Below are 43,252 nucleotides of genomic sequence, written 5' to 3'. Positions count from 1 at the left end.
TTGGCGTGTAAGTGAAGCTGCTGTCGGATGAATTGTAAACCACCGTACCGTTGGTCGGATTAGTGATTCTGGTCACCGAAGCAAACTTGTCGCCTTGAGGGTCAAAGTCATTTCCCAACACCCGTATTTTCACTGGTACGCCTACTTGCGTTTGCGTTGCATCGTCATTGGCTACTACACTATTCTTGGTTACCAAAGGTATGATGTCTATCCTAACTGTGGCCGTATCGCACAAGCCTATGCTGCTGCACACTATGTAGCAGAATGTGTCCGTTCCTACGAAGTTGGTCGTTGGGGTGTAGACATAGTTACCGTTGGTCTGCATCACCACTGTGCCATGTTGCGGCGGACAGATTATCGGAATAACAGGGTTGACCGTCAGCGGTAATCCTTGCGGGTCGTCGTCATTGGTCAACACGTTGCCCGATACTGGGGTGTTGATTGGCGTATTGTTGAAATCATCAGTAGCTACCGGTGGACGAGCGGCAACATTGATAAATAAAAATGCATCATCACACAAACCCGTAGGATCACAAACTCTGTAAGGAATAGTAACAACCCCTACAAAATTTAAAGCCGGGGTAAAAGTAAATGAACCATTGCCTGTCGTGTCCCACACGATAACCCCTTGAGTGACCAAAGGTGCCGCCAACGGATCGAACGACAACTCGGCCAACGTATTGTCAGGGTCAGAATCATTGGGGGCGACCGTACCGCTGACGGGCGTATTGAACGGGGTCGTATAGTTATCGTCAACGGCTACCGGCGGCTGACAATTCGGTATAATCAAAGTACCAGAGGCGGTGGCTGTACAATTATTGGCATCGGTTACGGTTACTGTATAAGTGCCCGATGACAAACCACTTAAATCTTTGGTTGTAATACCTCCAGGAGACCACGAGTAGGTATATGGTCCCACCCCGCCTGTCACTACTGAAAATACTTTACCATCAATTGCCTGGCAACTCCGATTTTCAACTAATACACTAACGGTGAGCGCAGGAGCACTGCTAACGGTAGCAGATATGCTACTGCTGCAACCCTGCGCATCAGTCACGATAACAGTATATGCACCTGATAATAAGTTTGATGGATCTTGGACGTTTCCGATGGCGGTTGGGCCAGTCCATACGTAAGAGAATGGAGCAACTCCATTTTGTATAATTAAATCTATTGAACCCTTATTGACACTGCACGAAGAGTTATTCGAGACGTTGGCAAACAGCTCAATTTCATTTGCAGGTTCAGTAATAACGACAGACGCGGTAACCGTACATCCATTGGCGTCTGTCACGAATACATTGTATGTGCCTGCCTGTAATCCCGTTGCGGTCGCTGTCATCGCTCCATTGGACCAATTATACGTGTAAGGGGCCGTTCCACCACTAGCCGTAACGGTTGCTTCACCGTTGCTCCCTCCTTTACAGCTTACGCTTTTTGTTTGGGCAGCCGAGGCAGTTAAAAGAGCAGGTTGAGTAACGGGGCTTGCCGTTAATGTTTTTACACAACCAATAGCATCCGAAACAGTAACTGAATAAGTACCTGCTGACAAACCAGAAATATCTTCTGTAGTAGCACCATTTGACCAGCTAAACGTAACGGGTGCAACGCCACCAGTAACGATGAGGTTTACCCTACCGTTGTTATTACCAAAACAACTGATAGAAGTAGTTATCGACGAAAGCGAAAGATTAGAGGTATTGTTGACGGTAAAGGTTTTAGAAACTTTACATCCGGTATTATCTGTGACTTCTAAGGTATAATTACCCGCTATTAAATTGGTACGATCTTTTGAAGTCGGCCCATCTATCCATTTATAAGTGTAAGGAGCGGAGCCGCCCGTTACTGATACTGTGATAGCTCCCGTTGCACTTCCAGAACAAAGGGCGTTGGTAATGGCCCCCGTTATGATGATTTGGATGGGTTGTCCAACCGAGGTTTGGAATACTGCCTTACATGCGTTTGCGTCGGTCACTGTCACCGAATAATCTCCTGCTGGCAAATTAAACAGGTTTTGGCTTGTCGAACCAGTACTCCACAGATAGGTGTAAGTAGGTGTGCCACCACCGTTTGTAATAGAAATCTCGCCAGTGGATGCACCAAAACAATCCGCATCAGTAGGCGTTATGGTCGCAGATATTGGAGCAGTGGGTCCAGAAATAGTAAATATGTTTGAGGTAACCGAACAGCCATTGGCATCGGTTACCACTACATTATAGTTTCCAGGATTCAGCCCACTGATATCTTGGGTACTTGCACCAGTATTCCATCCATATGTATAAGGTGGCGTACCGCCAGTAGCCGTGATATCTATACTTCCATTTGCATCCCCAAAACACAACACATTGGTTATGGAAACAGGAACTACCGCAATCAAAGAAGAAGGCTGGGTAATCACCATGTTCACCAGTGGGAAGGTACAGCCCTTGGCATCAGTAATGGTAACATTATACGTACCCGCCGGGCGATTAATAATATCTTTTGTAGTTGCGGTGAAGCTATTTGGACCGGTCCAAGCGTATGTATAGGGAGCTGTACCGCCGATTACGGTCAATATAATTTGGCCATTTGTGCCATTTCGACAACTTACATTGGAAATAACCGGAGAGGCACTTAAAGCGGCACTTGGCTGCGTGATGACGATGGTTTGCGTGGCAGTACAGCCGTTGTTATCGGTAACTGTTACTTGGTAAGTACCTGCTCCTATCGAGGATTGGTCTTGGATATTGCCCGAAAAGGGAATTGAGTTACGAGTCCATACGTAATTGTAAGGTGCAGTACCACCCGATACGCTCAAGTTTATACTTCCTGTTAAACCTCCGAAGCAAGCAACATCCGTTTTAACATTATCAAGCACAATCCCCGCAGGCTGCGTTATGGTAGCTGTTGTAGCACTTACACATCCCGTAGCATCCGTCACGGTTACACTGTACGTTCCAGCAGCTAATCCCGTTCTATCTTTGGTAGTAGCTCCATCGGCCCACAAGTAGGTATAAGGAGCCGTTCCGCCTGTTACAGTCAGGGTTATAGTTCCCGTGCTTGTACCGTTACATGTTACATCTGTCTTGGTGTTTGTCACAGCCGGTCCGTTTGTACTTATGACAGCAACGGTTGAAGTCTGAAAGCAACCTTTTGAATCCGTGACAATTAGGGTATAGCTACCGCTGCTCAAATTGGTCAAGTCTTCGGTTGTGGCTCCATTATTCCAATCGAAATCATAAGCGGGCGTTCCGCCAGTCACTGTAATGTTAATTGCTCCGTTTGATTGGTTACAGGTAGCATTCGTAACCGACGCAGTGGTCAGGACGGGGTTATCTTCTACCGTAACGTTGACGGTAGCCGTAGCCTGACAGCCCGAAGCATCCGTAACGACAACCGTATAAGTACCATTGTGTATTGCGGCATTGGCATTTAGTATGGTGGGGTTGGGGCTGGATGACGTAAAACCGCTTGGCCCCGTCCAAGAATATGAAACCCCACCAGTAGCCTGCAAACTGATTGTTCTGTCTTTACAAACGGGCAGTACAACAAAAGCCTGCGCGGTTGGCTGAATTACATCAACATCGATGCAGGTCTGGGCACTTTCGTTACAATCATTCACCGCCACAACACACACTTGGTAAGTTCCAGGCGTAACTCCCGTCCAATTAACCGTGATTTCCGGCGTACCTTGTCCTGATGTTATGACTGCCCCAGGAGGAACCGTCCAGGTGTAGGATATATTGGCGGGGTTAGGAGCAACTGAGAAAACCTCAGCGACACTACTGCGGCAAATATCAATCGGGTCACAATTGCTGGGAGTATTCAAAACAATATTTCCACTCGAAACCGTACAGCCCTTTGAGTCGATAACGGTCAGATTATACGTACCGGCAGTTAAACCTGTTCGGCTACTGGTATTATTGGTTCCAGCTAAGTCCGCCCAGTCATAGATATAAGGGGCTGTTCCTCCGGTTACCGTAGGTGTTATGCTTCCTGCGGCAAAACATTGTGGTTGAACGGTCGATTGGCTAACTACTAAAGCTGCGGAAGGCTGCGTAATTGTAAAATTAACGGTCTCCTCACAACCGCCATTATCACGAACAGTTATGATATAAGTGCCAGCAGTTAAGTTAGAAAACGTACCAGAACCACCAAAAGCCCCACTTCCTAATTTGTAAGTATATGGCGCAAGACCATTTGAGCCTACTACAGTTACTGAACCGGTAGATGCACCAAAGCAATTTATATTAGTTTGTGATACCACAGAGGCAGTGATACTGCCACAAAACAACGTAAGCGCCGCTGAGCGTTTGAATCGAGCGCAATCATTAGAACTATGCGTGACTACCACGTAATAAGTACTTCCGTATAGCCCCGTACTGTTTGTTATATTGAGCGTAGCCGTTGTTACTCCGCTATACACTCCCGTGTTTGTCAGCGCCGTTCCTCCGGCATCAGGGTCACCCAAATACCATTGGTAAAGTAAGCCAGCGTTGGAGTTGCCTGCTGTACCGTAGCTGGGCGTACCGCTACTGTAGGAGGTGGCGTTGTCACCGCGAGCAGAAATACTGAAGGTGGCCGGTGCAGCCGCAGCCACCGATTGATTGCTCGGGTTGGTCAAAATAACAACCCTCGTAGCCACCTGACTGCCTCCAACGGTTTGACCACCACCCGCAATTGTTGGAACACCATTTGAACCAACTCCTCCCGTTAGCCGGCCATTGGCATCTACACTTGTAAAAGCTCCTCCGCCTTCAATGGCATCGAAGCATCCATCTCCGTCAGAATCGTTATCCAATGAATTATTTAAGCCATCTCCGTCTATGTTGCCAGTGCCCTCCACGGTATCCAATATGCCGTCGTTATCATCGTCTAAATCGCACGCGTCCGAAATATTATCCCCGTCGGAGTCGGGTAAACTACCGACCACAAGGGGGTTGGGGGTGAGCGTCGTTTGGTTCGTGATATTATTTGCGTCTCGTATCTGCACCGTATAGTTTCCGGCAGTAAGGCTGTTAAATACATTACTGCTCTGCCAAGCACCAGTGTTGACTCGGTACTGGTACGTACCGCTTCCGCCAGTTGGGTTAGATACAGTTATTGAACCATTGGCCACACCGATACAGGCATCTGTTTTACTGGCTGTTCCACCCACTGGTGGAAGCGAGTAGTTTACAATAAGTTGAGGACGGTTATTCGCATCAGCTGCATCGTCGCTGTACATGTAGTACCATGATTCTTCTTTGTCACCTACAAGAGTAGCAGGTACTATACCCAAACCATGATTGGGCGATGTACCATTGTACCACTCCTGAACTAACGTTGTAATGGTGATATTATAAACCGTACCCGCAGCATCAGGCGCACCAGCCGTTAGTGTGCCATAGTTGGTAGCGGCGTAACTCCCTCCAGTCCAGCTGCCAGTTCCGGGACTATTCCAAGTAGATGACCCTGACTGAGCTGCATTACAGACCGTACCTTCTACCCAATCAGTGGTAACCCTTCTGATGATTGACGTGAACGCTGAACCTGCCTCGTTATCCCATCCTGTACCATTTGGTGCGTGTACCATTCTGAGGGTTGCCGAGGTGATGGTTGCCCCCGCAGGAATAGTCGACAAATCAAATTGAATGAGGGCGTTTTGCTGGTAATTGGTAGCATTATCTGGACCAATACCCTGGCATGAGCCGTAGTTGCGGGTATTGGCTGCTTTATAAAGCAGCGTTGATTTGGTTGAAGGAATGGTCGCAGTCTGGGCATGGACAACCGCTACACCGCCCCAAAACAGGCATAAAACAACTGTGATACGCGACAAATAACAATAAATCCTCGAAGACTTATCTTTTATTTGTTTAGTTACGTAGGTACATATCGCTTCCATATTATTTTTTTTAATTCGATTAAAACATAAACTGCTTTATTGTTGATCAGTAAATGGGCACCCCTTTTTTGATGAGTCCATTTACTGTGTATTCAATCTTATTTTTTCTCCAATTCAGAACAGTGGGAGTATTCAGTAGTTCTAAGTTGGGCTTGTCATCAGTCATCACATCAACATCTCCTAACTCATACCCTGTTATTGGGGCATAATCAGCCGCTGAAAAGTGATCGTTCAACAAAAGCTCATTGTATCTTAAGTTTTGGCTGAGAGCCTCTTTAATATTTAGTGAGCCTGGAGTTCCGTAGATCAACAAATCCGCAGAGATGGACTTACTTTCATTCTTAACAGCAAACATTTTGTAACCAATGGATTCAAATGTTTTGATAACCGAACGAGGAGCACGTGAAAGTGTGGGGTCATCTGTATCTAGTTGACCCTGAAAATTCACAATAACCAAAGCATCGTCATTTAATGCAGTCTTTAACTCCCTTAACCCTTCTTGGGTAAACATGTGGGAGGGCTGTACCTCCCCATTTACAATATCTAAAATGACTACATCGTATTTTTTAGCAGTATTTCGAATGTAATGACGTGCATCATCAATGATTAGATTAGAAGAGGTTGGGTCGTATCCAAACCATTGCTCAGCGATAAACGGAATCCGTTCGTCCAATTCCACAATATCAAGCTCAAAACCCAGTTTAATCAAGTTATAAGCAATACTTCCACCACCCATTCCCAATAGCAAAGCCTTACTTTTTGCCGGTTTTATCCCCGCCAAAGCCGTCACTTTATGGGGGTATCTCCATACTGAAAATGGCTGGATGCCCACATTAGTAAAAGTTTGGTCTACTCCATTGAGCAGCAACTGCCGTGTGTTAACTTGTCGGCCGTCTCGTGCAAAACCTTTATGATCTACAACTGTCCATTCTCCCAATATACCACTTGACTGATACTGTATTGTGATAGCGGGGTCACCGGTAGGTTTGCTATAGACAAACGGAACGAAAAGAACAAAAAGGCCAAAGGTGAGAGCGGCCTGTGTTTTTTGTTTTCGACTTAGCATACCGATTGCCGAAATGATTATCAGCACGAGTCCTGTAAAAGTTGCAGTGGTTTGGATGCCTAGTTCGGGGATTAACACAAACCCCGCAAGAAACGTAGCAAGTATGCCCCCGACTGTTGAAATGGCGTAGATTGTACCAGCCGTTTGCCCTGCATTTTCCTGAGATTGATTAATGAGCTGTATAATGATGGGAGAAACCATCCCCATGCAAAAAATGGGAGGCAATAGGTAGATTGAAACCGAAATTAGTGAGCCGATACGCACCCCAAAGTCAGTTGTAGCCATCATGATAGTTGGCGCAATTCTGGGGGCAATTATTGTTAATATTGCCCCAACAGCAAGTACAACAAAGAGTGGGCTTTTATCTTTATATTTATTAGAAACACTACCTCCAATAAAATATCCGCTGGAAAGCGCAATGAGCGTAACACCCAATACAGACGCCCAAACATACATCGAGGTTCCGTAAAATGGGGCTACAATCTTTGCACCCAGTAACTCTATAACCATAACAGCTGCCCCCTCCACAAAAGATACTATCAAGAATAGATTCCTTTGGCCAGGGGGTAGCACATTATCTTTACGTGCAGTACTGGATTTAATATTCAGTTTGTCTTTCATTAGAAATATTTTTTATTTTTTTCCTTTCTACCTAGTTAAACCCAGTGGCAGACAATCCGTCGGTGTCCTTGTAGGCACCTCTTTTTGGAATGCCTTTGCCTTATTCGAGCCGTTCAAAATGTTAGTTATTATTTATTGTTACTGGCTTGACCGGTGAAGGATTTATGGCAGTAAGTGTCACTGAAGTACTTGCCGTGCAGCCAACGGCATCCGTCACGGTTACGTTATAAGTTCCAGCAGAAAGGCCTGATTGGTCCTGAGCTGTTGGTATAAGACCTGTCCCATTTGAGGTTGTCCAATTGTAGGTAAATGGTGCGGTGCCACCGTTTACTACCAAATCAATTACTCCATTTTCGCCCAAAGGTGCATTAGAGCCAGGCGGGCAAGTCGGGTTTGTCACATTGGTAGTCAATACCATTGTGGCGACGTTTGTTAAAGTGATGGTAGCAATAAAAGTACAGTTTCTGGCATCGGTGATAGTGACCTGATAATTTCCCGAGGCCAAGCCAGTGATGGTAGCGGTTCCGTCGCCGGTTGGCGTACCGTTCCAGTCGTAGGTATAAGGAGCCGTACCACCCGATACCGTCGCCGTCACGCTTCCGTTGGTGGCTCCGCAGGTTGGCTCAGTTTTTGACAAAGAAGCCGTAAGGGCGGCAGAAGGCTGCGTAACGAAAATGTTGGTTACTGTTCCCGTACAGCTTCTTGAGTCAGTGATGATTACGCTATATGTGCCTGCGGGGATATTGGTACGGTCTTTGGTAGAGGCGCCGTCGTTCCATTGATAGGTATAGGGGGCGGTTCCGCCAGTGACTGCCAGTGTGATACCACCCGTAGATTGACCAAAACAAGGCACATTTGTTACGGTTGGTGTTGCACTGATTGCTGCGGGTTGGGTTACGCTGATGCTGTTTGCGTTAGCGGTACATCCTTGGGCATCGGTGACAGTCACGCTATAGTTACCAGCCGTTAGACCACTGCGGTTTTGGGTGGTTATGCCTCCGCCCCAATTGTAGGTATAGCCTGGCGTACCACCCGATACCGCCAAACTGATAGAACCCGTAGCACCGCCATTACAAGCCACTGGAGTGACTGTTGGGGTAATGACAATGGCAGGATACGTACCCACGATAGCCGTAAAAGTATTGGCACAGCCAGTAGAAGAGGTAATCGTAACGGTGTAGGTGCCAGTCGCAAGACCAGATATAGTGGTGCCTGAGCCTGAGCCCGAACCGCCACCAGAGCGAGTCCATGTATAAGTATAGGGGGCAGTGCCGCCCGTAACAGTCATATCAATAACCCCAGTATTGGTAGCACCAGGACACAACGGTGTTACCGACGAAGTAACCGATTGAGTACAGGGCTGAATAGTGATAGGCGTGGCAGTGGAAGTTTGCCTACCGCAGGCGTCAGACACTGTGACGGTAATCATACAGGAAGTAACACTACCCACATTGGGAGGGGTAAATGTTGTACTGGCCGCCGAGGCATTGGCAAAAGTACCTCCGCAGCTACTCGTCCATTGATAAGTAAGCGGAGATGATACAGGAGAGGTAGCCGTAACGCTGACGGCATAGCCAACCCCTATTGACATGGTTGTAGGAACATTTGCCACACTGATAAAAGGCACTTTATCGACAGAAGACAAAAGGCTAAAATTAAAAAAGGCACGAATAGCAGCTACGCTGGCCGTACCACCTGCTTTTTTGATGTCATGACCCGCTTCGTACATCACGTAGCCAGAAGTATTCAGGCCAAAACCACGGCCGAAAACAATCACAGCTGCTGGCCCAGGCGACAACCCTGGTACATTGGATTGGCTAGGGTCGAAAGCAATGACCTGGGTCGAAGGCCGCCAGCCTCCCCCTGCTTTGGGCAGATAGATTTGTTCGGCACCTCCGGGATGGGCTGCATCTGTCGAACCCATGTATTGCGAAGCAGGACTACTTGGGTTAAGACGAGTATAAGGAGGGCTTCCATCACTGTGTGAACCAGAAAACACCAAGGCATTGCCAATAGGGCCTACGTTCGTGGCCAAAAAGTTAGTTTGCAAACTTCCATTGTTCATGTTTTCTAATTCCGAAACGGCTTTGCAACCCGCCCAAATCGCCCCAAACTGCGTACGGTTCCAGTTGTAGAGGTTGCTATGGGTACTCCATGTGGGGTCGGCGTGGGGCATCACAAAAATATCATCGCAAACTCCCAATGCTTGGGGATTTTTATAGTTGTAAGCTGAGGCTGGAATTCCCGCCTGACTGAAGAAGCCTGTGGCAATTGCTCCATTCTGGTCGTCCAACGTCCAGCGGGGCGCGGAATTGAGCGTATAAGTTACGTTCACCGTCAACGGGCTCGTCGTGGTTATCCCCGAAACGCCATAGCTGCTAATTTTGCCATTCACCGATGCGTTTCGGAAAGGGGCTGGAATGATGAACGTCCCGCCTCTAAAATCTACACCTTGGTGGCTAAAGTCTATGCCATCAATGCCTTTGGTTTGGCTGATGACCCATTTGACAGGAATTTTGTTGTTTTTCAACAAATCGTATATCAACCCGTAAGGCCTCAAAGCGTTAGTTTGAGTTTGCGGGGTAATCCCCATGTTGATGATGTACGAGCCCGCAGGAAAGGTTTCGGTCTGTGCATAAGACCTCAATATTCCCGTCAGCATACACAACAAAGAAAGGATTGTTGTCAATAAATATTTAGAGAGACGGAAGCGGTAAAAAACAACCATACAATTTGAGAATAAATTTGTTCGGATAAACTAAGAACTACTTAGTCATTTTGTAACAAGAACTAATCCGACGATTTAGCCAAATCGTTATACTGTTTACCGGTTTTGTTTTTTTGTAATACACGGAGAAGCTTATTCCGACGAGGGGAAAAAAGGCAAAGGTAAAAGTGGCTAATTTGCGGCCTTGGAACAGGTCATCAAAAGACAAAACAGCGCCAAAAGAAAGGATGCTCTCCCTTCTTGAAGGCAAAAATGGGGGAATGGCGACAGAAAAAAGCCGCGTTTCCTTGCACAATTTTCATGCCATATTGAAAAAAATAGGCATCTAAAACCTGATGGCGATAGCAAATTTTCAAAATAGCAGGAAGAAAACCATTAAGTGAAGTAAGCCACGAAAACATCAATGAGAAACATTGCCCCAGGTTTCGGAAACCGATAGCTGCTTGATGAGTGGTTGGTTGGAATGGGGATTGTCGGTTACTATTTTACCAATGTGTAGGTACATCATGTTGGGTATTATTTCTTGGGTCCCCGGGTTTTTACTCGGCAGGTGTATTGTATCAAAATACGTTTCTAAAGCATATTCTTTTGGTTTTGGGATTCGGTTCATACCGTACCATCGAACGACCCTGACGGTGGCGTTGGGGGTAAAATACGCAGCAAGCTGTTGCTTAATTTGGTGGCGTTGAAGCGTATCTTTGTTTTGAGCCAACGAGTTGAGTAGTCCTCCCACTATTTTTATAGGAGCTGCCACAGAATCAGGCTGCGATTCTATTATAATGCTGGAAGTACTGTCTTTGCAAGATCTAATTTCCAAAACCGGCGTTTGGCTAATCGGTATGTTGTTGAAGTACCTTTTTAAATAGGAAGACGAGTAAGCATGAAACTGCTGAAAAGAAACATGCTTCAAAGCACTCGAATCCAGCGGCATAAGCATCCGCTCAAAAGCACGCACAAGCGACTCCGTAAACAAAGACGCACTGTGGTTTTTATTGACCCAAGAAGGCTCATAAGGCAGCGAACTTCCCATTTTAACGATGCCACATTGTCCTAAAAACAGTTTTTGAACTACCTGCTGACGATACGCTATCGAAGTCCCCAGCGTGTCGGGTACTCGTTGTGACGAATGAATGCTTTGCGCACTATATTCCGATAAAATCAAACCCAAATGCAGTTTTTGGGCTTTTTGTTTAGTTTCCAACCACCCCGCCACTTCATCTACCAAAAGCCCTTTGGCAGGGTTGTCTCGTAGTTTCCAGTTGGCAAAAAAGCCCTTATTATGGGAGGGGGGGAGTCCATAGCCAGCATAATACACCACTACGATGTCTTTTGCGCCAGTCGGAAGCGAATCAATCGCCTGTTGAAGGTCAATGGCGGTAAATTTTTGCTTTGATAGGTGCATTACCTCCATTTTATAGTCCAACCCCCACTTTACGATGTCTAAAATTTGAAGCATATCTGCTTCGTTACGCAGTTGTGGTAAGCCAAATTTACTATCTTCGTTTTCGATCACAAACAATACGTGCAGTTTTTGGGCATGGAGGGATAGGGCCATAAACAAAGCCCCCAAAAGCGTCAATACGTATTTCATGCGTTTACCGTTAGTATTCTCGTTTCGATGCAATTGGTTGGGATAAACAGAAACTGATTAGCCGTTCTCTTACAAGAATTACTCCGACGATTTAGCCAAATTGTCATACTATTTATCATTTTGGGTTTTCTGCTTCAGAAGTGAGCGTTTAGCAAGTTGAAAACGAGATAGACTGAAACGCCGACTTAAGCCTCCAAAATCAATTTAAAACAAGTGCCTTTGCCGACTTCGCTCTCGATGGTCAAAAGGGTCTTTTGTTTCTGCACAAAATCATGAATCAATATCATGCCCAACCCCAGGCCGTGTATTCCTACTTCGGGTTTGATTTTCCCCGCAAACACTTGTTGCAGATAGCGCAGCTGGTCGGGGGCAATGCCATTGCCAGTATCAGCGACGATGAGTGTAGACTTATAAGATGATTCATTATTGGCTACTGACGGGGGGCTGATACGTAATGTAATCTTACCATCGGCAGGCGTGTTTTTAAGGGCGTTGTCGAGTAGATTACGCACCACCATCATCAAACCACCAGGCGCCGTCGTGAGCCATAGATGGGCAGGCAGTTCTGTTGTCAATGTGATTTTTTTTGCTTCCGCAAAAGGGAAGTAATTTTGGTACAACTCTTGGAAAAGGGGGACTACATCCATTTTTTGTTGGGGTTCGTCCACACCCTGCGTAAAATACTGACTCTTCCCCCATTCAAACAGGTTGTTAAGGAGCAGTTGGTTTTTTTGTCTCATGCGCTCTATTTGCTGGATGACTTTATCCAATTCCTGTTTTTTCCCTTCGCGGATGAGATGATGCAACAATACCCCCATGTCATTGAGGTTGTTCATAGGCGAGCGCAAATCGTGGGCAATGATGGTGTAGAATTTATCACGACCCTGTTGCAGCTCCAACAGTTTGGTATTTGTTTTCCGAAGTTTCATGGAAATAAAGAGAATGGTTCCAATCAGTCCTAAAGCGACCAGCAAACCGCCAAACAAAAGTTGTTTTTGAGATTCGGCCATTTGGAGGATACGTTCTTTTTTTTGAACTTCTATCTGACTTTGGAGCAGTTTGGTTTTGCTTTCATTCGCTTGGTTTTCTAAGGCAAGGTTTCTTAAAGTGGCCTCGCGTTTTTCGGCATCGTATTGCGCTTTAAGCAGTTTATTTCGGCTTTCGGCTACCTGCTTTTCTAAGGAAATCCGTTTAAGTTCGGCTTCTTTTTCGGTAAAAGAATATTTCTCTTTGAGGTGAAACATGGCCAGAAGCCGATCATTCTTAACAATGATTTCATTCAAACGGTCATACTCCTCATCGGCTTTTACTCCTGCTTCCCAGTTGCCAACATTATAATAAGCGGTCTTCAATAACTTGTTAATGTTGCGTTGTCTCCTCAAATTGGTAGGAGCGTACGTCTTAATCTCTTTATTTGCTTTTTCTAAAACCACTATCGCATCCTTATATTTTTTTACCCGAATATAAGCCCTGCCTAAGTTTTGGTAATCCCTATAGTTTGCCTTAATTTTAGGATGCTGGATGGTCTGCAAGGCAACAGTAAGTGCCTTATCATATTTATTCAGATTTACATACCCTTGGTGATAGTTATGATAAATATCACGCCGCATAGACTCACAGTAAGGGTGTTTGTCAATCATTTCAATAGCTTGGTTGAAAGCATCCGACAGTTGAGATTCGGTGGGTTGTTTCTCAAAATAAGGGTCAGCCGACACGACTGATACATAATAGAAGTATTTGTCTATGGGATTGCTTGATTTTGTGGAGAGAGTAATCAGTTTGTTGAAATATTGTTTTGTTAAGTCCGTATAGATTTCTTCCCAAACAGTTAATCGTAATTGACGATAGCAATAGAGCATGCCTGTGGTATCCTTATTTTTAGCAAAAATCTTTTCTGCTTTTACCAAATAATAGTAAGCAAGTGAATCTTCCTTCTCGTAAGAATAATGCCGCCCCAGTATAAAATAGGTCATAGCTAAACCCATTTGCAATTTTTGTTTAGCCACCATCGGTACGATTTGCTTAGTATTCTGAATGTCTATGGGTTCATCCCAGTTTTGTTTTCTCAACTCAGCCGCAATCAATACATGCAGGGCTCCAGGATTGATGCTTCCTTCTGTGTTTTTTAAACTGACCGGATTGGATGCGGCGATAAGGTAATCCTGAAAAGTCGAAAAGGGTTTATTTTGGGTATGCCCCAACCTAACAACCCAAACTGAAAGAATGAAAAGGATAAAGTATTTCATACGTTGAATGCCGAATGAAGGGTGAATACACTTTTGTATTTAGTTTAAGGTTTCCAAACGATGCTAAAACTGGATCCCACACCTAATTCACTCTTTATGTGAAGATTAACCTTATTTTTTTGGGTAAAATTATAAACCAATATCATGCCCAGCCCCAGTCCGTTTACCCCTACTTCGGGTTTAATTTTTCCCGAATACACTTGTTGTAGATACCTTAGTTGCTCAGGAGCAATTCCCTCGCCCGTGTCGGCAATCATGATAGAATAATTGGGGGTACCTGCTTCACTGCTGCTGCCGCTTACCGTAATTTTCCCTCCGGAGGGGGTATGTTTCAGGGCATTGTCGAGTAGATTACGGACGGCTATTTCGAATCCTTTTTGATCGGCTTTCAGGAGCAAAGAAGAAGGCAATACCAATGCTAACGACACCCCCTTTGCTTCGGCAAAAGGAAGATAATGATTACATAACGTTTGTAAAGATGTGGCAGCATCAAATGCTTTAGACTGTGTTAGGGATTCATTGATAAAATATTGGCTTTCTCCCCATTCAAACAGGTTATTAAGGAGCAGATGCGTTTGTTGCCTCATGTTTTCCATTTGTTGGATAACTTTATCCAATTCCTGTTTTTTTCCCTCTCTGATGAGATGAAGTAGCAATGCCCCCATATCATTAAGGCTGTTTATGGGCGAGCGCAGGTCGTGGGCAATAATGGTATAGAATTTATCACGGGCTTGCTGAAGGTGTAACAATTCCAGGTTGGTTTTACGAAGCCTTATTGTGAAAAAAAGTACGATTCCAACCAATACGAGGGTCATAATTAACCCCCCAAACAAGAGGCTTTTTTGTGAGTCTGCTATTTCCTTTTCCAAAGCAAGTCTTTTGAGCTCCGCTTCCTTATCGGCAAATGAATATTTTTCCCGCAGGTGAAACAGCGCTACGCTACGGTCGTTGTCTCTAATGACACTGACTAGGCTGTCATAGGTTTCATCTGTCTGAATGCTTGCTTTCAGATTTCCTGCCTCATAATAAGCTCTTTTTAAAAAAAAATATATATTTCTTTGCCGCATGAGCGCCATTGGCCTTTCAATTTTAATTCGCTTTGCTGCTTCTTCCAGAGCTGCTATGGCTAGGTCATATTTTTTTAATGACAAATAGGCATTGCCCAAGTATTGATAATCCATAAAATCTATTTTTTTGTTTGTATGGTGCATTACCTTAAGGGCAAATTCAAGCACTTTGTCATGCCTTTGCTTACGTAAATACCCTTCCTGAATATTCTTATAAACATTGGCCCGGATGTACTCAAAATGAGGGTAAGTATCGATCATTTTGAGTGTTTTATTCAGGGTCTCTGCTATCTGACTTTCGGTTGGCTGAGGCTTAAAATAAGGATCGCACGCCATAATAAGTAAGTAGTACATGTAATTGTCAATGGGATACTTGGATTTTTGGCCAAGTGCCACGACCCTATCAAAGTAAAATTTTGGCAAATTTTTGTCTGCTCTTCTTGTATGGGAGCGCAAGAGTTTGCAACAATGAATGATTCCCGTAGTATCATTGCTTGCTGTAAAAATTTTTTCTGCCTTTGTTAAATAACTGTAAGAAAGAGAGTCGTCTTGGTCAATGGTATATTCTCTTCCAAGTATATAATAGGCCATTGCTAAACCAAGCTGTGATTTCTGTTTTGAAGCAAGCTGTATGATTTGCTTTACTTTTTCCTTTTTAATCGTGTCATACGCATTTTGTTTTCTCAACTCAATGGCAATCAACAAATGCAGATATTGGCTTGAAATAGGGTTAATGTTGCCTCCGTTTTTTTTTAAACTATCCAGACTAGACGCTGGTAGGAGATAGTCACGAAAGGTTTTAAAGGATTTATTTTGGGTGTATCCTACCCCGGCAAACCAAATCATAAAGGCAAAAAAAATAGGGTATTTCATAAAATCATCATTTTTTTAGCCCCCAAAACCGAACGAAAACATGGTCTTATATCTACTTCGTTGATTATATGTAGGCTGGCATTGTTTTACTGCATTTTCCCAAAATACCTGCGGGGTATTTTCTGGTAGTATCAAGCATGTTTCGTAGAACTGCAACAAATGTTAGGATCAGCCCTGAGTTCTAACACGTCGGGTATTTGTAGAGACATCACTGTTCTTTTGGCTTCGGCCCACGCTTTGTGGTTTTATTACTCATTAAAAAGCAAATAGCAGACTGTTAATGAGTATAGAGGCTTTTTATGGTTTCGAAATATTACCCAAATTGGGCACTTACCCCCTAGCGACTGTATTGGAGTCATATCTGTTCGTGAAGAAAACTGTATTGAATGGTTTCCATGAGCGTAAATAATATTTTCTAAGGCTTCAGGGGGGCTGTCAACAAATAATAATCCCTGAAAAAGTTGTAGATGCCGTTGTCTTGTCTTCGAGCAGAATATAGAAAGAGGAAATTCAAAAACAATAAAAAGCCAGTCGTTAGGCCTTTATAAAATCTTACAATATACAGTGACATAATTTTTTAATTTCTGGGTAGGGAAGAGCTTTTAATTCTTATGAGCATTGGTGAATAAGAATATTTTCAGCTAAAAAAATACTGTCCAAAGTCATTTTTGTTAAAAACATTCTCTGGACAATGGATGAGGCGAGAGAATAACAGCCCACAAAGGTATCATCAATGATGTATGAGGCAAGTAGAAGCTGATAATTATACCATAACGTTCAAGATAAAGCATAGTAGTACTGCGATGAGTATTCCAACGTTTACCCCTGAGGGTGAGCTATATAGAAGGAATGCCACAATTTTGAATTAAAATTAGTTGTTTATTTTTAATTCAAAATTGCTGGCAAATTAGCCAAAACGTTTTTTAACTTATCCAAAATGGCATTTTTATCATCGCCATAGTTTCAAACAGCCCACGGCTTTATTTTTATACCTCAAAAGCTTTGGCTAAATTGGATATTATTTAAACATAATGCATAATAAATTGTTTGAATCTGTACACAAATACAGAAAATATGCCGATCAGTGATATTGTAATCGCTATGCTGGAAGATGACCCAATTGACCAGATCAAAATAGAAATTATGCTTGCCAAGCTCATTTCTTCTCAATATAAGTACCACTTAGGGGGTACTTATACGCAATTAGAAGATCTGGTTAAGTATCTCAATAACCACAAAGTTGACTTGGTTCTATCAGATATTATGATTGACAACAAACCTATTGGCATAGAGCTTTTAAAAATACTTAGGGATACTCTCGTCCCCGTTGTACTAATGACCACCTCCCAAGACCAAAAGCTATTTTTAGAGGCACAAAAGAACCTCAGTGTTCAGTATCTGATTAAACCTTTTCATGCTATTACGCTTCAATCAGCCATTGAAAACACTTTAGAAGCGCAAAAAAAAAGTAAACAATATAATTTTATTGACAAAAACTACCTGTACTTGAGCAGCAAGTCAGGTCATCAGGAGCAGGTTTGGTTTACTGAAATTGTCTATATCGAAGCCGACGACAGCCACTGTTACATACATACGCTCTCTAAAAGGTACGTGCTAAAAAAGTCATTAACTAAGCTGTTGGGAGAAGATTTAAACGAACATTTTATTCGTATCCATCACAAATTTGCGGTCAACAGGATACATATTCAGCAATCGGAAGCCAATACACTTAAACTAGCAGGGCAAGTGGTGCTTCCAGTGGGGAAGAGTTTTAGAAAAGAGCTGAACAGCTTTCTAAAACGACATATATAACCCAAAATTATCCAGTTACCGCCAAAAATATACCATTTACCGCATTTTAATTCATTCTACTCCATATGGAATATAAAAATATACCATTTTTGGTTTTGTACACATACAGTGCATTACCTTATGGCCAGTATAAAGTCAGATTTTTGCTTAACGTACTTTAAAAGAAAACCCTTTGATGAACCCAGCGGAGCAAGGGTCAAAAACAACCTTAAATTGTTCGATTTTGGATCGGACTACACTTATTTTTTTTCAATATTACCCAAAAACAACAAAGATTTACGTGCCTTAACTGATTCACTTCAAAATATCATTGAAGGTGAGTACTGTTTAATAAGTATCTTTTATGATCACGGACGACCTTTTGTGATGGGAATTCGCACAGATTGGCTTATTAATCAGGTTGGAAATCTTTCCTCAGACTTAGATGATTTTATCCCTAAAGTGCTAAGTAACTGGAACAATCAATACAGTTTATTCACTTTGAGATACTCACTATTCCACAAAGAATATCAGCAGGCCGTCAATCCTGACTTACTGGCAAAAAGCTATTTTTTTCAGTTTATCCTTCTTTTTATAGATGATCTTTACACACAAATTTTAAGCAAAACTGCGAAGAATTTCAAGGAAATTGATTTACGAAGGATTAAAGAGGTGGAGGCGCAAATAACGTATGATTTTAAGAAATCTACTCCTTCAATCAACGAAATGGCAAAAATGGCTGGAATGAGTGTGAGTAAATTCAAAATTTTATTTTCTGAATTGTTTAGTACTAGCCCCCATCAGCACATTTTGGATAAAAAAATGATGTATGCTCAGGGATTGCTTCAAACAGGAAAATATTCTATTACGCAGGTAGCCTATCAAGTGGGGTATCACCATCCTTCAAGTTTTACGCGTGTGTTTAAGCAAAAATTCAATTATTCACCCAATACTTCCTATTTTGAAAAATGGTGAATATGATCCAACACCCTTCGACTGTTGAATTTGTGATTCCAGCCGAAAACGCCCAAACGGTAGTTACACTACTGATGTCCAATAAGATAACTTTTACTCTGACCTCTTCAACTTATAGCCAAGACTCACCCCAAACAATTGGCTCAACCTCCGAAACGGAGCAGGATACGAAGACCGACAGCACTTTTGTCTCTGTTAACTCGAAGGTCGACGCATTTGAATCTATTTGTTTAAAATACCTTACAAGTAATCTAGAGCAGTTTCCTCCCAAAGCGGATGAAATTGCGGCTGAAGTAGGGATTTCTATCGGGTCGTTTAAAAATAGATTTAAGGCTGTGTATGGAAAAACCTTTTACCAATTATTCATGGAGAAACGAATAGAGTATGCCAAAACGTTACTCTTGCAGGGTTTTAAAGCGGTTGAAATATCCCAACGATTCGGGTATTCGCAAAACATCAAATTCAACAAAGTTTTCTTGAAATATGTCGGGGTGACGCCTAAAAAATATCAGGACATTCATAATCTACAGAAAAAAAACCAGCCTGATCATCTGTAATTTGAAAACCTTTTGAAAGTGAGCTCTTCTTCTACGGAGATGAGTTTGGATAATTCTTATCTTCTAGAAGATAAACATTGAGCAAATCAGCCATTTTCTCCACACGCATCAACTCAAAATAGATTAGAATAAAATCAGGTAAAAGGTGTTCTTCTAAAGGTAGGAAACTTCCCAAAACAGATAGGTTTGATTAGAACATAATCCTAAAAAAATCTAACGCTCTCCAAAAATTTTAAATTATGATTGGGGTAACTGTCAGTTCGACGTTGAGGGTCAAGAAAGTGAAGATTTGGGTAAGTGCCGAACACGCACCAACAGTGGCTCAGTGCGGGTGCAAAGCAGTATGAAGAGATAGAGAAGGGTGAAGCTTAGTTAAAGAATTTAACCGCAAAGTGCACAAAGAACACAAAGACAATTCTTTGCGAACTTTGCGGTTGAGAGATTTTATATCGCAGGCAAAACTGGCCGCTTCGCCAATGAATCATTGATAACTTTTAGCACGTGCTCACGCTCGGCGCCAATCAACGGCAGACGCGGCTGGCGCACGTATTCTGTTCCTAAGCCCGTAGCCACTTCGGCCAATTTGATGTTTTGCACAAACTTGGTCGATACGTCTAAGTGCAGCAGCGGGTAGAACCAACGGTATATTTCGCGGGCTTCTTCAATCCGACCTTGTTTGGCCAATTCATAAATCACGACCGTTTCGCGCGGGAACGCGTCTACCAAACCAGCAATCCAGCCGTCGGCTCCCATGAGGAGACTCTCCAACGCCATATCATCTACGCCCGAAAGGATTTTAAAACGACCGCCGAGTTCGTTGATGATGTCGGTCATGTAGCGAATATCGCCCGTCGACTCTTTCATAGATTCAAAGTGGGCATTTTGGGCCAAATCTTTGAACATCGGAATAGTGACCAAGGTCTTGTAAGCCACGGGATTGTTGTAAATCATCACGGGCAAATCAGTTGCATCTGCTACGGTGTGCATATAATGCAACGTTTCGCGCTCATCGGATGGGTAGCGCATGGGGGGCAACAGCATAAAGCCGTCTGCGCCCGCACCCGCCGCTTCTTTCACGAACGAAACCGCCATGCGGGTGATGTTTTCTGCAATGCCGATGATCAACGGTACGCGGTCGGCGATAGTCTCACGGGCCGCCGTCAAAAGCTCCAGCTTTTCGGCGTAGGTCAACGTACTGTTTTCGCCCAGCGAACCGCAGATGATAATGCCGTGTACGCCAGCTTTGATTTGTTCGTCAATGTTGTAGGCAAACGTTTTGAGATCGAGGGTTTCGTCTTCAAAAAATTTTGTTGTCACGGCGGGATATACGCCTATCCAATTGGGCTTCATATGAGGAAAGTTTTGAGATTATGCAGAAACGTAAATGTTAACTAGTTTGTATGCTACAAAATTAACGTGCCTGAGCTTGCCAAACTTTTCGCCAGTTGACTGATTTTAATAGTATTTTATTCAAAAACTACATTTTATTTCTTCTAAATGGATAAAGAACTATCACTTTGCATCAATTAGTTTTTTTTAGGTAGTCGCGTGGCGGCATACCGGTTACCTGTTTAAACTGTCGATTGAAATTAGACAAATTGGCATACCCGCACGAAAAAGCAATTTGGCTGACGCTTTGCGTGGAGTCTTTCAACAACCGGCAAGCGTGCTCAATCCGCACTTCATTGAGTAGTTGGGAGAAGGTTTTACGGGTATGAACCCGCAAAAACCGACAAAATGCATGAGGCGTCAAATTGGCCACACCCGCAATGTCGTCGAGGGTAATGGCGTTGGCATAATTGGTCAGAATAAAGTTAAAAACGTTTTCTAATCGCTGATGGTCAACGGGCTTGTTCGGATTTTTGTAGGATGTTCCCGATAGACGTTCGCAGTCGGGCGTGAGCGTAAGGGTGTCAAGCGTGTTTAGCAGCAGCATTAATTGCTCAAAAGGACGGAGTTCATTTATTTTTTCTAGCCTATCGGTGAGTGAATTAGGCCCCGAAAATCGAATCCGTACCCCATGCGTGGCTTCTCGCAGCAATTCAGCAATGTGCATCAATTCGGGTGATGTGATGAAAATTTCGCCCAGAATAGATTCTTTAAAAAAGAATGAATACGCCATGACTTGACGCTGCGAATCTGGTTGAAAATAGTCCACATCGTTGAGCATCACATGCGGCACATTGGCCCCCAACAGTACTAAATCATAAGGTTGAAAACGGTCAATGCGGTCACCAACCACCAATGTTCCAGTGCCTTCCTTAATCAATGTCAACTGAAATTCGGGGTGAAAATGAAGACGCTGGTAAAAGTGTTTATCGTGATCTACCTGCACCCGAAACGAGCGGTCATCAACGGTGGGGACGCGAAAAAGCAGTGCTTTCATTTTTCGAATGAGTAAGTAACAACTACGGGAAGGTGATCGGAGGTGGTAGGCTCGTACAAGACGTGATAATCAAGCACCTTAAACGGGCTTTCTTTGTGCGTCCAAAAGTAATCAATTCGCTTACCGTTGCCTGGGTACGTGGCCCCTTCGGTGTTTGCGCCCGCGTCGTTCCAGTATTTGGTCATTGCTTCAAGGGTATGCTCATCGGCGGTGGCGTTAAAATCCCCGCCTACAATCACTGGATATAGACTATTCTGTAAATTTTCGTTAATGACCGCCGCTTGCAGGCCTCGATTCAGCGGCGACCGATGGTCGAGGTGTGTAGTGCAAAACCGAACGTATTTGTTAACGCCGAGATCCACTAAAGCGCACATCAGCAAGCGCGGCTCAGTGGAATCTGGATTGGGGAGCTTGAGCCGCTGAACTGCCTCTATCGGGCGGGTCGACAAGATGCCAAGGCCGTATTTTCCGCCCTGTAAATCAATGGTTTTACCAAAGGCCTGCTCATAGCCCGTCAACAGCGATAAGATTCGCATTTGGTTCAACTTCCCCGAGCGCGTGGCTCCGCTGTCAATTTCTTGCAAAGCTACAAAGTCGGGCTTGTGCTTTTTGATTAAATCTGCCACGCGGGTCAGGTTGGTTTTGCCCAAGTTATTTTCGCCGTGGTGAATGTTGAAGGTCATCACTTTCAACTTGATTGGGGCAGGTTTTGACTTCTGTCCATAGGTAGAAATCCCAGCATAACACCCCAGAAATAACAACAAAAAATAGTTAAAAACGCGCACAGTCCAACGGAGTTAAGGGAAACAATTGCAAACAAAGATAATCGAATCATCAATTCAAATCTGAGAAATGCCCCATTCATTCTCTTTTGAGGTCTGTAAAAAAAAGAGACTGCCTTCATAGACAGCCTCTTTCGGTATCACTACTAACACTAAACAAATAAACTACAGACAATATCGAATCTATGAAGAACGATAGGCCGTTTCGTACACTGATTTTACGTGTGGCCCTAAGAAAATCCGGGCATAAATCCGGATGATGGCCAGTCCGTCAATGATAAAACTCAAAGAAACCGACAATGCCAAAATAGCCTGATTCTCGTGGATATGACTGAAAATCAAATCCTCCCCAATAAAAGTTGGTGTAATGGGAAAACCCGAAACCCCCAAACATGCCATTAGGAAAATAAAAGCCAGCTTGGGGTGTTTGGACGAATGCCCGTGGAATTGGTCTAGGTCAATGTTACCTTCAATGGATTTCAGTTTTGTAAGACAGAAATAGCCTAAAACTCCCGACGCAATAATGCCACTGAGGTACAAGATTGTCTGGTCGTTTTTGAAATGTTCGTTGAACGAAACCGCCAGCGCAATCCAAAAGTGGTTCATTATGACCAATATCCAACTCATCGGCGCTTTTCGGCGTTCTGTAAAGGATTTCAATACCATCAACAGCCCAATCAGCGAAAAGAAAATAGGCAGATAAGCGTGGATATTCGTGGGAATCAGTTCTTCATTGTAAAGACAAACCAATCCAATGACGTAGGTAGGAATAAAGAAAATCAGCAGCCGATTGACGGTCAGGAAATTCATTTTATTACCCGCCCATTTTAATGGATTCCATAAATAACGGTACATCAACGAATCTAGGTTCCACTCCTTAATGCTCAATAGATAGAGCGTATATTCTAGTTTTTTGGGGAAGAAATGTTCGATAGAACGGGCACGAGGAGAGAAGTTGTAGAATTGTTCGCGAATCAAATAACTTACCACCGACGGTGAAACCAGCAGCTGATACGTTCTCAAGAAAGCGTTTCCGGCAAAGTGAAACATCGCCAGTATTTCCAAACCTGCTGCCACTTCAATAAAAATCAACCCAATTTGCGCAATAGATGCGTACGCAATTTGACTTTTTACTGACGATTGAACCCGGGCAATTCCCGTCGTAATCACCGCTGTAAGTAGCCCCAATACCGCAATCAGAATCCGGACCGAGAGCTGGTGCTCCCAAAAAGGATAGGTTCTCAATAACAAAAACACGCCCAAATGTACCGAAAGTGAGCCGTAAAAAATGGCCGTCGAGGGCGTAGGCCCTTCCATGGCGCGGGGTAGCCATGAGGAGAACGGGAGCTGAGCTGATTTTGCCGCTGCCGAAATCAAGATCATAATCGAGATAAAAACCCCAATCCAAGTATGGCTTTGGAGGTGTTCGTGGACGAGTTCATAATTATTTAATTTCAGAAAAGTAATGTTTTCATGAAACAAATGGTGGCTCATCCACATGGCTAATATCAGGCCCACATCGCCAATTCGATAAATGGAAAATACTTTGACGGCGTTTTTAACCGGAAGGTAACGGTCTCTATAAAAGGCAATCAATAGAAAAGAGGAAATTCCCAAAATCTCCCAGCCCACAAAAAGGGTTTCGAGGTTGCCAGAGAGAATGATGATGTTATAGCCTACATAAAAGAACAGAATCGTATTGAAAAACCGCTTGTAGCCGCTCTCGCGGTGGAGATAATAGCGGCTGTAGATGGTGACCAGGAAAGTCAAAAACGAGCCAACAAAAAGGTAGGTAGCTCCGATTTCGTCAAAACAAAAATCAATAAAAAACTCATACCCCGTGGCTTTAAAAAGCACAATGTCTTTGATATTCAGAATGGGGCGACCATTCAACAACCAATACCCAATAAAGCCAATCGTGGAAGCCAAATGCAAGCCCACCGTGCCAAAAGCAACGCCCGAAATAACGCCTTCTTTGGGCGCAGGCACCAATAAACTGATGATAAATCCAAGAACTGGGAGCAGAATAAAAATATGAAGGAACAAGGTCATGGCAATAACTAGCTAAGTGAGTAAACGGGAAGGTTTTCGTGGTGAGTTTCCAACAAAGATGTAATGTCGTTGACCGTGTCTACGTGATTTACCAAAGGATTATAAGGCACAAAATCACCGTTTCTAAACACTGAAATTTCCTGTGTCTCGGGGTTTATCACGGCCAAATTGACCCATTCATTGATAAACCATTCGTAGGTTGCGGGATTTTTTTGAATCGTTTTCAAAACTACTTCAGGGAAGTGTTCCACAATCATCAGAAGGCGTACGGGGTCGTGTACCTCAATCATTTGGCTCGGCAGTCCGGGGCGCAAATCACCGTCGATTCCGTTGGCAACGCCAAAAAGCCCCATCACATTGTGCGGCAATTTGGTTCCGGCCCCCAATTTTTGATTATCTACCCGCGAGAAAAAGTACTCCAGATTAATGCCTCCGCATACGGGCGCGGCGGCATTGAGAATATTGAGTAGGTACTTTCCTTCAGGGTCTACTTGGTAGTCAAATGAATTTAAAAACGCTCGTCTGTCCAGAAAAACATCTTTCGATAAGCTCCGTCGGCCAATGATACAAAGGGCGTTGGTGGCGTGGTTGAGCTCTGGCCGAGGCTCAAACAACGACACTGAGCGGGTTCTGATTTTTTCGTGGATTTTTTGAGGGCTCAGTGTGGTATCAATGGATTCAAATCTCCGAGAGCGTTCTTTGGCGTTATAATCCAACGCTTTCTCAAAAATTGTTTCATTCTTTTTGTGTCTTTCCTGATTTTTGGGCGAGAGCGCGTTTTCGTCAAAGTACACTATTTCGTCGCGGGTGGTATCATGAAGGCCACCTATAAACTGGGTATCGGCAGGAATCATGATGCCTCGGTCGCTCAAAATAGCCCTGACTTTGGGGTGGTTGGCCATAAAAGAAATCACCCGCGAGTTGACCGAGCCAGCCCGACCCGCGCAGGCACCGCAGTCGTAGGCGGCATAGTGAGGGTTGTTTACGCTGCTTGCTCCGTGTCCAATCACGTACACAATGGGGGCAAAATTATCTACCAAACCAATGCTTTTTAGCAGGTTTTCGACACGAATGGCCATTTCATCAATCGTGAACCCAATTTGAAGGTCGTTTTCTTGGTGATTTGCGTGTTTGTTTTCGATGGTAAGCGTCGAAAACCGGTCCATGTGTTTGAAAGAAGAGGCCGTAGCAGGACTCATCGAAGGCCGAAAGATATTGATGAACAACTTCGCGGCTGACCAAAATCCCAGTGTTTGGGAAATCAGCCAACCTCCGTAAAAAGAGTGGGAGTGTTTGCTGAAATGTACATCTTTTTTGCGTCGGTGTTTATTGCCAATTTCTTTAATTAAGTATTTGGGCGTGACGGGAGCAGGACAAACTTTGGTATAAAATTTCCCGTCTTCGGGTTGGTAAAAGAACTCTACCCCAAAAAAACCAGGTGTACCAAAGGTTTCGCAGGCGGGGTCAAATTCTTCCAGATAGCGGCGCAGGGAGCATTCACGGTCGTCGATACAAAACATGGCCTGAAAGCTTTTGTGAGAGGTATCAACGCTCTCCTTCTTTTTACTTTGAATTCCTGTCAGTACTTGGTCATAATAACTCCATTCAAAAGCCTCTTGCCACAGCGCAAGTACTTCGTTCAGTTCGGTTTTTTCGACGGGGGCAAAAAGTGGCGTGGGCGCTTGAATAATGCGCTCTTTTAACGGTTGCCAATCTCCACCGCAGTGAAAGTCAAGGGCGTCGATTTCCAATAAAAGTTCAAACACAACCACATCATGGAGTGATATTTTGCGGCGGTCGAGCAATGTTTGCGGTTGGTCTTCAATGGCCGATACCATCCCCGACCATCCCTGATGCGCGAATTGCTGATCGTAGAGGTATTGTTGATATAGTTCTTTTTTTCCTACCAGAATTTTCAACAACGAGCTGATTTCGCACTTGCCGTTTAAAAGCAAATCTTTGGCGCGAGAAGAGCGAAAAATACTCGAAAAACTATTTTTTTCTAGCTCCCGCATGGAAGCAAGAAACGTTTTGTCTTTAATGGGGAAATTCCAAATCGAAATTCCTTGGTCAAGATAACTGCAAAGCACTCGGAAAAGAATCGGATGCACCAGAGAATCCAAATCAATGCGGTAATGCTTTTTCCAGTTGGCCCGCAATGCGCCAACCCTCGGTAAGGCCGCTGAAGCGTATTTTTTCGAAATAAGGTTGTTTTGCCATTCCTTAAGGGCTTTTGCACCTTTCTTTTCGACAATGATTTTGTCAAGCACCTCTTTTTTGATGCGCTCCGACTTATATAATTCACGGAATTCATCCAACGAAAGCGAGACTTTGTATCCAAACAATTCAGATGCTCTTTGTGTAGCTTCGTAAAATTTGTCCGCCTGAAATGCGTGCAGTGTATTGTGGTGGATAAAGTCTTTGAGTGGTGCTTGAGCGGGTAAGAAGTGCTTCAAATCATGGAGCACTTCGTGTTCATCGAACAATGAATCATGTGTTTTCATGTACTTAACTATGGTGTTTACTATGAACTCAGTAGACGGATTGAGTAACGGCAGTTGAGCAATCGGGCAGCGCCGTTTTTGCTAATGAATATTCAAATCTACGTCGAGAAGAATTTCGAGAGATTAATTTGCCATTAAAATAGAAATAGTACTTTATTTTTCAAGAACAGAGGCTTTGATTTTTTGACGCTAAAAATAAAATCAATTTATATTTAAACATTTGATTATTAAATGATTAATATCATCATTTTGATTTTGACAACAGAAAAATGGTCTTAAAATTTAGAGTTACCTCATCTTTTTTTAATCCTATTTTAATGTATTGATTTTCAATATTTTTGAGATTTTCCAGCGGCATCTCTGAAAATTCAAAGGGAGGTGAGCATTTTTATAGTATCTTATGCCCTCTAAATCGTTTTCAATCCATTGCTTTCAACAGCCCATTTGTTTTTAACATACGTTAGAATGAAGAATAATAAACTGAACAACCGCCCGCTTATCGCTGCTTTTATTTTATGTTTTGCAGCTTCATCGCTGCTCGCACAGCAACCCCCAATTCCGCGGAGAGATACTGCTTTTTTTCAACCTTTATTGGAAAATATTCATTTAAAACCCATTATTATCGGCAGCAACGGACGGTATTATTACGGTGGGCAACGCCTCCGTAACCAATATTCTCTAGAAATTCCTTTTGGTGAAATGGATGACCCAGAGGTGAATCGTTATTTTACCCGGGCGCGTACCATACGCGCGGTTGGCTCCGTAATATCGGCTTTGCCGGGTATCTATTTCTTGGTTACGTCGCGTTCGGTGGGTGGAAGAGGCGTAAGTCGTCAGACGTTCTGGATTACGTATTTTGGGGCTATCGGTGTTTCGTTGACTTCCAATCTCGTCGCAAACGCTCAACTGCGGCGAGCCGTCAATATCTACAATTCGCGTTTGGGCCGGCCACGCCTTGGGCTTTCGGCCGAACCCTTACCCAACAACGCAGTGGCGTTTGGCCTTAGTTTGAAGAAGGTATTCTAATAAATTTACGAAAATTTATCGCGCTGTGCTACGTAGAGGCCCGAAATCACCAAGGCTGTTCCAGCAAAAGTATGCCAAGAGAGCGGCTCATTGAGCAGGAGGTTGGAATAAGTAAATCCAAAAATGGGGCACAAAAACAGCCAAAGCGAAGCCTTTACCGCATCAAGACGCAACAAATAAAACCAAAGTTGCAGCGAAATAACCGACACTGGAATAATTAGCCACGCCACGGAAGCCCAAAATTGAATATCCAATTGGGCACGTTGCCAATCGGCAAAATAGATGGTAAATGGCAATAGCATCAGTCCACCGAGCATTACTTGCCAACCGTTAATCAACAGGTTGGATAATTGCCATTTTACTTTGGAATAATAAACGCTCGCCGCCGATACGGCCACAATCCCCGCCATCAGAATGGATAATCCTCTTGGGCTAGCGTAGCTGTTTTGAAGCAAAGGCCAAGTGGCCATTGCCGCCCCAGATAGTCCAAGTACTACGCCGACCACCTCGTACCAGCGCAATCGACGCTGAAGCCACAACGTCGAAATGATAATCACAAAAAGTGGGCCTGTGGCCGTTGAAAGACTGCCGATACCTGCCGCTACTTCGCGCATTGAAATCACAAAGGCACTCAAATACAGCGTTGTATTGAGAAAAGCAAAAATAAGGAGTTGGCCCCACTCTTTACCTCTGGGTAGTGGGTTTTTACGCCCTTGCACCACGTAAGCGAAGCCGAGCATCAAACTGCCCGCAATCAAAAAACGCACATTAGCCAAAATAAGCGGGTCGGCCGATCTAATGCCAAATTTAGTAGCTACCGAAGCCGACGCCCACAAAGCCGCAAAAAATAAGCCAATGATAATATTTTTCAAGAAAATAAAGGTGGGTTATAAAGTGAGCAAAAGGTGTATTTAGCGCGTCAAAGTATTATTTACAGTGTTGATTGTATTTGGTAGAAGATGCTTCGTCGCCCAAAGATTGTCCTTGTCGCCACATTTTACAGGCTTTTTCTTTTTGACTGTTTAACAAAAGTGCTTCGCCGAGCCAAGCGTGAATTTGGTCGGTGGAAGGGTCGAGATTATACGCCATTTGGAGTGCTTCCAAAGCCTCGGGTTCTTGTCCTTTACGGAGAAAATATAGACCTACATTGCGGTGTGCATAACTGTTTTTAGGCGATTTGGCCAGCGACTGGTCAATCAGCTTTTTGGCTTCCTCCAACTGATTTTGCAGCAGCAGTACGTAACCCTTGTTGTTTAAATAAATCGGGTTGACTACGTCAAAATCTAAGGCGCGATTAATGAATTGCAGGGCTTTCTCGGGTTGGTTATTACGGGCAAAAATCAGGGCTAAATTATTATAAGCCAAGTCCTGTTGTGGATTAAGCTTAAGGGCGCTTTCGAAATCGTCTTGTGCTTCTTTAAAATTTTTTTTGGCAAAATAAACAACCCCTCTGTTGACCCGCGCCTGCACGTTTCCAGCCTGCAAAGCAAGCGCACGGTCGTATTCCGAAAGCGCCTGTTCATAAAAACCCTGTTGGGATTTTAAATCGCCCCATTTTAAGTAATAATTGGAGGAATCTTGGTACACTTTACGAATCTGCTCTAAATCGGCCGCCGCCATCGAAAACTCATTTTTATCAATCAATACACCTGCTCGATTGAAATAGGCTTCGGCAAAGTCTTTATCAATCTCAAGGGCTTGATTAAAGTCCTCCAGTGCCTTGTCCCACTCGCCTATCCGCAAATAAGCAATCCCACGATTGCTGTGAACATCCGCAAAATCCTTTTTTTTCTCCAAGGCCTCGTTGTAGTAACGAATGGCGTTGGCGTATTCTTTTTGTTCTAACGCAAGATTTCCCTTTAAAAAAAATTGCGCTGCTTCACTCTGATTTTGGTCAGAACAAGCCGTGAGAACCAGGGTAAAGAAGAACAAAATGAAAACGTAACCCGAAAAAACGAATTGGATGAAGGTTTTTCGGGTGGGGGCTTTTTTGAAGAAAAATGGGGCCATAAATAATCGATATTGAAGTCACAAAGATAATGCCTTCCACGGAGGTTTTACCGAAACTGTTTTTTTTAATTACAACCTCTTTTATTGGAAAAGTCATACCAAGAAAGCTGTTCTTTTAGAGGCTCAAAAGCAACTAATTTTAAGCGCAAAATAAATCAATTAACTATCTGTTAATTAGGCAAATACATTACAATATGAAACAATTTTAAGAGGAACTTTTAGGGGTACTTTTTCGTTGTTTATTTATAATGTTTTTTTATTGAAAAAATACCAAAAACAATGATAAAGCCGCCAGAAAATCAATTAATAAATGCCGATGAGCAATGGCAAAAATCCATTCCTGCACAGGTGTTTTTGAATCATTTTAGAGGGATTGATTATCACATTCGTCACTTGGCAGGTTCTAACAAAATCGGGCATTTGACAGGGTTGCGCAGGTTCCGCCCAAAGCAAGAAACTGAACGCCTAAATCTCACCAAAAAATGGCTTCTCAACGCGTGGAATGCAGAGTTTACATTGAGAACCACCGCCGCCAATCCTGACGAGAATTTTCTCAAATATGCCCTTCACTCTACCTTCCCTCAGGCGTATTATAGCGTGTTATATAGCGCCAAGGCTTTTCTATCCATTCAAGGGATTAATGTGAATGCCGAAGCCATTATCCGGCAGATTATCAACGGGTACGTGGTCAAAGGCTGGTACCCAAAATCGGTGAGTTTTTACGCGGAGGGGCCCGTTGGGCACTATACCCTTCATCATTTGCTTGACAGTGATGAGCAAGCCCTTTTATTGCCTATCCAAACGCCTAAGCAGGCGGAAGCACACGTGGCTCAATTTCTAAAAACTACGCGTAATTTATCGGCACGGGCGTTTCGGCAGCGTTTACAGGCCAATCCTGAAAAGGCACTCCGTACCAAGACGGGAAAGATATTGACGAAGTTTGGCGTACGAAATTGGGAACAAATTGCCAACAGTATGGGTGTTACGACCTATTTCGATATTATGGCAAGACTAAAAATATCGGGCAGTCAGCGCGAATTAGAGCGGTTTGTTGAAGCCGACATTGATATTGCTCAATTTCACCATTCGTTGCTCAACATCGTGAAGTACCTCAATTTTGTCCATGAATGTTACATAGCAAAAGCGGTAGGAATAGAGCAATATTCACAGTGGATTGATGCGCTTCCCGCTTATTTGCGCGATGGATTTGTAAAACAGCGATTAGAGCTAAATACCCGACCGTTATTGGATTCCCTCCGCCCCAATCGACGACTGGCGGCCTAACGCAAACGCCCAACCAATTTTGGCTGGGCGTTTGCGTTAGGCACTGTTGTATATAAAACTAAAAAACGTCGTCATCGTCGTCATCAGCATCGGGGCCCGAAAACATACTGCTGAGTAAATCTTTAAAATGAAGCCCATTGTCCATCGCTTGCTTGCCCACGAGCGAGTATTCTGCCATTCCGTGCAGGGCAAATTCCATTAAAAACAGTTTTTCTTCGCGCCCTAATCCCCGGTGGAAATCATCCACCAGGTCGTCCAGACCTTCAATGGTACGCAAACGCGCTTCGTATTCGCGGTTGGTGAGGTCGCTCAAAATATCCATTTCATTTTCACCAAACCAATCCTGAATTTTTTGGAAAGGATTTTTAGCTCCTTTTTTCTTCTTCAGGGATTCGGGGTTGATGAAATAATTCAGAAATTGGGTACGAATGGCTTTGCCAATCAGGTTTTGGGCCACAATTACGGGCCCTTCTACTTCGCCTTCGTAGACGAGCTCTACCTTTCCACAGATGGCAGGCACTACGCCATAAAGGTCAGAAATACGTACGTAGGTCTCTTTTTCACCGTTTAGAAGCACGCGCCGCTCCGCTGCCGAAAGTAGGTTTTCGTAAGCCGCAATCGTTAGGCGAGCCGATACTCCACTTTTAGAATCAACGTATTCGCTTTCTCGGGCTTCAAAGGCAATCTGCTCAATCAAATCTTTAATGATTTCATTGGTCTTAATCATGCCTTTTTGTTCAGTTTTGACAATCGCTTCTTGCTGCGTAATCTTGCGGCCAATTTCCAGTGACTTAGGATAGTGCGTAACAATTTGACTGTCAATCCGGTCTTTCAGAGGAGTCACAATGCTCCCGCGATTGGTATAGTCTTCGGGGTTAGCCGTAAATACAAATTGAATATCCAGCGGTAAACGTAGCTTAAAACCGCGAATCTGAATATCTCCTTCTTGCAAAATATTAAACAAAGAAACCTGAATACGTGCCTGTAAATCGGGTAACTCGTTGATGACAAAAATACAACGGTGCGAACGCGGAATAAGCCCAAAGTGGATAACGCGTTCATCTGAGTAAGGTAGCTTGAGCGTAGCCGCTTTGATGGGGTCAACATCCCCAATTAAGTCAGCGATGGAAACATCGGGCGTGGCGAGTTTTTCGGCGTAGCGATCGTCGCGGTGCATCCACCCAATTGGGGTATCGTCTCCTTTTTCATGGATGATATCCCGGGCAAAACGCGAAAGTGGCTCCAAAGGGTCGTCGTTCAGGTCTGAGCCAGCCACCACAGGGATGTACTCATCTAACAAATTGACCATTAATCGTGCAATACGTGTTTTGGCTTGCCCTCTTAGTCCCAATAGATTGATGTGGTGCATTGACAAAATCGCCCGCTCCACATCAGGAATAACGGTATCCTCATATCCCCAAATACCCGGAAAAACCGATTCTTTGGCCCGTAATTTTTCAATAAGATTATCTCTTAATTCCTGTTTAATGGATTTTGGCTGATAACCCGCCGCTTTTAACTCTCCAAGCGTGTGGATTTTGAGAAGCTGTTTAGACTTCAACTCACGATAGGTCATATTGTCGAAAATTGGTTAGTTTGGGTATGTGTGTGTAACAGCCCAAAGGATAGAATAGTTTTGCATAGCTTCCCGAAAGTTAACAACTTTAAGTAAGTTTAGAGATTGCCAAGCAGTTTTTTATCCAGTTCATTTGCAACCTATTCCATTTTTCCGATATTTGTTCATACTCTGCTTGCAGAATAAATCAACCATTGAGAACCATTATGCAAATTGTTCAACAACTTCTGTTTGTCGCAGCACTCGGCCTAACGTCTTGGCTGATCAGCAAACGCATCGGAATTATTAAAAAGACGATTCAACTCGGCAAAGCCGTCGATCGAACCGACCGCCCTACCGAACGATTGTCTACCATGCTACGGGTGGCTTTTGCGCAAAAGAAAATGTTTGACCGCCCTATCGTGGGTCTAATGCACTTTGTGATTTACGCGGGCTTTTTGCTCATCAACGTTGAAGTGCTCGAAATCGTCTTGGACGGGGTATTGGGCACCCACCGGTTGTTCGCCCCATTATTGGGCGATTTTTACCCAATCCTCATCAATTTCTTCGAGTTTTTGGCCTTAGGCGTACTTGCCGTCTGCGTCATTTTTCTGATTCGGCGCAACATCACAAAAGTAGAGCGTCTTCAACCCACTCGTCACCGTGAGCTGAACGGCTGGCCTGTACTGGATGCCAATACAATTTTAGGCATCGAAATTGTGCTGATGCTAGCGATTTTGAGCATGAATGCTGCCGACAGCTTATTACAAGAACGCGGTGCGGAGCATTATCCATTGGTAGGAGGCTTCATTTTCAGCGGGTTCTTACAACCTATCTTTACCAATCTTTCGGATGGCGCTTTGGTAGCAGTGGAACGCGTCGCGTGGTGGGCGCACATTTTGGGCATTTTTGGCTTTGCGCTGTACGTAACTTATTCCAAGCATTTGCACATTTTTTTGGCGTTCCCCAATACCTATTTTACCAATTTGACTCCCAAAGGTGAAATGTCAAACATGCCAGATATTACCAAAGAAGTCAAAATCATGTTGGGACTTGAACAACCTGATGCCAACGAAGTGCCCGCCGAAATCGGGCGTTTTGGAGCCAAAGACGTGGCTGATTTAAGCTGGAAAAACCTCATGGATGCGTACTCTTGCACGGAGTGTGGCCGATGTACGTCGGCCTGTCCAGCAAACATAACGGGCAAAAAACTTTCTCCGCGCAAAATCATGATGGATACCCGCGACCGTTTGGAAGATGTCGGTAAAAACATGCTGGCCAACGGGGGAGAGTTTAAAGACGACGGCAAAAGCCTGCTCGGTGATTATATTTCAGAAGAAGAAATTTTGGCGTGTACTACCTGTAACGCTTGCGTGCAAGAATGCCCCGTGCTAATCAATCCTTTGGAAATTATTCTACAATTGCGCCGTTACAAAATCATGGATGAAGCACAGGCCCCGGGTTCATGGAATGCTATGTTCAATAACCTTGAAACCAACCAAGCTCCGTGGAAATTCTCTCCCGATGACCGTTTCAACTGGGCTGATAATCTTAAAAGCTAATGAAAGAAATATACATTTTCGGAATTACTGGTAGCTTTTTGATCGGCTTAGGGGTGTTTATTTGGAAAAAACAGGCCATTTATTTGCTGTCGAATTTTCCGCGTGATCCAAACGAACTTACCGACCCGAAAGGTTTAGCTCGCTGGGCTGGGATTTTTATCATTTTTATAGGGCTGATTTTTTTTATTTCAGGAGGTTTAACTATGTGGCTGAAAGGAACAAAATATGAGTTGCTCACTATCGTATTTCTTTTGATTTCCACATTTTTACTCACCATAACTTACCTGATTGGTGGCCAGCGGTTTGTAAAAAGTAAATGACAAAACACTTGGACCTATAAAACGCAAAAACGGGACAGTTGCCTGCCCCGTTTTTTTTAGTTTTTTGAGTAAGTTTCTTGTTTGCACCTTAGTTCACCAAAATTTTTAAGGAAACTAATCATCAATCATTCACTTGAATCCTGATTTTTAACTTGCTTAAACCACTTTGTGACTGCTTTTCAGCATTTGAGACGCTTTTGGCGTTTCTTACTCACTGTTTTATTTCCTAATTCCAAAAATAAAATCACTGAACGAAAAGAAACACTCACCCAAAGAACTATACGAATATAATTCTTTTTTTTTATTCTCCAAAATGTTTCCGAACTTTTGCAAGGGCCGACCCAATCACTTGGTGCATGTCATAATAACGATATTCTGCCAAGCGTCCGCCAAAAATCACATTCGTTTCTGCGTCGACTAGTTTACGGTATTCACGTAATAGCTTATCGTTTTTATCGTCATTTACAGGATAATAAGGTTCCTGACCCGGCGTCCACTCTTGCGGATATTCGTGTGTAATGACCGTTTTATCTTGCGTCCCAAACTCAAAATGCTTGTGTTCAATGATTCGCGTATAAGCTGTTTCTCCGTCGGTATAATTGACCACCGCATTACCTTGATGGTTGGGGGTATCCAACGTTTGATGTTCAAAACGCAGGCTACGGTATTCCAGATAGCCGAGTTTAAAATCAAAATACTCATCTAATTGGCCCGTATACACAATTTGCTTGGCCGATGCATCCAATTCTGCTCGGTTTTTAAAGTAATCTACGCCTAAACGCACATCAATTCCTTCCAACAAGGCTTCGTTGAGTTTATTATAGCCGCCAATCGGAATCCCCTGATAACGGTCGTTAAAATAGTTGTTATCAAACGTAAACCGGACTGGCAGGCGCTTGATAATAAAAGCTGGCAAATCTACACACTTACGTCCCCATTGTTTTTCGGTGTAGCTTTTAATGAGTTTTTCGTAGATGTCGGTTCCTACCAATGAGATGGCCTGTTCTTCCAGATTTTTAGGCTCTTTGATATTGGCAGCTTCAATTTGTTCCTGAATTTTTGCTTTTGCTTCTTCCGGAGTACGTACCTTCCACATTTGGTAGAAAGTATTCATATTGAAGGGCAAATTGTAGAGTTCACCGTAATAATTTGCCACGGGCGAATTGGTATAACGGTTAAATTCTACAAATGAGTTGACATAATCCCAAATGTCTTTATCATTGGTGTGAAAAATGTGCGCACCGTAGTAATGAACGTTAATTCCTTCTACATTTTCGCAGTAAGTATTTCCGCCAATGTGGTTCCGGCGGTCTACCACTAAGCATTTTTTCCCTCTTTTGGTCGCTTCGTGTGCCCATACATTACCAAATAGCCCTGCACCCACAATAAGATAATCGTACATATTTTTTTGTTTATGGCCCAATAGTATAGCCTTTCGTTTTGGGGCTATCTAAAAATTTATTTCAGGTGGAGAATGATTGTTTACAACCTCCAATACGTTATATTTTCCTCCGTATTTTTATACATTCCTTTCAGGTCCATCAAAATCGGCTCAGTATTCATAATAGACTTGAAATAGTTAATATCCAGTGTTTTATATCCGTCATGTCCTACCGAAACAATAACTGCATCATAGTCTTTGGACGGCTTATCAATGAGTGTCAATCCATATTCATGGGCGACCTCATTGGGGGACGCATACGGGTCAACAAGGTGCACATTGATGGAGAAGCTCATCAGTTCTTTGACTAAATCCGCCACTTTTGAGTTACGAATATCCGAGACATTTTCCTTAAATGTAATCCCCATCATCAGTACTTTGGCATTCTGAGGGCTTTTTCCCTTTTGAATCAACATCTGTACCAATCGTTTAGCGATAAACCCAGGCATACCGTCATTGATACGTCGCCCACTGTGGATTACTTGCGGATCGTAGCCTAATTTTTTAGCCTTATAGAGCAGATAATACGGATCAACACCGATGCAATGCCCTCCTACCAAGCCAGGGTATAGTTTAATAAAATTCCATTTGGTCCCCGCTGCTTCAATCACATCTTTGGTATCAATTCCCATCATGTCAAAAATAATGGCCAACTCATTCATCAACGAGATATTGAGGTCGCGTTGGGTATTTTCGATTACTTTGGCGGCTTCAGCCACTTTGATGGTAGGGGCTTTGTATATCCCTGCGGTGATGATTTTGCCATAGACTTGGGCAATTTCTTCCAACGCTTCGGCATCACTTCCAGAGACTATTTTCAGGATTTTATCAATGGTGCGTTCTTTGTCACCAGGATTGATTCGTTCTGGTGAGTAACCGATTTTGAAATCTTCCCCTAATGTCAGCCCAGATTCGGCTTCCAAAATTGGCAAACAATCTTCTTCGGTACAACCTGGATAGACGGTTGACTCATAAATAACGTAATCACCTTTTTTTAGTGCTTTGCCAATCGCGTGCGACGCCCCGATGAGGGGTTTCAAATCAGGCACTTTGTAATCATCAACGGGGGTAGGAACGGCTACAATAAAAAAATGAGCCTGTTGTAAATCGTCGGGATTGGCCGTAAAGAAGATGTCCTTATCCTCAAAAACAGTTGAATCCAATTCATTGGAAGGGTCTTGGCCAGCCCTCATCATATCAATACGATGTTGATTAATATCAAATCCAATGACTCGAAAATACTTGGCAAATTCTAAAGCAATAGGAAGTCCTACATATCCAAGGCCAATAATTGCTATTTGTTTCTCTTTCTGGAGGAGTTGCTGATACATTTTGTTTATTAATCTGACCGTAAAGATACAATACGTGTATGGTTAGTGCCAAATGAAAAGACCTTGACGTTTGCCAAGGTCTTTTCATTTGGGGGCCTTTAGATATTAAGGCATTAATTTCAATTCTACGCGACGGTTTTTCTTCAATCCGTCTACTGTTCCGTTGTCAGCAATTGGCTTAAATGAACCGTAAGCGTCAACAACAATGCGGTTTGGATCTTTCAAGCCTGCTTGCGCGAGGTATTGTTTTACGGCATTTACGCGGCGTTCAGAAAGAGCTACGTTGTAGCGGTCTGAAGCACGGCGGTCAGCGTGGCCAGCCATTTGCAAGCGGCATTGGGTTTTGTTCATCAACTCAACCACTTTATTGAGCAAGTCATAAAACTCTGGTTTGATGATTGCTTTATCGGTGTCGAACAATATGTTGGCAAATATTTCATTGCAAGCCATGCCAGGAAGGGCGTCTCTTACATATTTATCAAAATCAATTTTCTGACCAGCACCCGTTACGATACTTCCAGCTGGAGTGTTAGGCTCTTTATCGAAGTAGTCAGAAACACCATCGTTATCTGTATCTTGCAACAAACGAGGATCAATTTCTTTAGGTTTATTGGCTTTCGCAATTGAATCAATTTCAGCCAATGAAAGAATTCTTGGTGGTTTTACGAGCAACTTAGGATCGGTATAACGCAAGTGATAAAAACCTTTGCCAGCATCAAGTGCGTTAAAGTCATACGCCCACTTGCCGTTTTTCTTCTCTACACGTAATGGGTTTTTACCTAGTTTGTAAGTCAATGTTACGGCAAGGTAGCCATATTTATCGAGGGCTGAACTTCCTTTAGGGGTTCCTAGGAAGTTGTTGGCATCGCCACCTTCATACAAGCGACCACCCGTTGGGCCATCATAAATAGAGGAAGCGTCACCACCTACGGTTGCATCCAATTTTTCAGTATTTACGTTGTTCAAACGAAAATCAAGACCTAAATCAAGCGATTTTGTTAGTTCGTAAGAAGTACTGAATCCAACAGGGATAACCCATTCCTGTGTATAAGAAGAAGCTTTCTTATTGAGTTCAGTGGTATTGTTACGCAGTGTAGGTGAATCATCAGAGCGGCGTTGCAAACGTCCAGACCCTAACTGATAGGCGGTAGATTTGAACCAAACTTGACCAGCACCAGCATACACATCCATTTTCCAGCGTTTCAATTTTGTGGGTCCAAAAAGAAGACCTTTAATGTTTACAGTGGCTGAGAGGTCGGCTTGGAAATAATTGGCATTAAAGTAAGATTGGTAGATACGGCGTTTCATCCCTTTCAAATTTCCTGCACCAACGTCCAATCTTGCCCCAAAGAGGTAGGTGAGTTGTTTTCCAAGAGATACACCAAAATGCATGGTTCCACGTTCTGAACGGCTGTCAAAATTATTAGTACCTACTGGGAAGAAGTCATATTCACGTAAATCGCCGTAAAATTGACTTGGACCAAGATAAGCACTTAAAGACCAAGTGTTCAGCTTGTAGGGGCCTTCGTAAGGAGCCTTTGGATTGTACTGCGCTTGAGTTTCAAGCAAACAGAATCCCAACAATACGAATGTGACAAGCAGAGATACTTTTTTCATAATAAACCTTTTTGTTGAATAAGGGGGATACGTTTCACTATACCTATAAATTCTACTATCGCAAAAATAGTCTTTCCTGACCAGATTCGCCAACAAAAGTATGGATTCAATTTTTATTTCAAAAAATATTTTGATACTCTAAAGAAAATTCTTTTTTACCAGCTTTCAAAGCCTGCACGTTAATTTTCTCAAAACCTCAGCCTTCCAAAGAGGGAATGTTCCCGCAATAATTTGCTCCCGCGCCTGTCCTACAAGCCATAAATAAAAACTTAAATTATGTACACTTGCAATCTGTGCCCCAAGGATTTCTTCTGATTTGATGAGGTGCCTTAAATAGCCTTTTGTGTAAGAAGTGCTTACGTAGCCCCCTAAACGCTCATCAATAGGACTAAAATCATCTTTCCACTTCTCATTTTTAATATTTATCACTCCTTCTGTGGTGTATAAAATACCATGCCGGGCGTTCCGGGTAGGCATAACACAGTCAAACATATCGATACCTAATGCAATGCTCTCCAAAATATTTTCTGGGGTGCCTACGCCCATCAGGTAACGGGGCTTATTAGCGGGTAAAATACCACAAACCAACTCAGTCATTTCGTACATATCTTCGGCGGGTTCACCCACTGATAATCCTCCAATAGCATTGCCTTCTCGCTCCATGCCGGCAATAAACTCCGCTGATTGTATTCTTAGGTCCTTGTAAACGCTCCCCTGAACAATGGGGAATAGCGTTTGTTGGTAGCCATAAATAGACTGTGTATTGTCAAAACGGTCGCAACAGCGCTTCAACCAGCGGTGTGTCATATCCATAGACGTCCTTGCGTAGGAAAAGTCACATGGGTAAGGTGTACATTCGTCAAAAGCCATAATAATGTCCGCACCGATTCGGCGTTGAATATCCATGACGCCCTCGGGAGTAAAAAAGTGGGTAGACCCGTCGATATGCGATTTGAATTTTACGCCCTCTTCGCTGATTTTACGTCCTGTTTTTGCCAACGAATAGACCTGATAACCACCGCTATCGGTTAAAATAGGTCTGTCCCATCCATTAAAGCGGTGTAGTCCGCCCGCCTTTTCTAAAATATCCAACCCTGGGCGTAAATACAGATGGTAGGTATTGCCTAAAATAATCTGTGCCTTTATATCATCCCTTAATTCACGCTGGTGTACTGCCTTGACAGTACCAGCGGTACCAACGGGCATAAAAATGGGAGTTTGAATGGTACCATGGTCGGTCTGAATCACTCCAGCTCTGGCCTTGGTACCAGAATCTTTATGAATAATATCGAATTTCATGAAAGTGAATTAACTTTTGAGGCACAAAATTAGAATACTATATGATTTAATCTATCATCAGGTCTTTAGCATCTGCCCAACCCCTGTTATATTTGCGAACTTTTTACTACCGCATGGATATATTCTACTCGACCAATTGGTTCCTTTATCCTTTCTTAAACATTTTACTAGGCCTGTTTGTCGTAATTGTCTTAGTTCAATTGTATTATATCCTGTTCGTATTTGCGAAACTTCTTTTTCAACAGCCTCCGCTTGAGAAAGAACGATGGCCTGCTGTAACGGTTGTGGTTTGTGCACACAATGAGCTGGAAAATTTACAGGAGTTGTTGCCCATGCTCAACGAGCAAGACTATCCTAACTATGAGGTGGTTGTGATGAATGATCGTTCGTGGGACGGAACTGAAGAATTTGCCGAAGAGGAAGCAACCGTCTGGAACAAGGTTCGTTTTGTACATATCAGGCAAGAATACGACCACGTTACGCCCAAAAAGTACGCTGTTACAACCGCAGTGCGAGGCGCGAAGCATGATGTAATATTATTGACCGATGCAGATTGTCGGCCAACAACCGATCAGTGGATTAAAGGGATGGCGGCCTGTCTTACGGAGGAGAAGCAGATAGTTATTGGATTTTCCCCTTACCAAAAGCTCGACGGCTTTCTCAATCGCTTGATTCGTTTTGAAACATTTTATGTGGCTATTCAATACCTATCCTTAGCCTTGGCAGGAAAGCCTTACATGGCAGTAGGCAGGAATTTAATGTACAGAAAGTCGCTTTTTACCCAAAACAAAGGCTTTTATACGCATTTACGGGTTATGGGTGGTGACGATGATTTGTTGATGAATGAAATTGCTACTGGGCACAATACGGCTGTTTGCCTAAACGCCGATACATTTATGGTTTCCATCCCCAAAACAACGTGGAAAGATTGGTATCGACAGAAGAAACGACATTTGTCAGTTAGCAAATACTATAAAAGGGGCAATAAAATTCGTTTAGCGGTATTGTCAGGTACGCATGTACTGTCGTGGATGTTATTTTTAGGATTGCTTTTAGGTTGCTTATGGAATTATCCGGCTTTGCTTGCTTATATCATCATCATAGGCGTACTTTTTAGTATACGTCTTGTGTCACAATGGATTGTACTGGGCCTTGCCTCCCGCAAACTTTACAAATCAGTAGGTTGGTTTGTGATTCCGTTGATGGACGTGACGCTCTTTGTCTATTATTTTGTAATGTCGTTTGTAATGTGGTACAATCGACGTAAGAAAGTAAGATGGAGGTAATACCCAAATGAATCAGTAAAAACATGAATGATATGCAAATAGTAGAAAAATATTTCCCCAAGTTATCGCCTCAGCAAAAAGCCCAGTTTGGGCAACTGCAAGAGCTGTATGCCTTCTGGAACGCACAGATTAATGTTATTTCGCGGCAAGACGTAGAGAATCTTTATGAGCGCCACGTACTACACTCGCTGAGCATTGCCAAAGTGGTAAAATTCAGAGAGTTTTCCAATATTTTAGATGTAGGTACTGGTGGCGGATTTCCCGGGATTCCGTTGGCAATTCTATTCCCTGAGTCGGAGTTCCATTTGGTGGATAGCATCGGAAAAAAAATCAAAGTTGTGCAAGAAATCGCCAATGCCCTTGACTTAAAAAATGTTCGAGCCGAACATTGCAGGGCCGAACAGGCCGATGGAGACTACGATTTTGTGGTTACGCGGGCAGTGACGCGCATTGCTCCACTGTATAGTTGGGTGCGGAGTAAAATCAGCCGTAATCATGTTCACCCCATCACAAACGGTATTTTAGCACTGAAGGGAGGCGATTTGGATGAAGAGTTGGCCGAATTAAAGCGCAAAAGCCGTATCTTTGAGCTTCAAGATTTCTTTGAGGAAGAATTTTTTGAGACAAAAAAAATAGTTTATGTACCCATAGGATAGTATCCTATCTATTATACGTTAAATTTTAAACTCATGAACGAAGTATTCAAATCAAGCAGTATAAAAGACCCCGTTAGGCCGAATGAGGTTCAGTTGACCGACAAAGGTGTAAGTTTTAAAATGAGAAAACTCATTGGTGGGACCGAGCAATTTGTGTTTTACAGCGATATTTCTGGCGTAGAGATTGACAGTGGCATGTTCTTCGCAACCATCCGCGTTATTCCTCGCGCAAGGCCCGAAATTGTCATTGAAAATTTCACAAAAAGTGATGCACAGCGCATCAAGGCGCTTATTTTGGAGCGAGTTTAGGAAGTTTTGACCCTTTTCTACCCACTAGTGATTAATTTATGTATCATTTTTGGAAGGTTTAACCCATAGAATGTCAGGCAATAAGCGAAAAAGGAGTAAAGTTTTTTCAAAAAGTTCTTGCATTGAAATACTGAACTACTTACTTTTGCACCACCAAAATCGGAAACGACGTAGGTGTCCCAATTCCCGAGTAGCTCAGTCGGTTAGAGCATCTGACTGTTAATCAGAGGGTCGCTGGTTCGAGCCCAGCCTCGGGAGCTCAAGTAAAAGCCTGATAATCAACAGATTGTCAGGTTTTTTTGTTGCACTTTAGTTTAAACAATAAAATTCGGTTTAAACATTTTGAAAATGTTTAAACCGATACTGCAACTTAAACAGGCTCAAGCTGAATTCTTGGGGAAGCTAAGCATATAATTTCGTCAATCTAAATAAGAAGAATGGAATATCCCTGACA

At 43.2% G+C, this 43,252-nt stretch carries 28 protein-coding genes and 1 tRNA gene; 11 read left to right on the top strand and 18 right to left on the bottom strand.

What is annotated here, in order from left to right; genetic code table 11:
• The 6 genes from GVN20_RS28915 to GVN20_RS28890 form a co-directional block, all read right to left on the bottom strand.
• The coding region (locus tag GVN20_RS28915; protein WP_206023395.1) for an Ig-like domain-containing protein at positions 1-5,797 on the bottom strand (5,797 nt) is incomplete at its 3' end.
• Positions 5,798-5,909: 112 nt separating this feature from the next.
• Positions 5,910-7,550 (bottom strand): spermidine synthase, encoded by a 1,641-nt coding sequence (locus tag GVN20_RS28910; RefSeq protein WP_166561679.1) that lies wholly within the window; start codon positions 7,548-7,550, stop codon positions 5,910-5,912.
• 121 nt (positions 7,551-7,671) lie between these two features.
• A complete protein-coding gene (locus tag GVN20_RS28905; protein ID WP_166561678.1) occupies positions 7,672-10,278 on the bottom strand; it encodes a SprB repeat-containing protein in 2,607 nt (868 codons plus the stop codon).
• Positions 10,279-10,678: 400 nt separating this feature from the next.
• Positions 10,679-11,869: a hypothetical protein gene (locus tag GVN20_RS28900; RefSeq protein ID WP_166561677.1), complete on the bottom strand. Its 1,191-nt coding sequence runs from the start codon at positions 11,867-11,869 to the stop codon at positions 10,679-10,681.
• A 185-nt stretch (positions 11,870-12,054) separates the two neighbouring features.
• A complete protein-coding gene (locus GVN20_RS28895; RefSeq protein ID WP_166561676.1) occupies positions 12,055-14,115 on the bottom strand; it encodes an ATP-binding protein in 2,061 nt (686 codons plus the stop codon).
• A gap of 44 nt (positions 14,116-14,159) precedes the next feature.
• Positions 14,160-15,884, bottom strand: a complete 1,725-nt coding sequence (locus tag GVN20_RS28890; protein WP_166561675.1) for a HAMP domain-containing sensor histidine kinase — start codon at positions 15,882-15,884, stop codon at positions 14,160-14,162.
• 1,245 nt (positions 15,885-17,129) lie between these two features.
• On the opposite strand from GVN20_RS28890, the gene GVN20_RS28885 reads away from it, so the two are divergent.
• From GVN20_RS28885 to GVN20_RS28875, 3 genes are all read left to right on the top strand, one after another.
• The gene (locus GVN20_RS28885; protein WP_166561674.1) at positions 17,130-17,867 is read left to right on the top strand and encodes a LytTR family DNA-binding domain-containing protein; all 738 of its coding nucleotides are present in this window, start codon (positions 17,130-17,132) and stop codon (positions 17,865-17,867) included.
• 120 nt (positions 17,868-17,987) lie between these two features.
• Entirely contained in the window at positions 17,988-18,821 is an 834-nt protein-coding gene (locus GVN20_RS28880) for a helix-turn-helix transcriptional regulator (protein WP_166561673.1), read from the top strand.
• Positions 18,815-19,378: an AraC family transcriptional regulator gene (locus GVN20_RS28875; RefSeq protein WP_166561672.1), complete on the top strand. Its 564-nt coding sequence runs from the start codon at positions 18,815-18,817 to the stop codon at positions 19,376-19,378. Before GVN20_RS28880 ends, GVN20_RS28875 begins: the two co-directional genes overlap by 7 nt.
• A 444-nt stretch (positions 19,379-19,822) precedes the next feature.
• On the opposite strand, the gene GVN20_RS28870 is transcribed toward GVN20_RS28875, so the two are convergent.
• The 5 genes from GVN20_RS28870 to GVN20_RS28850 form a co-directional block, all read right to left on the bottom strand.
• Complete coding sequence (locus tag GVN20_RS28870; protein WP_166561671.1) at positions 19,823-20,728, bottom strand: dihydrodipicolinate synthase family protein; 906 nt, start codon at positions 20,726-20,728, stop codon at positions 19,823-19,825.
• Between the two features lie 172 nt (positions 20,729-20,900).
• Positions 20,901-21,764, bottom strand: a complete 864-nt coding sequence (locus tag GVN20_RS28865; protein WP_166561670.1) for an AraC family transcriptional regulator — start codon at positions 21,762-21,764, stop codon at positions 20,901-20,903.
• The gene (locus tag GVN20_RS28860) at positions 21,761-22,549 is read right to left on the bottom strand and encodes an endonuclease/exonuclease/phosphatase family protein (protein ID WP_166561669.1); all 789 of its coding nucleotides are present in this window, start codon (positions 22,547-22,549) and stop codon (positions 21,761-21,763) included. Before GVN20_RS28860 ends, GVN20_RS28865 begins: the two co-directional genes overlap by 4 nt.
• A gap of 180 nt (positions 22,550-22,729) precedes the next feature.
• Complete coding sequence (locus tag GVN20_RS28855; protein WP_166561668.1) at positions 22,730-24,598, bottom strand: proton-conducting transporter membrane subunit; 1,869 nt, start codon at positions 24,596-24,598, stop codon at positions 22,730-22,732.
• Between the two features lie 8 nt (positions 24,599-24,606).
• Positions 24,607-27,102, bottom strand: coding sequence for a YbcC family protein (locus GVN20_RS28850; protein WP_166561667.1), 2,496 nt, complete (start codon positions 27,100-27,102; stop codon positions 24,607-24,609).
• A 465-nt stretch (positions 27,103-27,567) separates the two neighbouring features.
• On the opposite strand from GVN20_RS28850, the gene GVN20_RS28845 reads away from it, so the two are divergent.
• On the top strand, positions 27,568-28,128 hold the full coding sequence (locus GVN20_RS28845; protein ID WP_166561666.1) for a hypothetical protein: 561 nt from the start codon (positions 27,568-27,570) through the stop codon (positions 28,126-28,128).
• Between the two features lie 5 nt (positions 28,129-28,133).
• Here GVN20_RS28845 and GVN20_RS28840 read toward each other — a convergent pair whose 3' ends face one another.
• Both GVN20_RS28840 and GVN20_RS28835 read right to left on the bottom strand, forming a co-directional pair.
• Positions 28,134-29,000 carry a DMT family transporter gene (locus tag GVN20_RS28840; protein WP_166561665.1) on the bottom strand — a complete coding sequence of 289 codons (867 nt, stop codon included), beginning with the start codon at positions 28,998-29,000 and terminating at the stop codon, positions 28,134-28,136.
• Between the two features lie 55 nt (positions 29,001-29,055).
• Positions 29,056-30,138 (bottom strand): tetratricopeptide repeat protein, encoded by a 1,083-nt coding sequence (locus GVN20_RS28835; protein ID WP_166561664.1) that lies wholly within the window; start codon positions 30,136-30,138, stop codon positions 29,056-29,058.
• Positions 30,139-30,417: 279 nt separating this feature from the next.
• Here GVN20_RS28835 and GVN20_RS28830 point away from each other — a divergent pair, with 279 nt between their 5' ends.
• On the top strand, positions 30,418-31,422 hold the full coding sequence (locus GVN20_RS28830) for a hypothetical protein (protein ID WP_166561663.1): 1,005 nt from the start codon (positions 30,418-30,420) through the stop codon (positions 31,420-31,422).
• 58 nt (positions 31,423-31,480) lie between these two features.
• Here GVN20_RS28830 and GVN20_RS28825 read toward each other — a convergent pair whose 3' ends face one another.
• Positions 31,481-32,998 carry a magnesium chelatase gene (locus tag GVN20_RS28825; protein ID WP_166561662.1) on the bottom strand — a complete coding sequence of 506 codons (1,518 nt, stop codon included), beginning with the start codon at positions 32,996-32,998 and terminating at the stop codon, positions 31,481-31,483.
• 206 nt (positions 32,999-33,204) lie between these two features.
• On the opposite strand from GVN20_RS28825, the gene GVN20_RS28820 reads away from it, so the two are divergent.
• Complete coding sequence (locus GVN20_RS28820; RefSeq protein WP_166561661.1) at positions 33,205-34,539, top strand: (Fe-S)-binding protein; 1,335 nt, start codon at positions 33,205-33,207, stop codon at positions 34,537-34,539.
• Positions 34,539-34,859: a DUF3784 domain-containing protein gene (locus GVN20_RS28815; RefSeq protein WP_166561660.1), complete on the top strand. Its 321-nt coding sequence runs from the start codon at positions 34,539-34,541 to the stop codon at positions 34,857-34,859. Before GVN20_RS28820 ends, GVN20_RS28815 begins: the two co-directional genes overlap by 1 nt.
• Before the next feature lie 301 nt (positions 34,860-35,160).
• Here GVN20_RS28815 and glf read toward each other — a convergent pair whose 3' ends face one another.
• From glf to tgt, 4 genes are all read right to left on the bottom strand, one after another.
• Positions 35,161-36,261, bottom strand: a complete 1,101-nt coding sequence (glf, locus tag GVN20_RS28810; RefSeq protein ID WP_166561659.1) for a UDP-galactopyranose mutase — start codon at positions 36,259-36,261, stop codon at positions 35,161-35,163.
• Positions 36,262-36,341: 80 nt separating this feature from the next.
• Positions 36,342-37,631, bottom strand: coding sequence for a nucleotide sugar dehydrogenase (locus GVN20_RS28805; RefSeq protein ID WP_166561658.1), 1,290 nt, complete (start codon positions 37,629-37,631; stop codon positions 36,342-36,344).
• 105 nt (positions 37,632-37,736) lie between these two features.
• Positions 37,737-39,248: an OmpA family protein gene (locus tag GVN20_RS28800; protein WP_166561657.1), complete on the bottom strand. Its 1,512-nt coding sequence runs from the start codon at positions 39,246-39,248 to the stop codon at positions 37,737-37,739.
• 165 nt (positions 39,249-39,413) lie between these two features.
• Complete coding sequence (gene tgt, locus GVN20_RS28795; protein WP_166561656.1) at positions 39,414-40,547, bottom strand: tRNA guanosine(34) transglycosylase Tgt; 1,134 nt, start codon at positions 40,545-40,547, stop codon at positions 39,414-39,416.
• A gap of 113 nt (positions 40,548-40,660) precedes the next feature.
• Here tgt and GVN20_RS28790 point away from each other — a divergent pair, with 113 nt between their 5' ends.
• The 4 genes from GVN20_RS28790 (at position 40,661) to GVN20_RS28775 (ending at position 43,056) form a co-directional block, all read left to right on the top strand.
• Positions 40,661-41,833 carry a glycosyltransferase gene (locus tag GVN20_RS28790; protein ID WP_166561655.1) on the top strand — a complete coding sequence of 391 codons (1,173 nt, stop codon included), beginning with the start codon at positions 40,661-40,663 and terminating at the stop codon, positions 41,831-41,833.
• A 32-nt stretch (positions 41,834-41,865) separates the two neighbouring features.
• Positions 41,866-42,489 carry a 16S rRNA (guanine(527)-N(7))-methyltransferase RsmG gene (rsmG, locus tag GVN20_RS28785; RefSeq protein ID WP_166561654.1) on the top strand — a complete coding sequence of 208 codons (624 nt, stop codon included), beginning with the start codon at positions 41,866-41,868 and terminating at the stop codon, positions 42,487-42,489.
• Positions 42,490-42,522: 33 nt separating this feature from the next.
• Entirely contained in the window at positions 42,523-42,798 is a 276-nt protein-coding gene (locus GVN20_RS28780) for a hypothetical protein (RefSeq protein WP_114067371.1), read from the top strand.
• A 184-nt stretch (positions 42,799-42,982) separates the two neighbouring features.
• Positions 42,983-43,056 (top strand) — tRNA-Asn (locus GVN20_RS28775).
• The last annotated feature ends 196 nt before the right edge of the window (positions 43,057-43,252 follow it).

Source organism: Runella sp. CRIBMP, assembly GCF_009905605.1.
In the GTDB taxonomy this organism is placed as follows: domain Bacteria; phylum Bacteroidota; class Bacteroidia; order Cytophagales; family Spirosomataceae; genus Runella.
The sequence above is the reverse complement of the archived record's forward strand: the minus strand, read 5'-3'. Positions and strand labels throughout refer to the sequence as shown.

Coding starts and splice junctions, on each gene's coding strand:
- GVN20_RS28910 (WP_166561679.1), bottom strand. CDS start 7,550: ATGAAAGACAAACTGAATATTAAATCCAGTACTGCACGTAAAGATAAT.
- GVN20_RS28905 (WP_166561678.1), bottom strand. CDS start 10,278: ATGGTTGTTTTTTACCGCTTCCGTCTCTCTAAATATTTATTGACAACA.
- GVN20_RS28900 (WP_166561677.1), bottom strand. CDS start 11,869: ATGAAATACGTATTGACGCTTTTGGGGGCTTTGTTTATGGCCCTATCC.
- GVN20_RS28895 (WP_166561676.1), bottom strand. CDS start 14,115: ATGAAATACTTTATCCTTTTCATTCTTTCAGTTTGGGTTGTTAGGTTG.
- GVN20_RS28885 (WP_166561674.1), top strand. CDS start 17,130: ATGCCGATCAGTGATATTGTAATCGCTATGCTGGAAGATGACCCAATT.
- GVN20_RS28880 (WP_166561673.1), top strand. CDS start 17,988: ATGGCCAGTATAAAGTCAGATTTTTGCTTAACGTACTTTAAAAGAAAA.
- GVN20_RS28875 (WP_166561672.1), top strand. CDS start 18,815: ATGGTGAATATGATCCAACACCCTTCGACTGTTGAATTTGTGATTCCA.
- GVN20_RS28870 (WP_166561671.1), bottom strand. CDS start 20,728: ATGAAGCCCAATTGGATAGGCGTATATCCCGCCGTGACAACAAAATTT.
- GVN20_RS28865 (WP_166561670.1), bottom strand. CDS start 21,764: ATGAAAGCACTGCTTTTTCGCGTCCCCACCGTTGATGACCGCTCGTTT.
- GVN20_RS28855 (WP_166561668.1), bottom strand. CDS start 24,598: ATGACCTTGTTCCTTCATATTTTTATTCTGCTCCCAGTTCTTGGATTT.
- GVN20_RS28850 (WP_166561667.1), bottom strand. CDS start 27,102: ATGAAAACACATGATTCATTGTTCGATGAACACGAAGTGCTCCATGAT.
- GVN20_RS28845 (WP_166561666.1), top strand. CDS start 27,568: ATGAAGAATAATAAACTGAACAACCGCCCGCTTATCGCTGCTTTTATT.
- GVN20_RS28835 (WP_166561664.1), bottom strand. CDS start 30,138: ATGGCCCCATTTTTCTTCAAAAAAGCCCCCACCCGAAAAACCTTCATC.
- GVN20_RS28830 (WP_166561663.1), top strand. CDS start 30,418: ATGATAAAGCCGCCAGAAAATCAATTAATAAATGCCGATGAGCAATGG.
- GVN20_RS28825 (WP_166561662.1), bottom strand. CDS start 32,998: ATGACCTATCGTGAGTTGAAGTCTAAACAGCTTCTCAAAATCCACACG.
- GVN20_RS28820 (WP_166561661.1), top strand. CDS start 33,205: ATGCAAATTGTTCAACAACTTCTGTTTGTCGCAGCACTCGGCCTAACG.
- GVN20_RS28815 (WP_166561660.1), top strand. CDS start 34,539: ATGAAAGAAATATACATTTTCGGAATTACTGGTAGCTTTTTGATCGGC.
- glf (WP_166561659.1), bottom strand. CDS start 36,261: ATGTACGATTATCTTATTGTGGGTGCAGGGCTATTTGGTAATGTATGG.
- GVN20_RS28805 (WP_166561658.1), bottom strand. CDS start 37,631: ATGTATCAGCAACTCCTCCAGAAAGAGAAACAAATAGCAATTATTGGC.
- GVN20_RS28800 (WP_166561657.1), bottom strand. CDS start 39,248: ATGAAAAAAGTATCTCTGCTTGTCACATTCGTATTGTTGGGATTCTGT.
- tgt (WP_166561656.1), bottom strand. CDS start 40,547: ATGAAATTCGATATTATTCATAAAGATTCTGGTACCAAGGCCAGAGCT.
- GVN20_RS28790 (WP_166561655.1), top strand. CDS start 40,661: ATGGATATATTCTACTCGACCAATTGGTTCCTTTATCCTTTCTTAAAC.
- rsmG (WP_166561654.1), top strand. CDS start 41,866: ATGCAAATAGTAGAAAAATATTTCCCCAAGTTATCGCCTCAGCAAAAA.
- GVN20_RS28780 (WP_114067371.1), top strand. CDS start 42,523: ATGAACGAAGTATTCAAATCAAGCAGTATAAAAGACCCCGTTAGGCCG.